Genomic DNA, 56,186 nt, shown 5'->3' on the forward strand with positions numbered 1-56,186 from the left:
GGGAGCCATTTCCCGATTAGGCCTGTATTTCAAAATAAAATTGCTTAAAATCGTTGATAACACTTGACTTAGAGTAGAAAAAGCAAGCAGCTGGAACTGCTTGTTTTAAAAATTATTTACTTAAAATATGCTCTTGTATAATCAACTTCACCAACGGAGTGCCATAATACACCCTTTAAGTTGCTTCTTACTAAGTGACTTTCGGTCATGTTGTACAAAGGTGCTACTGCAGTATCTTTAGTTAACTGACTTTGAGCATTTCTCATATTTTGCCAGTATTGTTTGACATCTGCAGCGCTCTTGCTTTTAGCGGCACTAATGTAATTATCGTAAGCCTTACTACTATACTTACCGTAATTTTGAGCATTATTGGTTTGAAGGATATCAAAATCACTCATTGGGTCAGCATAATCAGCAAGCCATAAACTAAAGTGCATGTCAAAGTTGCCTTTACTTACATTATCTTGGCTATTTTTAGCAGGAACAGCGTGTACTTCAACATCTGCACCTTTTAATTTGGATTCAACTTGTGATTGAACAAATTGGGCAATATTCTTATTGATAGTTTGATCATCTGTATAGTAAGTTAAAGTGACAGATTTCTTTCCTTCTTCTTTTAAGCCTTCTTGCCATAATTTTTGTGCTTTTTTGACATTATAATTTTCACTTGGCTTCATTTCAGTTGCAAAATCTTTGCCAGTGGTTGGATCTTTAGCTAAAGTTGGTGCAACAAATGTATATGCAGGTTCTGAACCATCGGCAAGTACTTTTTCAGCTAAGTGTTTTTTGTCTAATACTAAAGATAGAGCCTCACGTAATTTAGAATTTGAAAATACACGTCCTTGACGTTGATTTAGTTGTAAATAGTAGACTCCGGCACGTTTAAGATGCATTAAATTTTTATCTTTTTGCAAGCCTTGAGCCGTGGTTCCTGTAATAGTTGCGTCATCAAGATTTCCTTGTTGGAAAAGTTGATGTGCGGTGTTTGCATCTTTTACAACTTGCATTTTCATTTTCTTTAAATGGATATCTTTTTTATCGTAATAATATTTATTTTGGTCCAAGTCCCATGACAAATTGCTACCTGTCCAACCATCAACCTTGAATGGTCCATTGTAGTACATCTTATTAGAAGCAGAACCATAGCTTTTGCCAAATTTAGTTAAAGCAGCTTTGCTTTGTGGGAAGAATGCTGGCAGAACCATCATTCTAGTAAAGTATGGCATTGGATATTCTAGGTCAACTTGAAGAGTGCGATTGTTTAAAGCTTTGACCCCTAGATCTTTTGCTGGCAACTTACCTGCAGTGACTTTGGTGGCATTCTTTACACCAGTGAAGATATAAGAATAACCTGATTGAGAGCTAGGACTGACAGATCTACGCCATGAATTAACAAAATCTTCCGCAGTTACAGGATCTCCATTGGACCATTTAGCATTTTTTCTTAAGGTGAAGGTATATCTTTTACCGTGATCTGTTGGCTTAACTAATTTTGTAGCCATTGCTGGAGAAGGATTACCTTCTTTATCGGCACGATAAAGTCCTTCCATAGAATTTTCTAGGACATTCCATTGACTAATATTAGCTTGATTAGAAGTATCTAAAGATAAGATTTCTCCTGTTTGCATTAAATGTAAAGTTTGATCTTTTTTATTAGCAGAAGCGTTGTTATTTCCACAAGCAGCGGTAGCTAAAGAAGCTAAGACGACGGAAGCGGATAATAGTAATTTGTTTAATTTCATAGTTTATTCTCCCTTGAATGTGTTGTTCTCAACATCGTGTAAAAACTTAGTTAAAGACGTGAAAAATGCTTTTGGATTATCAGTATTATGACAATGTCCGCCATCCGGAGTTAAAGTTAAGCGTGAATTACTTAGTGTTTGATGCATTCTGCGAGCAGCTGAAAGTGGCATAGTATCGAATTCTCCAAAGGTTAATAAAGTTGGCATCTTCAAACTTGCTAGTTTCTCTCTGAAATCCCATTTGGTAAGCTCACCCACCATAACAAATTCATTATTTCCTTGGAAATAGTTGTAAATCACATTATTGTGAGTATTTACAGGATGAGCTGTACCTGTGGGATGTCTTGTTAAAAAGAGGGAATAAAGATGAGCAACTAATTGCTGATACATAGGGTCAGTAAAGTTCTCAGCTTTTTCACATTCTTTCATGTAATCAACTTGTTCAGGTAAAAAAGTTTCTTCACGTTCATGATTAATATTTTCTGTATATTCATCTAAGTTATCAATCATTGACATTAGAACTAAGCCCTTTAGGTGTTTGCCATATTTGTAAGCATATTCTTGAGCAAGAAGTCCACCCCATGAATGTCCCAACAAGTAAAAATTATCTAAGCCTAACTTTTGTCTTACTTCTTCGACTTCATCGACATATCGAGGGATAGAAAGTAATGATTTATTTTCTTTTTTAGTAAAATCAGGTTGATCAGAATAGTAAGATCCTAATTGATCATATGAATAAACTTCAACGCCTTGCCCTTTTAAGCCATCTTTAAAATTATCAAAAGTTTCATGTGTTCCGCCAGGGCCACCATGTAAGCAAAGCAGTTTAATAGGTCCTTCATTGACTTTTCGTGTAAATAGGTGATAACCATTATCTAAAGTTACTAATCTTGTTTGATCCATTGCCAATTCTCCTTAAAAATTAATAACTTAACTTTGATAATAAAAAAACGCCCTACCAGACCAATTTGATCTAATAGGGCGTTTAAAACGCGGTACCACCTATTTTTGTTAAAAGTTTTTCAACATTTAACCTTCTGCACGTGCGGCCAATCTATTTGTGATTAGCGATACGTCGCCGCTGTATAGGGCGGACCCTGAGAATGCTAATTATCGCACTCTCGGCTCAAAGGTGATTTTCGCGTAAGACTTAATTATCTTCTTTCACCAAGCGAAGACTCTCTGAAAATCTTATCTTAAGTTACTTTCCTTATCAAAGCTAAAATATTATTTATGTTATAAGTTATAATACTGAAGCATTAATTAATTGTCAATAGTTTTTTAAATTATTTTTAATCAAGCGTATAAATCTTTACAGTGAAATCCAAAAAAACAAGCAGCTATTAACTGCTTGCTTAGATGAAGGTATTTTATTAATGAAATTATTTTACGTTTAAAACCACGTAGTAGATAATGAACACCACGAACAGAATCCACATCATTGGTGTAATTTCCTTGAAACGCTTAGCTGCGATCATTGAAACTGGGTAAACGATAAGGCCCCAGCCTAAACCGTCTGAAATTGAGTAAGTAAGAGGCATTCCGATTGCAATGAGGAAACAAGGAATGGCAATTTCGAGATTAGTCCAGTGTACGTGAGCCAAGTTTTCAGCCATTAAAACTCCGACGATGATTAAGGCAGGTGCAGTTACTTGAGTAGTAAAGACGCTCAAGATTGGGCTGAAGATAGTAGAAATTAGGAAGAAAATACCAACCCAAACTGCGGTTAAACCAGTTCTACCACCAACTGCGATACCAGAACTTGATTCAACGAAGGCGCCGACAGGTGAGGTACCAAGTACTGAACCAACAAGCATCCCTGAAGAGTCAGCGGCTAAAGCCTCACCGGCACGAGGCATCTTGTTGTCTTTCATTAAGCCGGCTTGTTGAACCAAACCGATTAAAGTACCGGTCGTGTCAAAGAAAGTTACTAAAAGGAAGGTGAAGACAACAACCCACATTTGAACGGTATTAATATCGCTGATGTGGAAAACTGCTTGACCAAAAGTTGGTGCGATGCTTGGGACAGATGAAATCACGCCCTTAGGCATTGGAACTTGACCAATAACTACGCCGAAGACAGCCGCAGCAATCATTCCGATGAAGATTGCACCAGGTACGCGTGCAATCATTAGGAAAATGGTAACGATCAAACCAAAGATAGTGATCCAAACGGTTGGATTGTTAAGACCACCAATAGTAACTAAAGTTGAGTCACTGTTTTGAATAAGCTTACCACCTTGAAGACCAATGAAAGCAATGAACAAACCGATACCAGCTGAAATTGCATATTTGATATCAGCAGGAATGGCATCAATAATCATTTCACGGACTTTAAAAATAGTAAGCAAAATGAAGAGGATCGAAGCAACAAAAACGGCAGCTAAAGCAGTTTGCCATTTAACGTGCATCCCTAAACATACTGTGTAGGTAAAAAATGCGTTCAGTCCCAATGTTGGTGCGGATGCAATGGGGTAGTTAGCAACTAAACCCATTACGATACAAGTGAAAGCGGCCGATAAGGCAGTCACGGTGAACAGCGCTCCTTTATCCATACCGCTGGCACCTAAAACATTAGGGTTAACGAAAAGAATGTAGGACATACTTACAAAAGTAGTCAACCCAGCTAGCAATTCTGTTTTAAATGAGGTGTGATTCTCATCTAAATGAAAAAATTTGCTGATAGAATTCATGTAATTCCTCCAGAAAAGTTCGCAAAATATCTGATTTTATTCTATAAACTAAAGATATTGCGAATAAAAAATAGTAGATACCGAATAATCAATTTTAATTATACTTAAATAGTTAATAATTTCAATAAAATTCAAGCTATTTGTTCAGTTTTTTCAATGAATGCGAATTCATTTAAGATAATTATTGACCTTAACCCTACGTAAACCCGTATATTTAAATCAGGAGGTGAAAGCAATGTCGCAAAAATATTTCATTGGCGAGGTAGCAAAAAAACTAAAAATGACGCCACGTGCGATTCGCTTTTATGATCAGAAAAATTTGGTTAAGCCAGAGTTTATTGGTGAAAACAGCTATCGCTACTATGGCGAAGAGCAAATTCAAAAATTAGAACTGATTAATTATTTGAGACAACTAGATTTTTCTATTAAGCAGATTAAGAAATTGCTTAGTGACCAGAGTGGTTCTGATTCACTGCAGTTATTATTCCAGAAGCAGATTATGGAAAATGAAAGCAAAATTGATTCTTTAGAACAGCAACAAAAGCAGTTGCGGCGGCTAAACAAGACAATTGCTACACAGAAAATTGATTCAAATAATCTCGTCGACATTGCCCAAATTATGAAAAAAGAAATTAGATTAACTAATTTAAGAAGGCGGATGTGGCTATTCAGCGTAGGAATTTTACTAATCGAAGCAATCGGAATCTTTAGCACCTATCAGTTTAAGCAAATTGATTCACTAATAGCGATGATTACCAGTATTGTAATTATGCTGGTTTTAGTATTTGGATCGACTGCCCTTTTGACTAAGTACTACTATAACCAGGTAAAATATGTTTGCCCAAACTGTGGTACAAAGTTTGTACCATCTTTGAGAACATTTATCTTTTCAGCGCATACGCCTAAATTTAGGAAATTAGAATGTCCGCATTGTCATCACAAGGCATATTGTTTAGAGATTGCCCGATAATTTTCCTGGGAAATATAAGAGCCTTTTATCGAATATACTCGATAAAAGGCTCTTTTTTTATAATCTTATCGATTATAATCGATATAAATGAGGTGAACGCATGATTAAACGAACTACATATTTAAATCGAATTAGTCCATTTATTGATAAAGATATTATTAAAGTAATTACAGGCATTCGCCGTAGTGGAAAATCAGTTTTGTTGCAGCAAATTCAGATGAATTAGTGGATCGTGGAAAAGATAGAGCTAATTTCATTTACATTAACTTTGAAGACTTACAATATGAATCCCTGCTCAATTATCAAACACTTAATCAAGAATTAGTTAAACGAATTAACCAGATTGATGGCAAAGCTTATCTTTTCCTTGATGAAATTCAAAGAGCTAAATCCTGGGAAAAAACAATTAATTCTTTACGTGTAACTTATAATTGCGATATTTATATTACTAGATCGAATTCTCAACTGTTATCAGGAGAATTAGCAACTGAAATTGCTGGTCGATATGTTGAAATTAAGGTTTATCCTTTTTCATTCAGTGAGTTTTTGGAAGCAATTAATTCTGATCGGCAAAACTTAGATCGTGATTTTGCTACTTATCTAGAAATAGGTGGAATGCCTTTCTTGTCACTGATCTATTCTGATCAGCAAGCATGTGATACGTACCTGCAGGATATTTATAGTTCTGTAGTTCTAAAGGATATTGTTGATCGTCATGCAATTAGAAATGTAGATCTACTTAGAAGAATAATCAGCTATTTAAGCAGTGAAATAGGGCATCCTATTTCAGCTACAGGTATAGCTAAATTCCTTAAGAGCGAGCACAGAGGTAGTTCTGCGGATACGATTATTGACTATATTTCATACACTTGTGATGCATATTTATTTACGCGTGTTCCTAGAACCGATCTACGTGGCAAAGAGAATCTTAGAGTTAATGATAAATACTACATTACCGATCATGGCTTACGACAAACTATTGTTGGCAATAATCAGCAAAATATTGATCAAATTCTTGAAAATATTGTCTTTATTGAGCTTTTACGTCGTGGATATCACGTTTCGGTTGGACTAAATGACAAAAAAGAGATTGATTTTGTAGCTCAAAAAGGTAGTGATAAACGCTACTATCAGGTGACTTATATGTTGGGTAGTCAGACGACGATAGATCGAGAATTTGGTGCGTATGACGGTATTGCAGATAATTATCCTAAATATGTACTTTCGATGGATAAATTTGATATGAGTCGTAATGGGATTATTCATCAAAATATTATTGATTTTTTATTGGAAAAGTAAAAAACGTAAGCAAAAAGGACTAAATTCAAATTTCGAACTTAGTCCTTTCTTTATCTATTGTTTTTCATCTAAAAGTTCAGTACCCACAAGAAGATAATGAATACGAAGAACAGTACCCACATCATCGGGCTGATTTCTTTACCACGTTTAGCTGCAAGCATGCAGATTGGGTAAGAAATCATCCCCCATGACAAACCATCAGAAATTGAGTAGGTAAGTGGCATACCTAAAATAATAAGGAATGCAGGAACCGCAATTTCTAACTTGTTCCAGTGAATATGAGCAGTATTTTGTGCCATCAAGACACCAACGATAATCAAAGCTGGTGCAGTAACTTGACTAGTGAACACGCCCAAAAGTGGACTGAAGATCATTGAGATCAAGAAGAAGATTGCTACAAAGACGGCAGTCAAACCAGTTCTACCACCAACGGCAATACCGGCACTTGATTCAACGAACGCACCAACTGGTGAAGTACCAAGAATTGAACCAACAGCCATCGCACTTGAGTCAGCAGCTAAAGCTTTACCAACACGTGGCATCTTGTTGTTCTTCATAAAGCCGGCTTGTTGAGCCAAACCGATCAAAGTACCAGCAGTATCGAAGAAAGTAACAAGTAAAAAGGTTAAGACAACAACCCACATTTGAACGGAATTAATATCCTTAACGTGGAAGATAGCTTGACCAAAAGTTGGAGCCAAACTTGGAGCAGTTGAGATCACCTTGTGTGGCAATGCAATTTGACCAGTACAAATACCGAAAATAGCGGCCAAAACCATACCGATGAAGATCGCACCTGGAACGCCCAAAATCATCAAGATAACAGTTACAAGCAAACCAAAGATGGTGATCCAAACAAGTGGATCGTGAAGTGAGCCTAAGCCAACCAAAGTTGATTTATTTGCGACGATTAACTTACCGTTTTGTAAACCTAAGAAGGCAATGAACAAACCGATACCTGATGAGATAGCAAACTTTAAGTCAGCTGGAATTGAATCAATGATCTTCTCACGTAATTTGAACAGAGTGATCAAAATAAAGATGATTGATGCAACGAAAACGCTGGCTAAAGCAGTTTGCCATGAAACATGCATCCCCACACAAACGGTGTAAGCGAAGAATGCGTTAATACCAAGAGCAGGAGCTTCACCAATTGGGTAGTTAGCAACAATACCCATGATTGCAGTACCAAGCGCACTGGCTAAAGCAGTAGCAGTAAAGACAGCACCTGTGTTCATGCCACTGGCACCTAAAACGCTAGGGTTAACAAACAAAATGTATGACATACTAATGAAAGTAGTCAAACCAGCAATAAATTCGACTTTAATGCTGGTATTGTATTTATCTAGTTGAAAATATTTCCTAATAAAATTCATAAAACTCTCTCCAAAGAATTGTTCGTGTTTTTTCTTTCTGAAAGCAACTATTATACTTTAGCATTCATAATTAAATTTGTAAACACGAATTATTGTCAAGAGATCATACTGATTCATTATAATTTGCTGTACAGAGATAGACTTTAAGCACCAAATTACTTTCATTATCAGTTTTTTAGCATTATTCTTAATTACATAGATTAAAGAGATTAAGGGTGAAAAAATGTCCGCAAAACTTATTTTTTCAGATATCGATGGCACATTAATTAACGATGAATTGAAGGTAACGCCTAAAACGCGTGATGCAATTAGGCATCAGATTATTGCTGGCAATATCTTTATACCAGCTTCAGCTCGCCTGCCTAAGGGAATTATGACAGCGGTAGGACAGATCCTGACAGTCTTTCCGATGATTGCCTATAATGGCGCATTAGCACTAGATGAAACAGGCAGAGCATTAATTACGCGCTTTTTTAATGCAAAAGAAGCAGCAGAAATTTGCCATTATGTTGAAAAGCAAAATAATGGCTCGGCTTGGAATATCTATAGCGGCTATGTGTGGTATTGCGCTAAAGAAAAGAGTCTGCTGGTTGAACATGAAGAGAAAATTGTCGATGTTAAGGCCACTCCGGTTACTGTTGATCAAATTGAGCAATTGCAGGGCGTACACAAAGCTTTGATCATGGGCAAACCAGAAGAACTTGATCGTATGCAAAAAGAATTGATTAAAAAATTCCCAGATTTGAGCTTTGTCAGATCCTCAAGAACACTACTAGAAGTCGTACTAAAAGGTGTAAGCAAGGCAAGTGCAGTAGCAATTTTAGCGAAAGAATACAAGGTACCACTAAAAGATTGCATTGCTTTAGGTGATAACTATAATGATGAAGAAATGCTGGAAGAAGTAGGTCATCCAATTTTAATGGGTAATGCACCCGCAGAATTAAAAGAGAAGATTGGCTTAGATCATGTGACGCTCGATAATAATCATGATGGAATTGCTGAAGCGTTGGCAGAATTTGAATAAAGAAAAACCGCATAGAATTTCTATGCGGTTTATTATTTCCTGGGAAATTATGCTTCGATTTGGATATCTGTTGGCTTTTTCCAATCTTCAGGAAGCTTTCCCATTTCTTTTAATTTGTCTGTGATTTGATTCAAGACTACTTGCCTGTCGGCTGGATTAGCCATGAAATCTAGTTTATCACCATCGATTTCCATCTTTGGTGAGTAATCGTAATTCTCATACCAAGGCTTGTAATAGCGAAGCAGACGCTTATAGTAGTCTTCTAGAGTTGAGTCATAACTCAATTGTTCATATGGACGACCCCGCTTTTTAATCCGTTTAATCATGGTGTCATATGAAACATTAATATGAACAAGCAAATCTGGATTCTTCTTAGGCATTCTTTCAAGCTCGTTCATCATATTGTGCAGAAGTTCATAGTAAGTATCCACTTCTTCTGAGGTTGCACGACCAATGTCAGCGTTCATTTGGAAGAAGAGCGCATCTTCGTAGATAGAACGATCGAGTACATTATTATCTTCAGTAAGAGCATCTTTAATGCTGTGAAAACGCGTGTTTAAGAAGTATACCTGCAATAAGAAAGCATATTTCTTAGGATCAGCATAAAAGAGTGGCAGAACTGGATTGTCGTCAACACTTTCATAAAATGGCTTAGTACCTAAATATTTGGATAAAATACCTGTTAAACTGGATTTCCCGGCTCCAATTGGCCCGCTTAAAACAATAACTGTCATCACGTTCCTTCTTTTTATTCAGTCTTATAAGTTACCGATTTCGTGCAACTTCTCATCAATTTCCTTCAATACTTCTCTTTGGGCATCCATGCTAGAAACAAAATCAAGTTTGTCACCATTAATAGCCATCTTAGGAGAAGCATCATATTGTTCATACCAAGGCTCATAGTATCTGAGCAATCTAGCGTAGTAATCCTTCAAGCCTGGATCTGTGCTGATTTGTTCAAATGAACGACCACGCTTTTTAATGCGCTTAAGCATGGTATCAAGTGAAACATGGATGTAGATAAGCAAATCAGGCTTCTTGCTTGGGTTGCCTGGCGTATCTTCCATCATGTTTTCAAGCAAGTCATCATAGATCTTAAATTCTGTAGGATCTGCGACCTTGCTGTCAGCGTTCATCTTGAAGAAAAGCGCATCTTCATAGATAGAACGATCGGATACGCTGTTCTTATCTTGAATAGCTTGATTGATTTGAGCTAAACGGTGGTTAAGCAAATAAGTGTTAAGTAAAAAAGTGTAACGCTTCATATCCTTATAATAAAGCGGCAAAACAGGGTTATTATCAACGCCTTCGTAAAATGCTTGTGTACCTAAGTGCTCTGCTAAAATACTGGTTAAACTGGATTTCCCGGCTCCAATTGGCCCGCTTAAAACAATAACTTGAATCACATTCTTTCTTAAATACCAGATATTGGACAATTAATAAGTTTAATACAAGATATTGTGGCACACAAGCTCTTTTTTAATTCTGTTTCACACGAAAAAGTCAAGGGTAGAAATGAAAAATCGGATAGGAATGAAACATAATTCAATTAGAGCAGAGAAATTATAAAAAATGAATTATACTTCAATATTTAGAGCAAAAATGCGATTTAGTGAAGTATAATTCACAAAAATAGCTAGGTCTTCTACGATTGTAGAAAGCCTAGCTTTTCATTTTTAGGGATAAATTGTTATTTAGTTCTTGTATTTGTCGTCTAGTTCTTGAGCTGCAGCCTTATCAACGATGATAGTTACATCAGGATGTTTTTGTAAAATTGATGCAGGCACTTGTTCAGTAACTGGTCCTTCAATCATTTCTTTGATTGCTTGTGCTTTCTTTTCACCGAAGGCCATTAATACTACTTTTTTGGCTTGCATAATGTTGGCATTACCCATACAAATTGCACTCTTAGGTACTTCATCTTCGTTGTCGAAGAAACGTGAGTTAGCTTTGATTGTATTTTCAGTCAACTTAACTTCATGAGTACCAATGTCAAATGGAGTGCCAGGTTCATTAAAGGCAATGTGACCGTTACGGCCGATACCTAATAGTTGCACGTCAATTGGATTATCTTTGATAATTTGATCGTATTCTTTGCAAGTAGCAGCAACATCTTTAGTCATGCCGTCTGGAACGTAAGATTTCTTGAAAGGCTTTTTGTCGAATAAGTGCTTGCGCATGAAGTAGTGGTAACTTTGAGGATTATCAGGTGTTAAGCCAACATATTCATCAAGGTTAATGCTAATTAAGTTTGAACAGTTAAGATCACTGTTAGTAAAGTTTTGATAAAGAGTTTCAGGGGTAGAACCGGTAGCTAAACCTAAAACTTTAGCACCATTTTTGATTTCATTTTCAAAAATCTCGAATGCTTTTGCTCCACCTTGAATTTTGTTTTCAGTAACAATAATTTTCATTTTAAAACCCTCCTTTACTGGTCTAGTCCATTATAAAATGGAATAGACCATTTTGTCAATTGGTAAAATGAAAATCACAGAACTATGTTAAAATTTGAGTAAAGGAAGTGAATACGGATGGATTTTGAAAAGTTAACAGGCTTAGGTATAGGTACTTGGGGGATTGGTGAAGATCCCAAAAATAAAAAAGATGAAATTGCGGCCATTCGCTATGGTTTAGATAATGGCTTGAACATTATCGATACAGCAGAAATGTATGGTGATGGCAAAAGTGAAGAGCTGATAGGCGAGGCAATTAAAGATTACGATCGTGATAAATTGTTTTTAATTTCAAAATTCTATCCCTATCATGCGACTCCTGAGCTAGAGAGAAAGAGTCTGGAAGCTAGCTTAGAGAGATTAGGTACTGATTATTTAGATTTATATTTATTGCATTGGCGCGGTAATCATCGTTTATCAGACACGATTCGCGGTTTGCAAGCTTTGCAAAAAGAAGGATTAATTCGTCACTGGGGCGTTTCTAACTTTGATACGTCTGATATGAAAGAATTATTTAGTGTGCCTGGTGGAACAGAATGTTTTGCTAACGAAGATCTCTATAATATTAAGGAACGAGGCACAGAGTTTGATTTGCAAGACTGGCAAACAGAGCATGGCGTCAGCTTTATTGGTTATTCTCCGTTTAATTCTGGAGCAGGAGACACGATTAGAATTACGCAGAATTTGAAGATCGTGGCTCGCGATCATGGTGTAACACCGCATCAAATTATGCTTGCTTGGACTTTGCGCAATGGCAATGTGTTGGCCATTCCAAAAAGCAGCAGTATTAAACACATGAAGGAAAATATTGCTGCTCAAGAAATAAAGTTAACTGATGACGAGTTAAGGTTAATTAATAGTGATTTTCCAATTCCAACGGAGAAAACTCCTTTAGCGGTAATTTAAGTAAAAAATAAAAGACTTGTTTCATGTGAAACAGGCCTTTTTTGCTGAGAAAAAATTCTGACTATGGTTTAATTAGTAGTATCTTTTTAATGAATTGGGGATAAAAATGAGACGAGAAGAAACGAGACGCATGACCATTACTGCAGTTTTTGCAGCTATTTTGATCATGCAAACTTTCGTACCGAATATTGGTTATGTGCGAATCATTCCGGCCTTGCCTGCAATTACCACGATTCCGATGACAATTGCGATTTATGGTACTTTGATGGGCCCTAAGGCAGGTTTAGGATTTGGATTATTTTGGGGAATTACCAGATTAATCGTTGCATATACGCAACCTGGAGATATGGTCAGCTTGATGCTGTTCCAAAATCCAGTAATTTCTGTTGTGCCTAGTGTTTTAGCAGGCTTTTTCCCAGGCTTAATTTCCAAAGCAATGGGCAAAACCAATTATGCCAAGTTAGGCTACATTTTGAGTGGAGCAGTAACTTCATTGACCAACACGATCATGGTAATTTTACTGACAAGTATTTTCTTTATGCGTGATCCAGCTAGTCTGCTTCATTATTTAGGCAACTATAATTCTAGCACGCCGCTGATTCTGATTTTGATTACAGCGCTAGGTGCAAATGGTGTGATTGAAGCAATCTTCACTGCATTAGTAGTGCCGGTGATTGTTACACCACTTAATTTAGTGTTGAAAAGAGCGTAAAAAACAGCGTTAGTAATTCTAACGCTGTTTTTCTTATTCGCTTCTAAGCGCGATAGCCGCGTCCTTTTTAGCTGCCATTCTAGCAGGGATGTGACCACCAATTAAAGTTAATACGGTTGAAATAATAATTAAAATCAACGCAGCTTTTGGATCAAGCTGAGCAACATTAGCTAAATCGGTAATCTTATAAATCACGCTGTTGATTGGGAATGTTAATAGGTAAGCGATGAAGACACCGAGCACACCAGAGAAGACACCTAAGATGAAGGTTTCGGCGTCAAAGACGCGAGTGATATCTTTCTTGCGAGCACCTAAAGCCTTCAAGACACCAATTTCCTTGGTTCTTTCGAGAACTGAAGTGTAGGTTAAGATACCAATCATGATCATTGAAGTGATCAATGAAATTGCGGCAAAGGCAACTAGGATAGTCGTAATACCGCCAAGCAAACCACCGGTCATAGTCGTTACGGCACTAGACATATCGGTGTAGATGATCTTGTCGGCCTTTTTTTTGCCCTTGTTCCACTTATCAAGGTAATCAAGAACCTTGTCCTTGTCATCAAAGTTGTTAGGGTAGATCATGATGCCAGTAGGGATGCTTGAACCACCTAAGGTTTGCATGATCATCTTCTTTTCATTAGCCTTCATGCTTTGTCCAGTTAAAACACTGCGGTTAGACTTCTTTTGAGCCTTCACGATGGCAGAATTCTTGTTGTCGTTGATGACATCTTGAGAAAGCTTGTCGCTATATGCGATTCCCGTTGATAAAAGAGCCATCGAATCTTCATTCTTAGGTCTAATTACCCCAGTTAGCTTCAGCTTGGTACCGCCGTTGTACATTGCTGAATTAGCTTTCTTAGGAACAAACATCCCCGTAGGTAATTCTTGGTAGTAGTCATTATTATCAACGATACTGAATTCTTTACCGATTAGCTTACTAAATTTAACACGTTCTTTGTTGTCGACATCAAAGCCAAGGTTCTTCAAAGAATTAATGTTAACGGTATTTTTATTGTCGGTTACTAAAACGAGGTCAGTAGTTTTGCTTGGCCAATGACCAGAGAGCAACTGATAATTTTGCTTCAAGAATGAGCCCTTCTTTTTATTTAAAGCGGTAGGAAAAACAGAGGAACCAATTCCCATCGAACTCATTGCCTGTGAGCGCATTGCTGACATCGACGCACTTTGATCAGGATCTGCATTTGAGAATTGAACGCGCTCTACCTTGCCATTGACTTTAGAAAGCAGGTTTAAATTAACTGCTCTTTGATAGGAAACATTGTTGGCATAGTTAGGATTGATCTTTTTAATGTAGTCAACGTACTTTTCAGTGATCTTGTTAGTATGCTGCGCTTCCTCACTAGGATCCTTTTTCGCCGTGACATAGCCCCGATTTTTAATATTTTTATCTGAATCTTCGCGGTTATTCATCGAAGTCATATCAGTAGCCGTCTGCGAGATTGCAATCGGGTACTTGGCTAAAGCCTTACTCATGGTTGTATTAATTTGCTTTTGAAAACCGTTAGAGATCGAAAGCACGACAGCAATAGAAATAATGCCGATACTGGAGGCAAAAGCAGTTAAAATAGTTCGACCTTTCTTGGTCATAATGTTGGTAAAACTAAGCTTAATTGCGTTCCAGTAAGACATCTTGGTCCGCTTTAGGTTGAAAGTATCTTTTTCATCCTCTGGCTTAAAGAGCTCGGAATCATGTTGAATCTTGCCATCTTGGAAATTGACGATTCGAGTAGCGTATTTTTCAGCTAATTCTGGGTTGTGCGTAACCATGATGATTAAACGATCCTTAGAAAGCTTCTTGATCAATTCCATGATTTGTACAGAAGTTTCCGTATCAAGCGCACCAGTTGGTTCGTCACAAAGCAAGATATCGGGATCATTGGCAATCGCACGGGCAATGGCAACACGCTGCATCTGACCACCAGATAGTTGGTTAGGGCGCTTGTTGATATGCTCTTTTAATCCAACTTCAGTCAATGCGGCAATGGCTTTTTCATGCCGTTCCTTTTTACCAACACCGGATAAATTCATCCCCAATTCAACGTTAGCAATGATTGATAGGTGGGGAATTAAATTATAATTTTGAAAAATAAAGCCGACGCTGTTGTTGCGGTAGGCATCCCAATCGGTTTCCTTAAAATTCTTGGTTGATTTGCCGTTAATGATCAAATCACCTTTGTCATAACGGTCAAGTCCGCCAATCACGTTCAACATTGTCGTCTTACCAGAACCACTTGGTCCTAAGATGGCGACAAATTCCTGATCTCTAAACGAGATCGTTACATCATCTAGGGCATGGGTGATATTGTCTCCAACCTTGTATGATTTAAAAATGTGTTTTAGTTGTAGCATTCAGTCCCTCTCTTCTAAATAGTTTTAGATCACACTAAACTTAATATTACCTGTCGCAACTAAGATAGCTTGTAAGATAAAGAATAAAACTATTACTCCCATGATAACGAAATGACGGCGTTTATGCATGACAAACACTCCGGCAAATTCGCGAATGATAGCGTTAGGCAGATAGTAAAAACGAGTAAAAGCACCGACACCATTGGCTTTTAGGCCCACTTCTTTAGCTAAAAGCGCCGCTCTAAAAATATGGTAGTTGTTACTAAAAAATTTGACTTTAAAATTACTACCGCCAAAGTCTTTAGTAGCTAATCTCTTAGAAAAAAGCATATTTTGGTAGGTGTTTTTGGATTTATCTTCAATTAGCAAGTGGTTAGTCTTAATACCCCGTTTTCGGGCAAATTTTGCCATTGCTACGGCTTCGGGTATCTTTTCATCAGGTCCTTGACCACCTGACATGATGATAATAGGGCGCTTCCTGCCTTTTTGATATTGGCGGTTAGAGTATTGGATAGCCCGGTTGATGCGAGCTGCAAGGAGCTTAGAAACGCGATCACCGTTAATTAATCCAGCACCTAGTACTATTAAATAATCTTGCTTGTAACGGCGTGGGTAGATTTGATATAAGAGCAGATTGACCAAGAAATTGTATAAAACTAAGCCTAGGTAAATAGCGATAGCTGGAATTGAGGCAAGTAAGACGCTGAGCCAGCGCGGTAAGTATTGTCCTGGGCCGAATAAAAATATCAAACTCAGAATTAAAGCAACGAATCCGAAAATTAATGTTAAAAGGTTAGGCAACGTATGACTCTCATATTTCCAAACAAAGTAGGCGTTCCAAAATAGAAAAAACCAAGCGAAGATTAATAGAGCAGTAATTAAGAAAAATGCCGCTAAGACTAATAAATCATAGGCTCGTTGCAAACCGTGACTCGTGCTTTTATGCACCATAACGGTGATCCAAATTACTACTGAAGCAAGAAAAATGGTAAAGAACACGCCATTAATTAAACGACGTGGTTCAACTAGCCATGAGATTAAAAAGACAAAGAACATGACTAGCATGAAAACTGAGATGTAGAAAAATTCGCCTCGTCTCCCAAAAAAGGCGATGATTTCATTCAACATGATGCCCCCTCCTTAGTCATTTTGAGTTATTTCTATTATAATGGAAACAATAGTTAAAAGATGAAAGAATCAAGGTGTTGATAAGAAAATGGCGAAATTTTGGCATTACCTGGGAAATATTGCGGGAGCTATTTTGTCGCTCGCTTTATATATCGAATTGCAAGTATTTTATTTTTACCCACAAAGAATTAGATTAGATCATATGCGTGCGTTAGTGACCGCGCTGGTAACGGTGATCGTACTCTTCGTAATTTTCAATCTGTATAAGCGGCAATTGAAGGAGCACAATGATTGGGGTTTTAATCAGGCGCCACACTGGGATATGCGAAGAATCGGCATTGCAATAATTGGTTTTGTTCTGATTCTTATTGTCTCAATGGTGATGTTAAGCTTGGTTGGCCGAGGCGTTTCGAATAATCAACAAGCATTGAATAAGATTGAGCTGCATAGTAAGGGCTTGTTTGAAATTATGGTGGTCTTTATTGCGCCGTTTTGTGAGGAAGTCGTCTTTAGAGGGATGTTTTTCAATATTTTCTTCACGAAGAAAAAGATTACGAATAAGTGGCTCGGCATCATTGTTAGTGGCTTCTTGTTCGCTTATATGCATGATCCGATGCTTAGCAAGTTTATCTTTGTATATTGGGGCTTAGGTATGGTGCTAGCTTGGGTCTACATGCAGACGAAGGACTTACGTTACTCGATGCTGGTGCATATGTGTTATAACGCTCTGGGCTTTATTTGATAGAGTGAAAATTAGAGTATATAAAAATCCCGTTACATCAAACGTAACGGGATTTTTGATTGCTAGTAAAATTTACTTCTTCATTGCAGCGGCTTGTGCTTCTTCTGGAGTGTTAGATGGGGTTAACTTAATACTATTTTCAACCAATTGAACATCACTTGTTTTGACGTATGCTCCCTTATCGTAAATAGTTGTATTGGCGCCTATTTCATATGATGCATATTGTATATAGTCTATTTCGTAGCCTTTAGTAAACGGTGAGTGGTGGTAAAATTCTTCTATTTTATTTTCACTTGGAATCCAAATGTAAACTAGCTTATCTACTTTCCACCACTCATAGTTCTTCTTCATTTTTGCATTCAATGATACACCATTACCATTGTACAGGTCGGCAGCTTTAGGGAATTTAACAAGTGAGTAGTTTTCTAAATCATAGTTATGAGCGGTTATCTTAGATGCCGGCGTAACTCCCATTGAATATAACCAATTATTGGTTCTCTTAATCCGATAAATTGCCTGATCTCCACCAAATTGTCCAATATAACTAGCTACTTTATCAGCACGACTGCCTTTTTCTAGATAATCAACAGTAAACTTCTCTCCTGGAGTCGCTGTTCTAACTTCAATTACTTTACCAGAATTATCAAAAGTAATAATTGGAGTACTGTAATTTGCATCTACAGTTACGGTAGTTTCTTCATTACTTGTTTTAGTATTATTAAAGTTAAAATCGGATATCCTACTAAGCTGCCAGAGGTCTACGATCAAATTGCTCTCGGTAATAATTTGTACGATAGCATTCGTAAGATTAGACAAACTAAGCAAGAATTTAACATTGTAAAATTGAACCAAAAATTTGATCGTCAACTTTGGGGTGAAGATATGCCTGCGATGATCATTAACGCTGGTTATGCACCCACTAATAATGACATTACTTTCCCTGCTGCTATTTTTCAAGCACCATTTTACAGTTCTGAGAATACCAGTAGTGAAAACTATGGTGGTATCGGAGCTGTAATTGCTCATGAAATTAGTCATGCTTTTGATCCGAATGGTTCTAAATTTGATGAAAAAGGTAATTTACGTGATTGGTGGTCAAAAGAAGATTTCGAAAAATTTGCTGAATTAGCACAAGCTGAAGTAAAGCTATTTGATGGAATCCAGATTGGAAGAACCAAAGTCAATGGTCATCAAACCGTGGGAGAAAATGTCGCAGATCTCGGTGGATTGACTGCTGCCGTTAAGGCATGTGCCGAAGAAAAAGGTAATTTGACCGAATTGTTTGAAAATTGGGCACGTATCTGGCGTAGAAAGATGGGACCTGAGGTTAGACAGACCTTGGCAGAACTTGATCCACATGCTCCTGGAGAGATGAGAGTTAACGTTGCGGCTCAATGTTTGGATGAATTTTATGAAGCATTCAATGTCAGTGAAAACGATGGTATGTGGCTAGATCCAGAGCAACGAGTAAGAATCTGGTAAAATTATTGAAATAATGTTTGACTCCATAGTAAAAGGCTCCAATTGGAGCCTTTTTAGTTATTCAATTTTGTCATTGATTAATTCAGATTTAGATATTTTCTTGAACTTATAAAGCTTCCATAACAGACAAACAATATCAATTACAATGTAGAATAATCCAATCTTAATGCCAGTTTGTAGCCATGACCAGGGAATTAAATTGATAAACTTAAGACCGATTAATAGAATTACACCACCGATGATACTGCCTAATAGATTTTCTTTAATTTTCTTCATCCTATCCCTCAATCATAAAGTATTTTTTAGAAGTATATAATGAGCCAAAATCTAACATTAGTTGCAACGCGTCTGATACAGACACGAGGCGTCTCCTTTCTATTAGGATGTTGGCATGAGTCAAAAATCACTCATAAGCACCATCTCCTTCAAGGATAGCCACCGCTTCAGCTTTTCTACAGATAAAATTATACTAAATCCAAATATACGTTCACAAGCGAACACGAAAAATCGTTCTCACGTTAGTGGGAACGATTTTCTTTCCCATAAAAAGAACGCAAAATTAGCCAAACAATAGTGGCAAGGACCGCAATATCAAAGCTCCAAATGCCAGGATGAAAACCACTAACTAATGGAATAAAGCCAATAATAGCAACAAATTGATCATGGATAGCAGGTAGGTGTGGATCTTGCATCCAGCCGTAAATTTTGACTGCCATGAAAATAATAGTTATGACCCAGGCAATAATTGCAATGATTGCGGAAATCTTTTTAGCTAAGCGTATTTTCTCTGTAGAATTCATTCATCGTCCTCCCAAATTTGTTTAACATCCTTGAAGACTTCTAATAATTGTTGTGCATGTTGTGAGCAATTTAATTGTATCAAATTATTGAATATTGCTAGAACTGGCTGTTCATCTCCAGTATGACAATAGTCGATGACCCGTTGTAAAAAGGTTAAGGAGAGATCAAAGAACATGAAATGAGGCGGAAGTTCAACCTTACGCAATTCATCTAATAGCTGTTGTGCATAGTCTAGTTTCTTTTTAAAGATAAAAGCAATAACAGTGTCCGAGAGACCGCCCATAATATCCCTCAAATCATTCATTTGGTCAAAGTTATGAACGATTCGCATAGCGATCTTGAAACCAATTTCGGAATTCAACAAGAAAGGTGAATTGGCAAACAAGATAATATTATATTTTGACCAAACTGTTGTGTGCAGTAAGTAAGAACCAATTCTGTGAATATCAGCAGTGGTCAAGTAATTCTTCCCCTCAATTAAAAGCAGTTGGTTACAGACTAGCATAATATTCTTTAATTCAAGGATGTTTTTGCTAGCGTGATATTTAGCTAAATGAGCCTGCACGTATTTACGTAATACGGGAACGTCTTCATCCTTGATTGCCGCAATTATTTCATCAGGCAGTTCAAATTTCGCTTCGATATTTGCACGTTCGGTGAATTCATCTAGCGTAATGTTAATGCGCTTAAGTAACGCAATTGCCGTACTGAATTCTACTTCTACCTGGTTGTTTTCCCAGCGAGAAAGTTTAGAATTTGAACAAATTCCCTGGCACGCCTCAGTTTGCGTGATTTCTTGTCCTTTGCGTAAATCTTTATAAACTGAACCATATTTAAACATGTCATACCTCGATTTGCAGATCTGCAAATTCCTTACATTTTCATTCATTATCCTGCGATACTAAGAACAATTCAAGTAGCGAGGGATAGAAATGAAAAGAGGAATGAAAATGTTAATTTTGGCTATTGTAATTATGTTAGTTATCTTAGGAATTTTAAAGGTGCAGGATATGAATAAAGCTAGTTCAGAACAAGTAGTACAAAAAGTTTTAACCAACCGCAAATTTAATCAAGTAAAAGTTGATACCAGTAATGCAAATATTAAAGTCAAACAGGGCAATCATTACCGTGTTCTTTTTGAGGGAAGACATAAGTTGCTTCCAAAAGTTGAAGTCAAGAATAAGCAATTAATTGTTGAAGATAAAGATGGCATTAAGGTAGTTAATGGAAATCTCTTTGACTTATTCAAAAAACATTCTGTAGTACCGCAAATTACGATTGAACTGCCAGATGAAAAGTTAAAAAATATTGAAATCGATGATTCTAACGGTAGCGTTACGGTTCAAGGCATTGCTGTTAGTCAAGGTGAAATTGATCTTTCAAATGATAATATTATGGTCGATCATAGTACAGCTGACGGTTATGATCTGGATACGTCGAATGGACACGTTGAGATAAATGGTTCAAATAAAGGCGACTCTTACAGCAAAAATGACAAGGCGCGAAGAGTATTAAGTATTGATAATTCAAATGGTGACATAACGGTAAGTTACGGGGGATAGAAATATGATTTACAAATACTCTTCACATTCTAAATTCATCAGCATGATTATCTTCGGCTTAATTGCCAGTATGCAACAGATTATCGTGGCTTATATGGTGCAGGCATTGACTAATATTGCTACGCAAAGAAGCTTTAATGACTTACCGCAAATTTTGCTAATTGCTGTTAGCGGCTTATTGATTACCTTTTTAGCTTCACTTATTTTCAATCGCTTAAAAACAGGTGCGATTCAGGAAGCAAATACTACTTTACGGCTTGGCATCTTAAAAGGGATGCTTAAACAATCTAGTGATGAAAATACTACTAGCTTAGGTTATCTAACTACAGATTTTAAGCTCTTAGAAACTAATCGCTTTGATGCAGAAATTGAAATTATGATGCAAGCGTACATGATTATTTTTGCATTAGGCTATGCATTGTCGGTTAACTGGTTAGTAACCTTGCTTTTTCTAATAGGTTCATGCTTACCGATGATTGTATCCAGCCTTTTTCAAAAGAAAATTCAAACTGCTTCCGAAAATTGGATCAACGCCAATGATAAGTATGTTAGTCATATCAAGAATTTTTTAGCTGGTAGTTCAACATTCAAGTTGTATGGCAAGCAAGATAATGCTGTTAAGAAGAGTAGGGTATTTGTTAACCAATTAGAAGCAGCACTGTGCAAGATGAATTTACTGAACTTGGACACAGTTTCATGGGTCAGCTTGATTGCTAACTTGTTTACCTTTACAGTGCCATTCTTAGTAGGGATTTACATGGTAGTTAATGGACAAACTACATTGGGTGCATTATTTGCAATTGTGCAGTTGTCGAATTCTTTTGTTAATCCAATTTTGACAATTTTAGAGGGTCGCAATAAGTTATCAACTACTAAAAAGATTGTTGCTAAAGCTGAAAAGTATATTGCCGAAGGCAAGAAAACTGAAGACGTTTCTGAAAATGATTTTAGTGAATTGGAAGTGGATGATTTAACTTTAATTAGAAAAGATCAGGAGTTGGCTAGACGTCTTAATTTAAAGATTAAGGCTGAACAAAAAGTAGCAGTTATTGGGCCATCGGGTACCGGGAAATCAACGCTTTTGCAATATTTAATGACAGGAGAATTCGGTCAGGCTAAAGATATTATTTTGAATAATAGCCAAGCTAAGGCTGGAGAATTTGCTAATATCTTTTCATACGCTAGTCAAAGTCCAGTGATTTTTGCAGATACCTTGTGGTTTAATTTGACACTAGACGCAGATATTTCCCGGGAAATAGTAATGGAAGTCTGCACCAAGTTGGGACTAGACACCATCGTGAAAGAGAAGGGATGGGATTATTCTTTAGGGGATAATGCGGATCAATTATCAGGCGGGCAGCTGGCAAGAATTGAATTAGCTCGGGCCATTTTAATGAAGCGGCCAGTGTTGCTGCTTGATGAAATTAATGCATCCCTTGATAAAAAGACCTCAGATCAGATTCATGATTACTTGTTAGAGTCTAATTTGACCTTTGTGGAAGTAATTCACCATTATGAACCAGAAGAGTTACAGAGATATGATCAAGTAATCGATTTAGAACAGTTTGTTTAAGAATATGAAAAAATCCCCGACGTTTTTGTCGAGGATTTTCTATTTAGAATAGTGATATTTTAGTTGCCATATTTGAAGTTCTGTTGCCGTAACTGAATAAACCATACGATCTTTGTGATTAATTTGTCGAGACCATGCACCGCTTAAATTTGCCTTTAAAGGTTCGGGTTTTCCTTTTCCAGTGAATGGATGGCGTTGACAATCTTTAATGAGGCTATCGATTTTCTTGGAAGTTTTTTTATCTTCTTTCTTCCACTCTAGATATTCATCCCAGGCATTATAGTTAAAATTTACGTTAAGCTTCGTCATCTTTAGTTAGAGCCTCGAATTCTTCTGGAGTTAAGATTTTGTTTCGGGTGTCTTTATTTTCAAACGATTCTTTAGCTTCCGCTAATGCATCACGATTTTCCTTAGTCCCTAGAAGATATGAGGTCTCTTGCCATGAATCATATTCTTTTTGTGAAATAATTACGACGTTTTTGTCTTTAGGACGAGCAACGATAACTGTAGTATCATAGTCATTAATGTCATCAGCAATTTTTTTAAAGTTATTACGTAAGTCACGAGCAGTAACTGCTTTAATATTATTTGGTGTTTGTAACATGTTCTATCATCTCCTAACAGTATTATATTATGTAGGCTAAATTGTGTCTACGTTTTATAATTAAAAAATCTAGTATTCGTTCACAAGCGAACATGAAAAAATCCCCGACGTTTTTGTCGAGGATTTTCTTTTACATAAATTCTTTACTATCTTTTTGTTTCTTAATGAAATAATTCAAAATAAATGGTGAAAGTACCGTTGTAACGATGATTACCAAAATCAAGCTTGAGTAAATATCTTCAGGGAAGAGGTGATGGGTAATCCCGATCTGTGCCACGATTAAGGCAACTTCACCACGAGAAATCATACCGGCACCTACAATGTTACCCTCATTCTTAGTAAAGCCGAAGACTTCACTTGAGTATTTACCAGCCCAGAATTTAGATAAGAGGGCTAAGATTGTCATTACGATAATGAACCAAATATCCTTGAAGAAGCTCTCAAAGGTCATTGAAAGACCGATGTCGGCAAAGAATACCGGAATAAAGATCGCATAACCGATTGCGGAAACTGAAGAGTGAACTTCTTTATATTGTGGCGTCTGTCTAATAGCCAAGCCACCAAAGAATGCACCTACAACGGCAGATAATCCAACAAAGTCGGCAGCCCAAGCCATAGTTAAAGCTAAGACAAGCGAACCGATAACTACAGAGTAGTCAACATCGATTTTTTCGGAAGCCTTCATAAAGTATGGGGCAACGAACTTAAAGATGACCCAAACAACTACAAAGTAGACAATTTCAATCAAAATATTGATAAAGAAGTTGTTAGTTAAACCGCTCTTACCGCCTTCGTGACTGAAAGTAGTGAACAAACTTAAAACAACTACGGCTAAGATATCATCAACTACAGCCGCACCTAAAATTGCTGTACCGGCACGGGTATGAAGTTGTCGTGCTTCTTGCAATACTACAACCGAAATTGAAACACTGGTTGCCGCAAAGACAATTCCGATAAAGAGTGCCTCAAGTGGCTTCATACCGAAGAAGTAGCTGGCAATTCCCATGAAGACAACTGGTAAGATAACCCCGACACTAGCGACGGTGAAACTTAATTTGAAGTATTTCTTTAGTAAATCGAGGTCACTTTCCAGGCCTGCTAAGAACATTAACAGGATAACCCCGAATTCTGAGAATAGACTGACAATATCGTTTGGCGTTACCCAATTTAGGATAGCTGGTCCAAGTAAGATTCCTGACAATAATTGTCCGATAACTGCAGGCATATTAAAGCGAGCAAAGAGCTGACCTAATAAGACTGTAGTTAATAGGATTAAGATTAATTCCCCTAAAAAATGCATGTATTCCCTTTCTATAAAAAAGCAAAAAGCCTTCAAGGTGCCTCTTGACCCAAAGAAGCAAATCTTGAAAGCTTTTATTCTGATAAAAACCCAACCACTAAATGAAATATTCAGTTGAGTTTAATTTTAATATTTTCCTAAACTAGATGCAAATTAGGTTGCAATTAAATCAATCTTCGCGATAACTTTTTTCTTTGCCAAACGGTTCTTCTTTAATATAAACTGTCCATTTTCCGTTTGATTTTAGGGCACTGATTGAATATTTATAAGGCGTTTCTAGATCATCATGTTTGCCTACAGCTTGTTGCATTTTACTGTATGCAATATTTTCTTGATGATTAACGTATAACTCGTAACTAGAATTAAGTACACAAAAAAGAATAGGTGGGACGATGAGTATCAAAAGTATTATTGATATTATTTTAGTTTTCATCTTCAGATATGGTACTCCTTGGTGATGTTTAGAAATTATGCTAAGAGAATTACTTATAATGATGTGGTCTCTTTCTTTAAGATTATAATATGATACCTTTAGAGTTAAACAATTTAATAAAATAAAAAGCTCTAGAATCATCTCGACTCTAGAGCTTGTATTTTGTTAATATCTAATTTTTACTTACTCTTCCAAACCAAATTGCTTGTTGCTTGGCTTAGTCTTAGCAAGAAGTCCCAAACTGATAGTGATCATGTCGACAACTTCCTGTAAGATAGCACCCCAAAAGGCAGGAATGACACCGGTGAAGGCGATCAATTCGATGATGATAACCACACCAATAGCAGTTAAAACATCGATGTTGGCAACCTTCATTGTATGTTTAGAAATAGCAACCGCATCATTAACCTTAGATAAATCGTTAACCATGATAACGGCATCGGCACTTTCACTGGCAGCTGTTGCGCCTTTAGCACCCATAGCGATACCGACATCAGCGGCAGTTAAGCTTGGAGCATCGTTAACACCGTCACCAGTCATAACGACAGGACGCAAGTCTTTTGGTACTTCCTTGATAGCCTTAATCTTTTCAGCTGGTAAAAGATCGGCACGAATATCAGTAATGCCAGCTTTTTTACCAACCTTTTCAGCAACTTGCTTGTGGTCACCAGTAAGCATCATGATGTCTTCTGCACCTTGGCGCTTCAACTTCGCAATTGTATCAGCCGTTTCTGGACGAATTTCATCCATCATAGTAATGTAACCGGCAAACTTGCCATCGACTGAAACGAAGACAGCAGTTGAAGTTACGTCAATCTTTTCATGATTAGGATCTACGAAGCTTAATTTACCCACCTTAACATGCTTGCCATTGACGTCACCTTCAACACCTTGAGCGGTAGTTTCCTTTAAGTTGGTAACTGGCTTGATTAACTTGCTGTCAGTAGCCTTAACCAAAGAACTGGCAATAACGTGGCTAGATTGTTGTTCAACACTAGCAGCTAAGCTTTGTAATTCTTCTTTTGAAAGAGCATCGCCTTCAGGGATGATTTGGTCAACCACCAATTGATTTTCAGTTAAAGTACCAGTCTTATCAAAGGCAAAAGTCTTAGCACGAGCTAACTTTTCAAGAGTTGGACCTGACTTAACAATAATGTGGTGAGCTGACATTGAACTCATACCACTGACTAAAGCAACAGGAGCTGCGATCAAAAGTGGACATGGAGAAGCAACAACCATAACTTCCGCAAATCTTGTAGCATCCCCAGACACTGCCCATGCAACACCACCAATAATCAATGAGATGATGGTAAATGGAACGGCGTAACGGTCGGCCATCTTAACGAACTTAGCTGGTTGAGCTTGTGATGACTTAACCAAAGCGACAATTGACTGATATTCTGAGTCCTTAGCAGCCTTAGTAACCTTCATCTGGACGGCAGCATCACCGTTAACGGAACCAGACATCAAGTCATCGCCTGGCTTTTTAGCAACAGGAACAGATTCACCGGTCAATGATGATTGGTCAAAGTTTGATTCACCTTTAACAATTTCACCATCAACTGGAACTTGTTGACCTGGTTTAATTAAAACAATGTCACCGATTTTCAAATCATCAACATTGACTTCGGTAATCTTGCCGTTGATTAACTTGTTGGCGATTCTAGGAGTATTGTTCAAAAGGGAACGCAATTCCTTGCTGGCTTGACCTGTAGCGTAGTCCTCCAGAGTTTCACCACCAGTAGACATTACCAAGATCATCCATTCAGCCCAATAATTGTTGATTAAAATAGTAGAAACAATCGCAATTACGGCTAAAATATCGACACCGTAACGGCCGGATTTCCAGTCATTGAATATTTCCATTAACAAAAGAACGGAAATCCAAATACCCAAAATGTCGATGATAATTGCTTGCGGATTCATTTGCAATTTAAGAATTGGCGTTACAAATAGAGTAGAAGCATGTAAACCAAATTCAAAAATTAAACTTATTACCCCGGCAATTAAAACGACAATAAATTTCCATTGACGTTTCATATGTATAGCCTCCAAAAAAGTAAATATATCACTCTACTCAAAACATTCTAACATTCTTTTACCATAAGAATACGTAAATAGAATTCTATTTTTCTTCATTAAAAAAGGCAGTCCATAATAGACTGCCCGTGGGTTATTTTATTTTGATTGATTTGTAGTGCTTATCATATGTATGGGTAACATAGTTAAAGGCTTTGATCCACTCTCGTCTAGTAAGTAATCCTTGGAAAACGCCGCGGTCATCGACGACCGGTAAAAAGGCGTTGTTAATCAATAAATGAAGCTGCGCCTCTAGCGTAGTTTCGACAAAATTTATTTTATCGAACTTGGTTTGCATGACATCTTTAACCTTTAATTGATCTAAAGGTGCGGTAGAAATTTCTTCATTCGTTAGCATCTTGTCTGTAATCATCGCTAAACTAAGCAGACCAACCACTTTTTTATCTTTATCTAAAACTGGAATTTTAGAATATTTAACTTTAGTAAGGATTAAAAAGGCATGATATAAAGGATTGTCATCTTGAACAAAGGCAATCCGGCTAGCTGGAATTAAAAACGAACCTGATTTTTCTTGAATTAAGTGTTTGATTGATGGTGAAAACATATTTGCGCCTCTTTTCTATCTTAAGTATACAGGAAAAAAGGAAAAGGCCCGCAAGATTTTGCGGACCTTATTAGTTTCATCTACTTTGGAGGAGTAAGAATGAATGAAATAAAAAAAGTGGGAGTATGTAACAAGTTTCTACCGCCTTGTTACATTTTTTATAATACAGGCTAAATGTGAATTAAAAATGTTCAAATTCTTATGAAAAGGTAAAGATTTGCTTGTGAAGTATTTAAGAAATTGATTTTGGGCATAAGAAAAGCTCACGCAACGCACGTGAGCCGAAAGGGATAGATATGAAATTGACTAATTGGAGTAAGTCAATTCTTTTTATTTTCATTATTTACTTGGAGGAGTATGAATGAAAAACAAAAAAGTTGAGTTGTAGTAGTAAGTGGAATTCTTACTTGCTACATTACACAGTATAACCTTAAATTGTGAAAAAAGTGTGACGAAATAAACTTTATTTTCGAAAAATCTATATTTTTAATGAAAATTCGTGGCAGATTAGTAAAAGTATAATGAATGTGGCTATAATGTTAGACATGTCAAAAAGGTAAAGAAAGGAACAGTTCGGTGAAAAAATTTGGAAAGTTTGTTTTGCAATTGATAATAACTGTTCTCATCTTAGTAGGTGTCGGAACAGGCGGCTATTTTGGCTATCAATGGTTGCAGAAACAAGAGATGCTGCGAGAGCGTCCTAAAGTAGTAAAAGCTAATGATGGAACAAATACGAGTGCAGCTTGGCATAATTTCAAAAACTATCAAAAAGCTTTACGTGAAAACTATCCTTTTATTAATAAAGTATCTACTTATGTTCCGCCGAGGACATGGGACGGAAAAGATTTTATTATTCCAGGACTGATTTCAACTAAGGCCTACAATTTTAAAACTAAAAAATACGATGTAGCAACTGCAATGACGCCTCAAGGAATCGCGGTAGCGAGCCAGTACATTTTAATTACTGCCTATGACGGGGATCATGTTCATGCTTCCGTTATCTATGTTTTAGATAAAAAGACGGGTAAATATATTAAGACAATTCAAGTCCCAGGTAGGCCGCATTTAGGCGGTATTGCATATGATCCCGTTGCTAAAAATATTTGGATTACAGGTTCATTAGGTAAGTCCTCAGCTTTAGCCGCATTTTCATTAAAAGAAATGAAAGAATATAAGCCAGGAAGCAGAATTCCAATTAAATATGATCACCAGATTGCAATTCCAGCAGTTGAAAAAGCATCTGCAGTTACCTATTATGACAGTCAATTATTTGTTGGATTCTTCAATATGTATGGACGCGGCAAAGTTGCGGCATATCGAATTGCTCGTAGCGGCAAAAACAAAGGTTCGATTACTAATAATGAAGTGAAATCTGTTACGGGTACGCTGCAGTGGTCAGATCCAACTGGCGAAACTAGCATGGATAAGCAGATTCAAGGGATTGCAATTTATCAAAATAAGATCTTCTTGAGTCAGTCATACGGTAGCGGTAGTTCTAAGCTGTACGTTTTCCCAACTTCTGCCTTAAATGCATTAGATGAAAAGAATGCGGAGTTAGAACTAGAAATGCCGCCATATTTGGAGCAGATTACAGCTTATAAAGGGCAACTACTTTGTCTATTTGAATCCGCGTCGCAGCAATATGCTAAGCCGAATGTTGTAGTAATGGATCGGATTTTATCCATCAATATTAATGCGTTGTTTGGCAATTAGGATGAAAGGAAACAAGCGATGAATCTCAATTACCGTCAAAAGGAAATCTTTTGGTTGCGTTTTGCGGGCTGGTTTTGCCTGCTGCCTGCAACAACGTATCTGTATTTGTATCAAAATCTACACTCATGGTTTTGTTTAGGCGAATTAATCATTATCGTATTGTTTGCAGCGTATATTTTGGCCACGGCAAAAAGCGATCGTTGGACTGATCCTAAAAATATGATGCGACTATTGATCTTTGCTTTAATTTTTGTTGCGGTAATTATAGCCATTCCGCTGTACTTCGCATACCGCAATTGCAAAAAAATGCAATAATAAAACGTTTTCCGTATATTTTATGCAGCCTTAATTTAAGAAAAAGTTTAAATTTGTTAAAATATATAGCGATGATGCGCTGATTGTTGCTATTTGTAGTAATATAAGACAAAGTAATAAAATGTTACAAAAATATTACTTGAGGGAGAAACAATGGATAAGAAATCGAAAATTGATTCTCGAGGCAAACGCGTCGGTATGTTTGTCTTGAAAACGATTGTTTATTTTGGGATCCTGATGGCCCTTATTTATTTGTATGAATATAGTGGACTTACTTCAGTTCATTTCATTTATAACGAATTTTAAGGTAGGTGCTGTTACATGATTCAAGATGTTATTAAGAGAATAGATGAGATAGCTGAACAAGAACCAGATCGTGTTGTTTACGACTATCTTGGTAAAACCAATACATATGGCGAACTTAAGCAGCGTTCCAATGCGTGGGCACACAAGATTGCTGCGATGGATATTCCAGATCATGCTCCAATCATGATCTGGGGTGGTCAAACTTTTGAAATGGTTGCTAGTTTCCTTGGCTGTGTTAAGTCAGGGCACGCATATATTCCAATTGCTAGTTACTCAAACGCTGAACGTTTGACCATGATTCAAGATGTTTCAAAATCACCATTGGTTTTGGAAATTGACCCATTGCCAGACGTTAACTTAGACAACGTTAAGGTACTTAAGGCTAGTGAAGTTGAAGATGGCGACTTCACTGTTGACGAAAGCAAATTTGTTGAAGGCGATGAAAACTACTACATCATCTTCACTTCAGGTACTACTGGTAAGCCTAAGGGTGTACAAATCAGTCACGATAACTTACTCAGCTTTGTAAACTGGGAGTTATCAGACTTTAATTTGCCAGAACACCCAAGTTTCTTGGCCCAAGCTCCATACTCATTCGACTTGTCAGTAATGAGTCTTTACCCTGCACTTGTTTCAGCAGGTAAGCTTGTTGTATTGCCACACGATGTAACGCAAAACTTTGGTCAATTGTTCCAAACTTTGCCAAAGATGCAATTTAATGTTTGGGTATCAACCCCATCATTTGCACAAATGTGTTTCTTGGATAAGACTTTTGATTCTGAACATCATCCAGACCTTAGTCACTTCTTATTCTGTGGTGAAGAATTACCACACAGCGAAGCAGACATGCTTAAGAAGAGATTCCCAGAAAGCCATATCTTCAACACTTACGGTCCAACCGAAACAACTGTTGCCGTAACGCAAGTTGAAATTACTGACGACATTCTTAAGAAGTATGACCGTTTACCAATCGGTAAGGTTAAGGAAGACACCAAGATCACTATTGATACTTCAAAGGGTGATAAGCCTGGCGAAGGTGAAATTATCATTAGCGGTCCTAGCGTTTCAAAGGGTTACATGAACAACCCTGAAAAAACTGAAGCTGCCTTCTTCCAAAAGGATGACGACAAGTACTGTAGCTACCGCAGTGGGGATGCTGGATTCTTTGATGACGGCGACATGCTCTTCTATCGCGGTAGAATTGACTTCCAAATCAAGTTCAATGGTTACAGAATCGAACTTGAAGAAATCAACTTCTACTTAACTAAGAATAAATACGTTCGTTATGGCGTTGCGGCACCTAAATACAATAAGGACCACACTGTTAAGCAAATCGTTGCAGAAATCGAATTAAAGGAAGGCGTAGCGCGTCAGCACTCAGAAGCTGCTTTAACTAAGGAAATTCGTGAAGATTTAGCTAAGAACGTTATGCCTTACATGATTCCACAACGTTTTGTTTACCAAGATAAATTGCCAATTTCTCAAAATGGCAAGGTAGATATCAAAGCGGTTATTAAGGAGGTTAATAAGTAGTGAATTTTAATTTCATTAACTTACAACCTTATTCAAATCCGCAATATTTCATTTATTTGATGATTGCTTTAATCCCAATCATTTTGGGGTTATACTTCGGTCATCGTTTCAAGACATATGAAGCAATTTTCTCAATTGTTTTCTTATTCTTGATTTTTGATGGTAGTCACTGGCAACAAGGGGTTAACTTATTAATCTGGCTGGTTTATGAGTTTATTTTGACCTTTGCTTATCAGTATTATCGTCATCACGGTAAAAATAAGACTTGGGTATTTAGCTTAGCAGTAATTCTGGCAATTATTCCATTAGCTGCAGTTAAATATTTAACTGCTTTTCCTGATAATTCCATCGGCTTTGTAATTGGGTTCTTAGGTATTTCATATGTAACCTTTAAGACCGTTCAAGTTATTATGGAAATGCGTGATGGTGCGATTAAGAAGGTGGATCCTGTAACTTATGCAAGATTCTTGCTCTTCTTCCCAACCATTTCATCAGGTCCTATTGATCGTTACCGTAGATTTAAGAAGGATTATGAAAAGGTCCCTACAAGGGATGCATATATTACTGATTTGCAATATGCAGTAAGATATTTATTCCAAGGCTTTTTATATAAGTTTGTTATTGGTTGGTTCTTTGGTACTTATTGGTTACCAAAGATCACTGCCTCTGCATTAGCAGTCGGCAATGCAAATGGTGGTTTGAAGCTTTCATGGTGGGTACTTGCTTACATGTATTGTTACAGTATGTACTTGTTCTTTGACTTTGCAGGTTATTCATTATTTGCCGTATCAATTTCATACTTCATGGGTATTCATACCCCAATGAACTTCAATAAGCCATTTATTTCTAAGAACATTAAAGATTTCTGGAATCGTTGGCATATGACTTTGTCATTCTGGTTCCGTGACTACATCTATATGCGATTCACTTTCTTTGCAATGAAGAAAAAATTGTTTAAGAATCGAATTAGATTGTCACAAGTTTCTTACTTCTTGCTCTTCTTAATCATGGGCTTTTGGCACGGACTTACTTGGTACTACATTGTTTATGGTATTTTCCATGCGACAGCAATCTGTATCAACGATGCTTGGCTCAGATTTAAGATAAAGCATAAGAAACAAATTCCACATAATAAGTTTACTGAATGGTTCGCCATTTTCTTAACCTTTAACGTAGTTTGCTTCAGTTTCTTGATTTTCTCAGGATTTCTTAGTCAACTATGGTTCGGTTGGAAATAAGCTTATATAATATGGAATGATATTAATTAAGTATTTGTGTTGAATAGAGGTATTAATTATGGACACTAAACAAGGCGTATTAGACATTTTAAACGATTTAACTGGTGAAGATTTATCAGATCAAATGGATGAAAACATCTTTGACAATGGTTTGATGGACTCAATGGCAAGTGTACAAATGCTTTTGAGCTTACAAGAAAAGTTTGATATTGATGTTCCTGTTTCAGAATTCAACCGTGCTGAATGGGATACTCCAAATAAGATTGTTGCAAAGGTGGAAAGCTTAGAAAATGAGTAATAAACGCCGGCTGTGGCAAATTTTTGGCCCAGTTATTTGCGCTTTTATCCTTTTATTAGTTGTATTCCTTATTCCCTGGGAAAGAACTTTTTCTAAGCAAACAATCTATGAAGCTGCTGCTTCACAAAATACTACTGTCTTTAAGGGCAGTACAATGAAGCAAGAAGCTTTTGATGACGGCTATGTACCTTTCTATGGTTCAAGTGAATTATCAAGATTTGATCCATTGCACCCTAGTGTAATTGCGGAAAAGTATCATAGAAATTACCGTCCATTCTTGCTTGGTGGTCCAGGTAGTCAATCTTTGGCTCAGTTTTTGGGGATGCAAGGCACAGCTAAGCAACTTAAGAATAAAAAGGCTGTTGTGATTATTTCACCACAATGGTTTACCAAAAAGGGTCAAGATCCTAATGCCTTTGCTTTGTATTATTCACCACTTCAAGCATGTAATTTCTTGTTAAGTGCTAAGAATAATAAGACTGATCGTTACGCTGCTAAGCGTTTGCTTGAAATGCCAGACGTTAAGGGCGAAATTAAGAATAGTCTTCAGCAAATTGCGGAAGGTAAGAAACTAACCACTTTCCAAAAGTTTTACTTAAACAATCGTCGTAGAATGCTCAGTAATGAAGATAACTTCTTCAGCGCATTCCAGTTGCGCGATCGTGTAAATAAGATTCAAAAGAAAGCTAAAGTTTTACCAAGTGCATACTCTGTTAAGGCTTTGAATAAGGTCGCTGCAGAACAAGCTGCAATGCATACTAATTCAAATAACTTAGGAATTGACAATACTTTCTATAGAACTCGTTTGCCTAAGAAGATATTGAAGCGTTTGAAGGGTAGTCAACGTAATTTCGACTATGTTCACTCAGTTGAATATGGTGACTTCCAATTAATGCTGGAACAATTTGCTAAGCAACATACTAATGTATTGTTCATTATTCCTCCAATTAACGGAAAATGGATGAAGTACACTGGTTTATCAGAAAAGATGTACCAGGAATCTGTTGCTAAGATTGAACACCAACTTGTTAACCAAGGTTTTGAAAATGTAGTAGATTTTTCAAAACGTGGTAATGAAAAGTACTTCATGGAAGATACTATTCACTTAGGTTGGAAAGGATGGGTTGCAGTTGATCAAGCTGTTAAGCCATTCATGGAATTACCAAATAGACGTTACAACTACTACATGTCTAACTACTACTACTCTAAGAAGTGGCAGAATAAAGACGATGTTAAGAGCGTCGATTTGACTAATAAGAACAGTTTAAAAGCAAAGTAGTGCGCCAGGCTATTGATCGTTTAGGCATTAAAGGATCTGTCTTGGTAACAAGCAACAGAAAACCTTTACTTGAGTACGCTACAAATAATAGTACTGACACTAGTTATTTGATTAATTCAGTGCAAAAATCAATGACCGCTGCGATGGTCATGCGTGAGGTACAAAAGGGAAAGCTGAGTTTAGATGATCCACTTTCTAAGTTTTACCCTAACGTAGATGGTGCAGATAATGTCAAGATTAGCAACTTGTTAACCATGACTTCTGGATTAGATCTAGAAACTGATCAACAATTGGGGACACCGGAATTTATTTCAGATGAAGCCAATATTGCTCACGATGCAAAATACACTGTGTTTGACGGTAGAAAGTTAGGCAAGTGGCATTATACAGCTGTAAACTACATTTACCTTTGTGGTATCTTGTCTAAGCTTGAACATAAGTCTTATGAAAAACTATTCCGTGAGACTTACATCAAGCCGCTTAAGTTAAAGCAAACCGAATTTTTATGGTCAAGCATGACTAAGTTGAAATCTGCAGGCTGGGTTCCAGGCTACGAAAGAAGTTCTGGTCAATTCATGAGAGTTGATCATGATCAGGCTGTGAAGGATGCACATAATGAATTAGGTGCAGGCTCTATTGTGATGTCTAATGCTGATTTAGCAAAAACGATTGAGTATATCCTACATGGTAAATTACTGACTAAAGAAAGCAGAAAAGTGCTTTTCAAGGGTAAGGCACCGTCATACTACAATGGTGGTTTTTATAACTTGAAGAAGTACAAGGCAGCTAATGGTGCTGGTGAAGGTTATTACACCTTCTTGCGTACTACCAAAGGTGCTAAGGACATGATTATTATTCAGGATAATCACACTGCTCATGGCGAATTTGGTAAGATTAAAAAGAAAGTAAACCGCATTATGTCGATAATGCTGCACTTTAATTAAAGAGAAAGGACGAGGCGTTGAGCCTCGTCTTTTTTGCGTATGTAAGTGAATTTGTTTAATATATAGCTAATACTATTTTAAATTATAAATATATAGAATAAAAAACAGCTTATGGTCTATAATTTAAGTGAATCATAAAAGCGATTTAATTGGAAAGCGCGAATATTATGGCAACTTTAGTTACATATGGTGTATTTGTTTTTATTGCAATAATGGAATGGGTATTGTTCAAATTTTAATTAGTAATTCTGTTATGAAGCAAACTGCTGGTAATAAAGGATATAATGCTGCCAACGTTGGACGCAATAGTAGAAGAATCGGTTATGCTTTAATTATCATAGGCATTGGGCTAATCATCTTATGGTCTGCTGGCAATGCCAATAATGGTGCTATCTATAAGTGGACTGCAATTGTTGCAGGAATTTTTGTAACAATTATCGGAATTTATAACGCTTGGCAAATTCACAAATCTATTAATGCTGAGCATCCCATCAAAGAAGGTAAAAACGCAGGTCATCTTGCAATAGCAGTATTACAAATTATCTTTGGCATTATCGCAATTATTTGTGGATTATAACTATCAAAATAACAATCTGTATCAATCCGTGTCATTTTGCTTGTTTTTTATATTTTTGAATGCTAGAATTTTCATGTACCGCCGCTAGTAGTAGTCATTTTCTCCGGTAGCGAAAATGTTATCTTCTATATGTGGTCAGAGACGGCGGTCAACACTGTGTGAGCCTAGTTCCGTGTTGGTGGAATTAGGCTTTTTTTGATACCATTTTTTATTGACTATAATCTACGTTTAGGTGACACTAATTATGTAACTGATATAGAAAGAGTGGGAAAATGGCTGTTACAAGAAAAGAATTAAAAGACAATGCCAAGCAATCCTTACGTGGAAATTGGGGCTGGGCAATAATTGTCTTCTTGATTACCGCAATTATCGTTGGCATTTTTACTGGCGCTGGTCACTGGTTAGATGAAACTTACATAAATTATGACGGAACCAATATTTTCTACCAATTTGCTAGTCCAATTGGATCAATTCTCCTTTGGATCGGTAGTTTCATTGGTTTGAGTAGAAACATTGCATTTCTAGAATTAAGAGACGATCAAAAAGAAGAAAAACCATATATGGCTGCATTTTCAGTCTTTACTGAGAATCGCTTTGGTCCTGAATTGATTAATTTCGTGCTGGTTTCTATTTTTACATTCTTATGGACTTGGCTTTTGATTATCCCAGGTATTATCAAAGCTTATTCTTATTCCATGACACCGTATATCGTGAAGGACATGGTAGCCAGCGATAAGCAAGTCGGTGCAACTGACGGAATTAATGCCAGCAAGGAGCTCATGAAGGGCCACAAGATGAATTTGTTTATCTTTGACTTAAGTTTCCTAGGCTGGAACATTTTGGCCGCTATAACCTGCGGACTTGGCTATTTATGGGTTACTCCATATTACCAAACTGCTAAAGCAAACTTTTACCGTCACATTGCAGGCGATAAGTTCTTAAAGTAAAAAAGCAAAATAAAATGCATCAGGTAAGTTTTTACCTGGTGCATTTTTTGATAGCTAATTATTTTTTAGTAAAGGTTAGCAGCCTTGATGTATTTGTTTTTGCCAATCTTGTAGTACTTTTTACCATGAATGGTCTTCTTACCGTGAACAGTAACAGAATGGTTCTTCTTCAAGGCCTTGTGCTTCTTACGCTTGCCGTTCTTATCGTAAACATAAGCGTTGTGCTTCAATACACGAGCCTTACCGGTATTCTTCTTAGGAGCTTGAGAAACTGCATTACCTGATGATGAAAGTGGCAAAACGTTGATGTTACCGTCTACGTTAAGGCCACGCCAGTTATCAGTAAATTGCCAAATTGAAACACCGTTCATTGATGGGAAGTAGTTAAAGTTAGGATTGTCGATACGACCTGAAACAGCGTATGAAGCAACCCATAAACTGTTAGGAAATGCATTAACTACTTTGTTAGTGTTAATGTTGTTTCTCAATACAGATGAACTAGCGTAAAGAAGTGGCTTGTAACCAGCATCCTTAACTTTCTTCATGAAAGCAATAATTGCGTTAGCAGTAGGGTTCTTACCCATGTTGATGTTGTTACCATCGCCTGATTCATAATCACAAGCAAGGTATGAACCTGGGTTAAGACCTACAGCCTTGGCTGATGCAATAGCATAATTTGCTTCACGCTTAGCAGCTGAAGTGCTTGCACTGAAAGTAGCGAAGTGGTAGCCCATTGGCATCATGTTTTGACGACGTGCGCTAGCAACTTGACCACTAGCCTTAGGGTTTCTGTAGCCTGTACCTTCACTAACCTTAACTACAGCAAACTTAGCGCCAGATCTAGCGTGAGCAGACAAGTCAGCACTTTGGTAACTAGCAACGTCAATCCCAAGTGAACGTGCAGCTACGGAAGTAGTTGAAGCTTGCACAGTTTGTGGAGCTTGAGCCTTTACTGCAGCGATACCTGTAGTTGAAAAAATAGCAACGCATGCTAATTTAGTAATAAATCTCTTCTTAAAAAACAACGTAAATCCCCCATGATTTTTTTATTAATAGAATTATAAATAATCAGTAACTTTCACATAGAAACATTTCAATCATAATGATTATTCTGAGGCGGGTCAAGCCTCCTAACGATAAATTAAACTATAGGTAATAATATGGTAACTAATGTAACTAATTTGTATTATTCCTCGACTAAATTTCTCTAAAAAGAAGCCCCTTTGTTCCCAAAAATGAAAAAATCCACGTATAATTAATGAGGCACAATGAGATAACGTAGATTTGAGGTTTTACTGTTGAATAAAAAGATCCTATCGGGTTCGTTTTGGCTATCGTTTGGTAGTATCGTATCGAGAATTCTAGGAGTTGTATATTTAATTCCTTGGTTGATTATGTTGGGGAGCTATCACAACCAATTGAATGCGCAAGCTCTGTTTAATTCTTCGTACACGCCTTATGCATTATTTTTATCTGTCGGAACCGCGGGGCTTCCTTCAGTTATTGCCCGGGAAGTATCACAATTAAATTCGCAAAATAGATATAAAGATAGTTTGTATATTACCAAGCTGGGACTCATTATCATGTTAGTAATGGGGTTAGCCTGCGGAATTTTGCTATATGTAACTGCACCAATCATTGCTAAAAACAGTCCGGTTGATTCTGTAGCTAGTGCAACGATTTCAATTCGTGTTTTAGTTCCAGCTGTAATTATTTTGCCATCAATGAGTATGGTAAGAGGATGGTTTCAAGGAAATAATGATATGAAGCCATACGGAATTTCCCAATTATGGGAACAATTTGCGCGGATTCTCTTTATTTTGTTGGCAACTCTTTTAGTTATTGAGGTTTTTCATCATAATTACGTAATCGCAGTTTATTTTAGCGTTTTCGGTGCTTGTGTTGGCGCTATTGCTAGTTATTTGTACCTCTTTGCGTATTTACGCAAGCGGTGGGGTCATTATAAGCAGCTTCTTGAAAATAGCGAAGAGCGTGCTTTAAACAACGTAACACGAAGCTTGCTTAATCTGTGGTATGCTTCTATACCTTTTGTTTTATTAGGTTCTTTTATTACCGTTACTCAATTAGTAGATCAATTATTGTTCAAGCAGGTATTGATTAATTTTAATCATCTCAGCAGCACTTACGTTAGCTATATTTATACGATTTTTTCAGCTAATCCTAGCAAGATTACTACGGTAATTATTTCTTTAGCGACGGCTGTATCTGAAACAAGTTTGCCATTATTAGCCGGACTTAAGTTTAAGAGTAAGGATCGACAAGAAAGCATTAAAAAGTTATTGTTAGAAAACTACCGTTTACTTTTATTTGTATTAGTACCAGTAGTAGCATTAGGTGCATTTGCGGCATCACCAATTTATACGGTGCTGTTTTCTCATGATAGTCTCGGCGCATATTATCTAGTTGAAAATATTGTCCAGAGTTTGTTAGCTGGACTAGTAATGAATTCGTTGACTCTACTGCTTGCTTTGAATATGAATAAACTAGCCGTGATTTACATGGTTTGGGGCGTTGTGTTTAAAGTGATCTTGCAAGTCCCAATGACTATGTTTATGAATGCGGACGGTGCAATTTTATCTACGGACATTTCATTTTTGATTGTAATTTGGCTTAGCTATCATAAACTTAACAAGACCTATGGCATTCGTCTTACTAGCTTATTGCCAATTATGGTTACTAATGAGATTTATATAGTTATCTTGTTTATTTATCAATTGCTGATAGGAAATCACTTTAATCATTTAGGACGAGTGGGGAGTTTTATTTATTTAGCAATTTTTGGTTTAATCTTTTTAGGATTATACGTATTAATTTCGAACTTAATGGGTATTTCCCAAGAAATTTTTGGTAAAAAAATCGGCTATCGTTATTACCGTTATAAACATTATCATTAAAAAAGGCAGCAGGTTTTCCTGCCGCCTTTTTTAGTAGTTTTAATAGTTACGATTGATGTCGCCCATGCTGGAACGCATTGCTTCATCAACGTATCTTGACGTTTCAACATCAGCTTCTTTCAAAGCCTCTTGAACGTCTTTATAGCTCATTTGGTTAACGAGATAGAATCTCAATGCTGTATTAACTAAGTCATTAAAGTCAGTATCGTTAATTTCGTTATATTTGTCGATTAATTTAGCAATATCGCTATTTAATTCAAAGTGTTTTCTTGGCATAATTGTTCCCACCCTTTTCTATAAAGGCATTATAGCATAATACTTGCTAATCAATTGATGACAAAGCATCCAGCATATTGATCTTTTTAATCTTGTGGTGAACTACAACTGCTAAGGTAGCAGTAATGATTGCTGGAATCAATGCGGAGAATACAAAGTTAAATGGATACATATTTGGATCAAACATTGCGGCATCTGGCGGCAAGCTGGTGATAATGAAGTGGTGCAGCCACCAACCGAAACCAAAGCCAACAATAATTCCTAATGCAGAGAGAATAATAGTCTCCCGATAGATATACATGGTAGCTTCATTGTCATAAAATCCCAATACCTTGATAGTAGACAGCTCCCGAATTCTTTCTGCAACGTTGATGTTGGTCAAATTGTAGATAACGACAATGGCGAGCATCCCTGAAATCAAAATCAAGATAAAGATAACTTCGTTCAGACTACCGGTGTAGCTGCCTAATATTTTTTTATTCGAAGAATTGGAAATCACTGTTTCAATTGCGGCCGTTTTGACTAACTTCCTGTTAATACGATTAACTTTTTGCGGTTCATGACTTCTCATAGTAACGAGATAGGCATTCGCAGCGTATTTTTGACCAGTAGCGCGGGCGTATTCTTTTTGATTCATAAAGACGTAATGCCCCAAATACATTTCACAAATCCCCTTAACTTTAAAGCGGTAAGTTTTTCCAGCGCTGTTTTTTAGAGAAATAGTTGAGCCTTTCCTAGCGTTTAACAAGGTAGCTAATTTTTCAGAAATAATTACGCCATCGTCAGGCAAAGTGAGTTTCTTTTTACTTTGCCTTTCTCTTAAATTGATTGATTTCCTAAAATTAGCGGCTGATTCTGGTGTAATCATCATGATGTTTTCAGTTGAACCGCTTTGATTAAGATGCTTGGTTAATTGCTGATACTGCACGGCATTTGTTTGTGTAATATCTTTTTCTTTAAAAATGCTATCTAATTCGTGCTGCTCTTTTTTAGTAACATGTTTGCTCTTTAAAGCAATGATGTCATTTTTTTGGACAGCGGAATATTGAATATTGCCAATTCCCTGAAGAGAATCACGAATGCCGAATCCCATGCCTAGCAAGCCTGTACAACCTGCTACGCCAAAAATGGTCATTAACATTCTACTCTTGTAGCGGAAGATGTTTCGTGCAGTAACTTTGGCAGAAAAACTCATGTGTTTCCATAACCAGGGGATGTGTTCCAGTAAAATACGAGAACCATTTTTAGGTGGTTTAGGTAAAAGCAATGCTGCTGGCTTTTCTTTTAGAGTTTGATAAAGCGTCAACATAGAAACAGCAGTAGTAGCAAGTAGTGCGATAATTAACGAAATAAGCAATGGCCACCAAGCAAAGTTAAGCTGGTAATCACTTCCCAATGTGGAACTAGCTAGGTAAGCCTTGATAATCATGTTAGGCAAGAAAGTATAACCTAAGCTAGCACCTAAGATCACGCCTAAAATTGCCGCAGAAGTGCTGTAAAGCAAGAACTTGAGCACAATGCTAGCGTTGCTATAACCGAGTGCCTTAAATGTTCCAATATTAGTACGTTCTTCTTCTACGAAGCGCATCATGGTAGTCAAACTGACCAATGCAGCAACGGCAAACAAAAAGACAGGGAAGACGTTGGCTAAAACTTCGACTCGCTCAGAATCAGCACGATAGGATGAATACCCTTGGCTTTCCTCACGACTGTTAATGGTATAGCTAGGATAATCGATTTGGATTTTATTTTTAGGTACCTCAATTTGCTCAGGCGTAATAGGGATGCCTTTTTTGATTAATTGCTCAGCGGCCTTCTTTTGATATAGCTGAACGTATTTATCGTATTTGTCTTGTCCATTCTTGTTTAAAGCCTTCTGCAATTTGTTATGATCATGGTAAACGCGATTGCGATAAGTGACACTAAATGGGCTCAGATTAGCGATGTTTTTAAAAGTTACACGTGAAACTTGATACACAGGTGAAGCGAACGCATTATGCGTTGTTACAGCGAATCCACTTAGTCGACCATTGCCGATATTGGTCTGACCGAATTGTGTTTTATCCAAAAATTCGCTTGATTTAACAAAGCCGACAATTTTATATGTTTTATTCTTTAGGATTCCCGATTTGACGAAACTGATTTTTTCTCCGATGTGATACTTATTTTTTAGCAAATAAGAAAGAGCAATTTCTTTATTGTTTTCTGGGAAATGGCCCTTAATTAATTCATAGCTTGAGAGATTATTTGACTGAGAGAATACCCGCAAGACATCTTGCTTATTTTTGACTTTTACATCTTGCAGATAGCCAAAGGTAGCCTGCTTAATTTCAGGGAGATTTTGAATGGTTGCTCGATCAGTTGAATTAATTCCGTAGTTGGAACTAACGGTGACATCGGCTAAATTGTGCTTAGTAAAAAAGTCCGCACCTGTTGCACGCATATCGGGGCCGGCTATTTTTAGTCCTACGAAGGCAAAAGTACCTAAACCAATTAGTAAGATAATTGCGATATAACGACCAAGCGAATGCGTTATGGCTTGGAAAGCGTCCTTCCATAAAATTGATTTGTGCATTATCAACACCTACCATTCAATGCTGCTGATATCCGCAGGCTGATCATTAGTTTCAATCTTTTGAATGCTGCCGTCATGAATACGAATTACTTTATCCGCAATTGGTGCGATAGCGGCGTTATGGGTAACGATAAGCACAGTGGAGCCATTTTTTCGGCTCATGTCTTGTAGAATTTTTAAAATCCGTTTACCGGTTTTGTAATCGAGTGCTCCTGTTGGCTCATCACACAATAATAGCTCTGGTTTTTTCGCAATAGCACGAGCAATAGCGACACGTTGTTGTTCACCACCAGATAATTGAGCGGGAAAATTTTGCTCTCTATCAGATAAGTCTACTTCTCTTAAAGCCTCATCTGGATTCATTGCATCAGGCACGATTTGCGCAGCCAGTTCTACGTTTTCTTTTGCAGTTAGGTTGGGGATTAAATTATAGAATTGAAAGACAAATCCCACATAATTTCTGCGGTAAGTTGTTAATTGTTTGGCGTTATAAGGTGCAATGTTTTTGCCTGCGACGATCACATCACCGCTTGTATTAGGTTCCATTCCGCCTAGAATATTGAGCAGTGTGGATTTGCCGGCTCCTGAAGAGCCTAAGATAACTACTAATTCTCCCTTATTAATAGAAAAAGTAATATCTTTATTGGCGTAAATAGTCGTATCCCCAGATTGATAAATTTTAGTATTATTTTTTAATTCTATATAGGCCATAATTATCAACTTCCTAGCATCATTGTATAATGTGATTAATATAAACTCATTCAATCATATTTATTGAAGATAGGTAAAGGGAAAAGCTATGGGAGAGAGAATAACCAACTTTATTCTTATCATAAGAAGATTACCAATATTTAGAATTTTTCAGCGAACTTTGGGGATGCTGATGCCAATTGCAATTATTGGTTCTTATTTTAAGTTGCTACGTGATGCTGTTTTTTCACCAGACAGTTTTATTTATAATATCCTGAATTTTGATTCAACTATGTCCGACAAAATATGGTATGCCGGTTCATTTATTTGTAACGGCTTTGTGCGGGTAACTTTTGGATTATTTGGTTTATATGCGGCATATTTTGCGGCACGTTATACAGCACGTTTATATCATAAAGATTCTACGTTAGCCGGTATGACTGCAGTAATGATAATTATGTTTTGTGCGTATGCAAGTAATGTGGGAAATAAGCTTAGTAATAAGTCAATGTTTTCATCTAGTGTATTGCAAATTAATGCTTTGTTACTTGCGTTACTAGTGGGATATGCAGTTGGTGAAATTTTCCATTGGTTAGGTAAAAATCACCAGCCTGTAGAATTTGAACATGTTCATCGAGTTAGAACTCGGGCCTGGAATGCGCTTTTGCCTGCATCTGTATCTATTATTGCGGGGATGATTTTGGGGATTATTATTTATGAATTGCAAATCAAGATATTGAGCTCCAGTACTTTTAAAGAATTGGTTATTCAAATCCAAAATTCCAACAATATATTTGAAATTATTGCATTGGCGTTTGTCGTTATGCTGCTTAGTTGGATTGGGATTGGCTATCCTTTAGCTTCTTTATCTACGGCTGCAGCACTTACAAGCGGGGCAGCTACTGTTAACCTCAATTATGCATTAAAACATGGCGGTTCATGGAATGTTCCTTATAAGTTTTTAGGTAGTTCGCTTGTTTATCCTTACGGTGCAATGGGCGGTGCTAGCGTTGTTTTAGCATTAATAGTAATTATTTTATTGTCACATCAAAATAAAGAGACAGAGAATATTGCCAAGGCTAATTTATTGCCTGCAGCATTTAACTCTACGTGGGGGTTCATGATAGGGTTGCCAATTATTTTAAACCCCGTGCTCTTTTTACCTATGGTATTGATCCCTGTAATTAATATCATGATTGCTTCATTAGCAATTTTTCTTCATATTATTACACCATGTGTTTATCCAGTATTAAAAGGAACCCCAGGAATTCTTATTTCGTTTTTCGGTTCTAACGGCAACTGGAGTAATTTAGTCTTTTCTATTTGTTTATTTATTTTAGATATTTTGATGTTAATACCTATTTCGTTATTGGGACAAAGGATAGAAAGGAAACTTAAAGCTTATGAATATGAAAAAGGCCAACAAACTGCTTAAAAATCCTAATTTAAAATGGATTGCCCTTGTTTTATTAGTAGTTATGGTTTTCGCTATTCCTGGTTATAAATGGATGGAAAAAGATAACCAAGCTCGTGCACAAAGAATGAAATCTGCCTTGTCACCGGTAATCATGGTGCCTGGATCCAGTGCGAGTACTGAACGTTTTAATGAGTTGGTTAAATTATTAAATCAAAACACTCCAACTAAACATAGCGTGTTGAAAATCAACGTTTCAACTAATGGTAATCTGTTGTATTCGGGCTCAATTAATAAAAATGATAATGAACCATTTATTATTATTGGCTTTAAAAACAATAAGGACGGTTATAGCAATATCAAAAAACAAGCAGAATGGTTAGATGAAGCCTTTGAAGCTATTTCACAGGATTATAAATTTAATAATTTTAAGGCCTTTGGTCATTCTAATGGTGGTCTAATTTGGACATACTGGCTAGAACATTATTATTCAACTTATTCGGATGAAATTACCATGAAGCGTTTAATGACAGTAGGAACGCCGTATAATTTTAGCGAAAAGAATATCAACCATAAAACGCAAATGTTGGAAGATTTTATTAAGTGCAAAAATAGACTCCCTAAGAGCTTAGTGGTGTATTCTGTATCTGGAGGCAAAAATTATGAGTCAGATGGGATCGTCCCAGAAGCTAGTGTTGCAGCAGGAAAGTATATTTTTCAAAAGCAAGTAAAGAGTTATACTGCGATGACAATCACTGGGGATAAGGCTGATCACTCTGATTTGCCTCAAAATCAACAAGTAGTCCAGGTTATTCAACAATATTTATTAGAACCAATTAAGAATAAGAATAATCAAGTAATATCGCGACAAGGAAAAAAGTCAGATAACGATAAAAATGGACAAAATGAGCAGGATTAATATTCATCCTGTGGAAAACTTTTACACCCAATAATCCTTTAAGCGTATAATTTCATCCTTCTTAATAAAATCTTTATATATTGTGAAGCAATATAAACGCTTATATATCAACGATTTTATTACTTTTTTAGATTAACATCACAAATTAAAAGAAAAATGTGGAAAACTTTTAAATCCATGCTTGCAATCTGTGGATAACCTGCTATACTTATAAATGTAATGAATTAGCACTTAAATGCTTTGAGTGCTAAAAATCAAGTTTATGATGGGAGTGTTTGCAGATATGGCATACTTTGACAATGATTTTGACAACTTATTTAACGAATTGAACAGCTCATTCTTTAATGACGACTTTGGCAGAAGAAGTGGCAACGGTAATTCAGGTTCAATTCCTATTAATTACTCAAGCAATATGAGTTCAGCTCCTCAAACCATTCAACAAACCCCACAACAACCAAATGAAAAACCAATTGGCGTAGATTTAGTTGAAGAAGCAAAGAAGAATAATTTTGACCCAGTTATTGGTCGTGACGAACAAATTGATAACGTTATTGAAATTTTATCAAGACGTAAGAAGAATAATCCTGTATTAATCGGACCTGCTGGTGTTGGTAAGACTTCTATTGTAGAAGGTTTAGCTGAAAGAATTGCTTCAGGCAATGTGCCAGCTAAGATGGCTAACATGCACATTATTTCAGTAAACATCAATGACATGGTTGCTGGTTCAAGTCTTCGTGGTAGCTTTGAAGAAAGATTAAAGAAGGTTATCGACAAGGCCAAGAGTGATCCTAACATTGTTTTATTCATCGATGAATTGCACAACATTGTTGGTGCTGGTTCAACTGATTCAGAAAACAACAATGGTGACGCTGCTAACATCTTGAAGCCAGCTCTTGCAAGCGGTGACTTGAAGTTAATCGGTGCTACTACTACAAGCGAATTCCAAAGAATTGAAAAGGACCCAGCTTTATCACGTAGATTCCAAGCTGTTCAAGTTCCTGAACCAACTACAGATGTAGCTATCAAGATTTTGGAAGGCTTAAAGAAGAAGTACGAAGATTACCACCACGTAAAATACAGTGATGACAGTCTTAAACTAGCTGTTGAATTATCAGAAAGATACATTCAAGGTCGTTACTTACCAGACAAGGCCATTGACTTGATGGATGAAGCTGGTGCTAAGAAGGCTTTGCTTGTACAACCAACTGATGAAAAGAGCTTGAAGAATCAAATCAATGCTCTTGAAGCTAAGAAGTCAGAAGCTGCTAAGGCTGAAGACTACGACAAGGCTTCAGAAATTAAGAACAAGATTGCTGACCTTGAAAAGCAACTTAAGAACGTAGACACTAAGAATACTCCAGAAGTAACTGAAAAAGACATCTACGCAATTATTGAACAAAAGACTAAGATTCCTATGAGCGAACTTCACGCAGATGAAGCTCAAAAGAACTTAGACTTGGCTAAGAAGTTGAAGAAGAACGTTATTGACCAAGATAGAGCTATTGACGTAATTACTGACGCTATTGCTCGTAAGCAAATCTTCAAAGACAGCGATCGTCCTACTGGTTCATTCTTACTTACTGGTCCTACTGGTGTTGGTAAGACTGAACTTGCTAAACAATTAGCTATCCAATTATTTGGTAACAAAGATCACTTGATCCGTTTGGACATGAGTGAATACCAAGACGAAATGGCTGTTAACAAGTTAATCGGTTCTGCACCAGGCTACGTAGGCTACGGTGAAGGTGGTCAATTAACTGAAAAAGTTCGTCACCAACCATACTCATTGATTTTGTTTGACGAAATTGAAAAGGCTAACCCACAAGTCTTCAACGCACTTCTCCAAATTATGGATGACGGTCGTTTGACTGACGCACAAGGCAGAACCGTTTCATTCAAAGACACTATCTTGATTATGACTTCAAACGCAGGCTTCTCAGACAAGCTTCTTGAAGACGGCAAGGTTGACCAAGACAAGTTAATCTCAGCTCTTGAAAACTACTTCAGACCTGAATTCTTGAACCGTTTGGACGCAATCGTTCCATTCAACTCACTTACTGAACAAGACATGGGCAAGATTATCAACATTTACTTGAAGAAGATGTCTCACGTACTTGCTAAGAAGGGTGTAACTGTAGAAGTTTCTGATGAAGCTAAGAACTTCTTAGCTGAAAAGGGCTACGACAAGAAGTTTGGTGCTCGTCCACTTAGAAGAGTTGTTGAACAAAACCTTGAAACTCCAGCTGCTAAGTTGATCTTAAGAGAACCTGACACTAAGAAGATTGAATTCACCGCTGATGACAAGCACTTGTACTTGAACGGCAAAGCAATCTTCGACATTTCTCCAAAGGTAGAAGAAAAGGTTAAGGAAGACGAAGCTAAGGCTGAAGACAAAAAGGAAGACTAAGATTAGTTAGTTAAATTAAAAGGATATTCCCGAGGGAATATCCTTTTTTTGTGCATGATGTATAATATAAAATGTTTAAAAAGCATTATTATGAATGAGGTTTATTAATGGCGGATAAAGCAAATAAAAAAGAAAATAATGAATCATGGGGGAAGTTCTTCCTTGATATTTTAATTATTTGGGCAGTCTTGATGGGAGTTTTTTTCTTACTCTTTCGCTTCGTATTGAGTAATGATACAGTTTCAGGTCCATCAATGCAGCCTACTTTTCAAAACGGTGATCGTTTAATCTCCGTTCGTCATGCACAAATTAAGCGTGGGGAAGTAGTAATCGTGAAGGCTCCGGATGAACCGGGGGCTTTGTACATTAAGCGTGTGATCGGTTTGCCTGGCGAAAAGATTGTCAGCAAGGATAATCAGATCTATATTAATGGCAAAAAGCTTGCTCAACCTTGGTTAACTAAGGGAAAAGATATGATTGATAATGGTACTGATACTTTTTACTCAGCTACCCAAAACTTCACTATGAAATCTCTTGCTAGATCACGTCAATATCAACAGTTCTACACTAAGTCCCAATTGAATTATATTAATAAAACAAATCGAATCCCTAAGGGTACTTACTTTGTAATGGGTGACCACCGCAGCGTGTCAAAAGATAGTCGTTACATTGGTACGATTAAACGCAAAAATATTGTGGGCGTAGTGAAGTTGAGATATTGGCCATTGAATCAATTTAAAGTTTATTAACAATGAGGATATTTCCGAGGAAATATCCTTTTTTGTTTAATTTCTATCTTTTTGTATAATGAAAAGTAATACGATTCGAGTAAGGGATAGGAATATGAGTAGAAGAACATTTGATTTAATTGTTAAAGTCGTTTTAACGCTGTTAGCATTAGCTGGGGGAATCATGGCTCTTGTTTTACAAATGCCAGGACGTTCTGTGGTATTGTCCTCAATTTATGGCGTTTTATATTTCGTTGCGGCGATCAGTTTTTGGTTTGAAGATAGGAAATCATGGATTCAAATTGTGATGATTGCCTCTTTGGTGATTACGCTGGTATTGACTATCGCCCAATCTATTGCTGGGATACCATTAGGAGTATTTCAAGGAAGTGGAATTCTTTTTTCGTGGATGATGGTTCTATTAGTGTCACCAGGCGTATTAGGGTTAATTTACTTTAATTTAAATACCCATCATGATAACTGGGATTTATTATTTGTTTTCATGAAAATCATCCTTAGCTTTGAAGTAGGGATTGTAGCATTCATGCTTATTATCATGCTGGAAGTTTCCGGTGCTATGATTTGGTCATTGCCGCAGTGGGGTCAATATCTATTTGTTTACGGCATCATGTTGTTGGCTATTTTAGATATCATCTATGCCATTATTAATTGGTTGAATTTTTATCGTGGTAAAGTGACTTGGATTACTACCACTTTATTTGTAATTGAAATAATTGCATGTTTACCTTTGTTCGGGATGCCTACAGTATCTGTAATAATTTTTGTGATCATTATGTTGGCGATTGTAATCTTTACTGCTTATCTTAATAATCGCATTAAAAGCAAAAAACAATTGCACAAAAAATAAGTAGGCTTTATAATTCAAAACAAAGATAATTTTAATGGAGCGTCTGTTTCATTGTATAGAAATAGACGCTCTATTTCTTTATTCATAAGGAAGGTAGGGATAACTGTGAATGAAAAACCGAAATTAAAGCGGGGATTGAAAAGTCGTCACGTAACAATGATTGCAATAGGTGGTGCAATCGGTACAGGTCTTTTCTTGGGTTCCGGTTCAGCCATTCGTAGCGCCGGCCCTTCAATTATTTTGTCCTATTTAATTGTAGGTATTATTACGTTTTTTATGATGAGAGCTTTAGGAGAATTGATTTTAGCTGACCCTGAAAGCCACTCATTTTTGGAATCAATTAAAAAATATTTAGGTAAGCGAGCTGAATTTGTTGCAGGATGGGTTTATTGGGCTTGTTGGCTTACCTTAGCAATGGCGGACTTAACAGCTACGGGAATTTATTTGCGTTATTGGTTCCCATGGTTACCACAATGGGTTGGACCATTGGTAATCGTTGTCTTATTAATGTTAATTAACATGGTAAATGTAGGGTTATTTGGAGAACTTGAAAGTTGGTTCTCTATGATTAAGGTAATTGCTATTATTGCTTTAATTGTCACAGGTGTCATAATGATAGTGTTGCAGACACATGTTAAAGGTGGAACAGTATCATTAGTCAACTTGGTAAATCATGGGGGCTTTTTCCCTACTGGACCATGGGGTTTTTTACTTTCATTTCAGATGGTAGTGTTTGCCTTCGTTGGGGTAGAAATTGTTGGACAAACTGTTAGTGAAACGGCAAATCCGCAAGAAGATATTCCCAAGGCAATCAATACTTTGCCAGTTAGAATTGGACTTTTCTATGTGGGCTCAATGATCGCCATCATGTCAGTTTACCCATGGAATGAAATTACAACAGCGTCTAGTCCATTCGTTCAAGTATTTAGCGGTATCGGTGTAACGGCTGCAGCTGGTGTACTTAACTTTGTCGTTTTAACAGCCGCAATGTCTGCGACTAATAGTGCGATCTTTTCTACTAGCCGTTCAATGTATTCATTAGCACGCAACGGCCACGCACCAGAAAGATTAGGCAAACTTAATAAAAAAGCTATTCCGATGAATGCTTTAACTACATCATCACTTATTTTGTTTGTTGTAGTAATCTTGAATTACATCATACCAGCTCAAATTTTTGATGTGGTTTCAACAGTGTCAACAATCTGTTTTGTAATCGTTTGGATTATGATTATGTTTGCACACATTGTTTATCGTAAAAAGAATAAAGACAACTTGGGCAAATTTAGAATGCCAGGTTATCCTTTAACTAGCTGGTTAACAATTGTATTTTACTTTGCCATTTTAGTTTTGTTGTTCTTTATTCCTACGACACAATTAGCTTTGATCATTTCAATTTTGTTTGTATTGATCTTAGCAATTAGCTATAGCTTTATCTCAAAGAATAAATAATAAATATTTCCTAGGTAATATTTGCAGATGCTAAAAAGGGGAGTTGAATATGGCGAAAAAAGCACCTGAATTAAAGCGGTCAATGACGGCTGGTCAAATGGAAATGATTTCGCTTGGGGGAGCAATTGGGGTTGGACTTTTTATGGGTTCCGCTTCAACTATTAAATGGACAGGGCCCTCAGTTTTATTAGCCTATATGTTTGTAGGACTAATTTTATATATTGTTATGCGAGCATTGGGCGAAATGCTCTACGTGGATCCGGGTACTGGATCGTTTGCGGATTACGCTGCCGAACATGTTCATCCGATCGCGGGATATTTAGCTGAATGGGCTAATGTCTTCCAGTATGTGGTTGTAGGTATTTCTGAAGTGGTTGCCACGACTGAATACTTGCGCTTTTGGTGGAAAGGTACTTCTGATTGGGTAGCTGGTTTAATCATCATTGCCTTTTTATTGTTAGCCAATCTGGTTAGTGCCAAGGCTTATGCCACCCTAGAATTTTGGTTCGCAATGATTAAGGTTGTAACCATTATTTTAATGATTATTCTTGGCTTCATGGTCATTTTATTTGGCTTTGGTAATGGCGGTCACCCGGTAGGATTTTCTAATTTATGGAGTCATGGCGGCTTCTTCACTGGCGGAATAAAAGGATTCTTGTTCTCGATGGCAATCATTGTGGGGTCATATCAAGGAATCGAATTGATTGGTATTTCAGCTGGTGAGGTTGCTAACCCACAGGAGGCAATTGTTAAGAGTGTTAAGTCGGTTTTATGGCGAATCTTAATCTTCTACGTGGGTGCGATCTTCGTAATTGTAACGATTTATCCATGGGATGAATTGGGTAATATTGGTTCTCCATTTGTAACTACTTTTGCTAAAGTTGGGATTACCGCTGCGGCTTCTGTTATTAACTTTGTAGTTTTAACAGCTGCTTTGTCTGGGGCTAACTCAGGTATTTATTCTTCAAGTAGAATGCTTTATAAGATGGCACATGAAGAATATGCGCCTAAGACCTTTGGTTATGTCTCAAAGCATATTGTTCCTAGTCATGCAATTATTGGTATTACTTCAGGTATTTTCATTGGCTTTATGATGAATGTTTTGTTGCAATTCTTTAGTAAGTCATTAGAAAATGTCTTCGTAGTAGTTTATAGTTCATCAGTTTTACCGGGAATGGTAGCCTGGTTTGTAATTTTGTTAGCGGAATTACGCTTTAGACGAAAAAATAAGGAGCTAATGAAGAAGCATCCCTTTAAGTTACCACTTTATCCATATTCAAATTATTTTGCTTTATTCATGTTGGTACTGATCGTAGTTTTCATGTTTATTAATCCTGAGACTCGTATTTCAGTAGCAGTTGGTGCAGTAGTATTAATCGTAGCTGCACTAGCATACGTGATAAAGTATGGTAAGAAAAATTAAAATTGAAGCAGTGAAGCACATCGTTTCACTGCTTTTTTATATTTTAAGATACACAAAGATACATAAAGATACACAAAAAATGATAGATTAAAGTAAGCGTATTGCAGTAGGTAGGTGAGCAAATGAATAATCCATTTAATCCTAGTTTTGGTAGAATACCAACAATTTTTTTAAATCGTGGTCACCTAATAGATGAAGTGGTAGAAGAGCTTGATAATCCTAATAGTCCCTATAAAGTTTCTATTGTTTACGGGATGCGTGGAGTAGGAAAAACCACTTTTTTAACTGAAGTTGGCAGAAAGGTAGAACAAGAGCCAAATTGGCTGGTTGTTGATTTGGCAATGGGATCAAACTTGATGGCTACCTTAGTAGATAATCTTTATATGAAAGCTAACTCAGATTTGCAAAAAACATTTGAATCGATTCGTGGTCTTAGTTTCTCTGCATTTGGATTGCAATTGAGTGCAGATATAAGCAAACCTACACTTTCCACTTATCAAGGAATCTTAACAAATATGTTTGCTAAGTTGAGAAAAAAGGGGATTAAGGTTTTAATCACCTTAGATGAAGTTAAATCGAATTCTGAATTAAAGAACTTTGCGGCATATTATCAGATTTTAAACAGGGAAGATTATCCAGTTGCACTGATGATGACAGGCTTGCCAGAGAATATCTCTGAATTACAAAATGAAGACGTAATGACGTTCTTATTACGCGGAAAAAGAATACCGTTGTCATCATTAAATCTATCACAAATCGAATTTAGCTATAGTAAAGTGTTTAATCAGTCTGGATATAAAGTTAATGCAGATACTTTGAATAAGATGGCTGTGATGACTATGGGCTATTCATATGCATTTCAATTGCTAGGATATTTAGTTTGGAATGCAGCTAAGGAGAGTAAGATAATTAATCAAGCATTACTTGATCAGGTTAAAATTGAATATTTAATTGAATTAGATCAAAATGCTTATACTAAAATTTTTAGTAGTCTATCCAAACAAGATAAAAAATTTGTCTTAGCAATGGCTCAAAGCAAAAACAATCGCGTCTTGATCAAAGAAATTCGAGAAAAATTAGGACGTCCAAGCAATTTTGTGGCTAATTACCGCAGACGATTGCTGGATGATCAGATCATTAAGTCAACTAATTATGGTGAGGTCGCATTTACTCTGCCTTATTTTAAAGAATATGTTTTACAACAATATCGTTTTGAACAAGGCTTAGAATAAAAATTAAAAAATAATAAAATCCACTACTTGTATATGTAATAGATTTTTTATATAATATTACATACTAAAAGTAAGTGAGGAGGAGCATAAATGACAAGACCAATTATTGGTATTTCAGGTTCAGTAATTATTGATGATGGAGGGATTTTCCCCGGTTATCACCGCAGCTATGTAAATGAGGATTACGTAGATTCTGTAGTTCAAAATGGTGGTGTGCCTTACATTATTCCATTTACTGAAAATGATGAAGTAGTTAAAGCACAGCTCGATAATGTGCAGGGTTTGATTCTTTCAGGTGGTCATGATGTTGATCCACATCAATATGGGGAAGAACCTCTGCAAAAAATAGGTGCTACTTGGCCTGCACGTGATCATTTTGATATGCGTCTGCTCAAGTTAGCAGAAGAAAATGGAATTCCGGTGCTTGGTATTTGTCGTGGCGCTCAAATTATTAATGTTGCCCATGGCGGAACATTATATCAAGATTTGTCTTACCGTAAGGAATTGACTTTAAAGCATATGCAAGGTCATACACCAGATTTGCCAACTCATGGGATGAAGGCTAAGGCTGACAGCAAGCTAGCTCAAATTTTAGGGAAGACAGAGTTTAAAGTTAATTCATTCCACCACCAATTAATTAAGGATGTTGCACCAGATTTGATTGCTTCTGCAAAGGCTCCAGATGGTGTGGTTGAAGGTTTGGAAAATAAAGCGGGTAACGTCATTGCAGTTCAATGGCACCCCGAAATGTTACATCGTAATCCAGATGTCGCATTTATGAATAACTTATTCAAATTCGTAATTGATAATGCAAAATAGGGGAGAAAAATATTGAACGAGAAAACGGGAGATAAGCTAGGCTTTTGGTCGATAGTCCTGCTAGCTATTAATGCCATCATTGGTTCAGGTATCTTTTTGACACCTGGTAGTGTGGTACAACAAGCAGGCTCAAAAGCTTTAGTTGTTTACTTTATTGCTGCGATTTTTGCGGCAATTTTAGCCATTTCATTTGCGGCTGCATCAAAGTACGTTACTAAGTCAGGGGCCGCTTATGCTTATTCAAAGGCAGCTTTTGGCGATAAGATTGGTTTTTATATGGGTGTATTGCGTTACTTTTCAGCTAGTGTTGCTTGGGGTGTAATGGCTGTTGGGGTTATTAAGTCGACTATTTCTATTTTTGGCGGCGATCCTAATAAGGCACTCAGCGTAACGGTTGGTTTCTTAGTTTTGATGGCGATCATTACGATCATCAATCTCTTTGGTCAACGCGTTTTAAAGTGGGTGATGAACCTTGCCACTATTGGTAAGTTGGCTGCTTTGATTTTAATTATTGTAGCGGGTGTTGTGTTGTTGATTACGACCGGTGCATCAAGTCACTTGTCTGAGGTTGATCAAATTACGCAAAACGGTCAAAAGATTGTACCTACTTTGACTACTACCACCTTCGTTATGGCCATCGTTTCAGCGTTTTATGCATTTACTGGATTTGAATCAGTTGCCTCTGGTTCAGAAGATATGAAGAATCCGGAAAAGAATTTGCCACGTGCGATTCCACTTGCAATCTTTATTATCGCAGTAGTTTATATCGGCGTTGTAGCGGTAGCGATGGTGATGAATCCTAAGGCTTTGATGACTACTAAGCAAGTAGTAGCTGTAGCTGCGATCTTTAATAATGAGATTTTACGGGATGTCATCTTAGTTGGTGCGCTGGTTTCTATGTTTGGGATCAACGTTGCGTCTAGTTTTAACGCACCGCGTATTTTGGAAGCAATGGCACGTGAAGGCCAAATGTCTAAGGCTTTGACTAAGAGAACTAAGAATAATTTTCCAATTAGAACATTCTTTATCTCAGTCGCATTAGCTGTTTTAATTCCAATGGCGTTTGAATATAACATGGTTAACTTGATTACATTGAGTGCGATGGTTAGATTCTTAGGCTTCATCGTTGTACCAATTGCCGTTATTCAGTTCTATCGCGGCAAGGCTAAGGAAGGTGTTCTTAACGCTGATAAGAATGTTTTAACTGATGTAGTTGTACCAATTTTATCAATTGTGATTGTGATCTTCTTGCTGATCGAATATAACTGGAAGGCACAGTTCGGTGTTGCTAATAGCGCTGGTCAAATCGTTGGCGTTAACTGGTATGCCATTGCGATGATGATCTTCGGTTTCGTGATTTTGCCTTTAATCATGGCATGGATTTCAAGAAGTGAACGGAAGAATTAATAGTAAATAGTAATGTAAAGTGTCTGGGAAAAAACTAAATCCTAGGCCATAAAAAGAACGATCAAAATTCTCAAATTTGAGGTTTTGATCGTTTTTTTCT

At 36.9% G+C, this 56,186-nt stretch carries 54 protein-coding genes and 2 other annotated features; of the genes, 31 read left to right on the forward strand and 23 right to left on the reverse strand.

All coding sequences use genetic code 11. The features are described from left to right. Positions 1 to 116 precede the first annotated feature (116 nt). From JEM49_RS03700 to JEM49_RS03710, 3 genes are all read right to left on the reverse strand, one after another. Positions 117 to 1,742, reverse strand: a complete 1,626-nt coding sequence (locus JEM49_RS03700; RefSeq protein WP_087176293.1) for a peptide ABC transporter substrate-binding protein — start codon at positions 1,740 to 1,742, stop codon at positions 117 to 119. Positions 1,743 to 1,745: 3 nt separating this feature from the next. Beyond that, positions 1,746 to 2,645, reverse strand: coding sequence for a proline iminopeptidase-family hydrolase (locus tag JEM49_RS03705; RefSeq protein ID WP_087236101.1), 900 nt, complete (start codon positions 2,643 to 2,645; stop codon positions 1,746 to 1,748). A 71-nt stretch (positions 2,646 to 2,716) separates the two neighbouring features. Next, positions 2,717 to 2,968, reverse strand: a binding site (T-box leader). 156 nt (positions 2,969 to 3,124) lie between these two features. Beyond that, on the reverse strand, positions 3,125 to 4,435 hold the full coding sequence (locus tag JEM49_RS03710) for an NCS2 family permease (RefSeq protein WP_087176291.1): 1,311 nt from the start codon (positions 4,433 to 4,435) through the stop codon (positions 3,125 to 3,127). Positions 4,436 to 4,670: 235 nt separating this feature from the next. Here JEM49_RS03710 and JEM49_RS03715 point away from each other — a divergent pair, with 235 nt between their 5' ends. The 3 genes from JEM49_RS03715 to JEM49_RS03720 all read left to right on the forward strand — a co-directional run bounded on the left by JEM49_RS03715 (position 4,671) and on the right by JEM49_RS03720 (position 6,704). Then, a complete protein-coding gene (locus tag JEM49_RS03715; RefSeq protein ID WP_207187909.1) occupies positions 4,671 to 5,405 on the forward strand; it encodes a MerR family transcriptional regulator in 735 nt (244 codons plus the stop codon). A gap of 100 nt (positions 5,406 to 5,505) precedes the next feature. Then, positions 5,506 to 5,631 carry an ATPase gene (locus tag JEM49_RS10475; protein ID WP_087176290.1) on the forward strand — a complete coding sequence of 42 codons (126 nt, stop codon included), beginning with the start codon at positions 5,506 to 5,508 and terminating at the stop codon, positions 5,629 to 5,631. Then, positions 5,631 to 6,704: an ATP-binding protein gene (locus JEM49_RS03720; protein WP_342211668.1), complete on the forward strand. Its 1,074-nt coding sequence runs from the start codon at positions 5,631 to 5,633 to the stop codon at positions 6,702 to 6,704. Before JEM49_RS10475 ends, JEM49_RS03720 begins: the two co-directional genes overlap by 1 nt. Positions 6,705 to 6,772: 68 nt before the next feature. Here JEM49_RS03720 and JEM49_RS03725 read toward each other — a convergent pair whose 3' ends face one another. Further along, on the reverse strand, positions 6,773 to 8,080 hold the full coding sequence (locus JEM49_RS03725; protein ID WP_201873695.1) for an NCS2 family permease: 1,308 nt from the start codon (positions 8,078 to 8,080) through the stop codon (positions 6,773 to 6,775). A 223-nt stretch (positions 8,081 to 8,303) separates the two neighbouring features. Here JEM49_RS03725 and JEM49_RS03730 point away from each other — a divergent pair, with 223 nt between their 5' ends. Continuing rightward, complete coding sequence (locus JEM49_RS03730; protein WP_201873696.1) at positions 8,304 to 9,104, forward strand: Cof-type HAD-IIB family hydrolase; 801 nt, start codon at positions 8,304 to 8,306, stop codon at positions 9,102 to 9,104. 47 nt (positions 9,105 to 9,151) lie between these two features. On the opposite strand, the gene JEM49_RS03735 is transcribed toward JEM49_RS03730, so the two are convergent. The 3 genes from JEM49_RS03735 to nagB all read right to left on the reverse strand — a co-directional run bounded on the left by JEM49_RS03735 (position 9,152) and on the right by nagB (position 11,518). Beyond that, positions 9,152 to 9,838, reverse strand: a complete 687-nt coding sequence (locus JEM49_RS03735; RefSeq protein ID WP_087176287.1) for a deoxynucleoside kinase — start codon at positions 9,836 to 9,838, stop codon at positions 9,152 to 9,154. 24 nt (positions 9,839 to 9,862) lie between these two features. Continuing rightward, positions 9,863 to 10,510, reverse strand: coding sequence for a deoxynucleoside kinase (locus JEM49_RS03740; protein WP_098037121.1), 648 nt, complete (start codon positions 10,508 to 10,510; stop codon positions 9,863 to 9,865). 288 nt (positions 10,511 to 10,798) lie between these two features. Beyond that, positions 10,799 to 11,518: a glucosamine-6-phosphate deaminase gene (gene nagB, locus JEM49_RS03745; protein ID WP_025006214.1), complete on the reverse strand. Its 720-nt coding sequence runs from the start codon at positions 11,516 to 11,518 to the stop codon at positions 10,799 to 10,801. Positions 11,519 to 11,635: 117 nt separating this feature from the next. Here nagB and JEM49_RS03750 point away from each other — a divergent pair, with 117 nt between their 5' ends. Beyond that, on the forward strand, positions 11,636 to 12,463 hold the full coding sequence (locus JEM49_RS03750; RefSeq protein WP_087176285.1) for an aldo/keto reductase: 828 nt from the start codon (positions 11,636 to 11,638) through the stop codon (positions 12,461 to 12,463). Between the two features lie 106 nt (positions 12,464 to 12,569). Continuing rightward, positions 12,570 to 13,175, forward strand: a complete 606-nt coding sequence (locus JEM49_RS03755) for an ECF transporter S component (RefSeq protein WP_201873700.1) — start codon at positions 12,570 to 12,572, stop codon at positions 13,173 to 13,175. Between the two features lie 33 nt (positions 13,176 to 13,208). Here JEM49_RS03755 and JEM49_RS03760 read toward each other — a convergent pair whose 3' ends face one another. Next, positions 13,209 to 15,545 carry an ABC transporter ATP-binding protein/permease gene (locus JEM49_RS03760; RefSeq protein ID WP_201873703.1) on the reverse strand — a complete coding sequence of 779 codons (2,337 nt, stop codon included), beginning with the start codon at positions 15,543 to 15,545 and terminating at the stop codon, positions 13,209 to 13,211. Between the two features lie 24 nt (positions 15,546 to 15,569). Continuing rightward, on the reverse strand, positions 15,570 to 16,673 hold the full coding sequence (locus tag JEM49_RS03765) for a YdcF family protein (protein ID WP_201873708.1): 1,104 nt from the start codon (positions 16,671 to 16,673) through the stop codon (positions 15,570 to 15,572). An 88-nt stretch (positions 16,674 to 16,761) separates the two neighbouring features. On the opposite strand from JEM49_RS03765, the gene JEM49_RS03770 reads away from it, so the two are divergent. Beyond that, the gene (locus tag JEM49_RS03770) at positions 16,762 to 17,415 is read left to right on the forward strand and encodes a CPBP family intramembrane glutamic endopeptidase (RefSeq protein WP_087236105.1); all 654 of its coding nucleotides are present in this window, start codon (positions 16,762 to 16,764) and stop codon (positions 17,413 to 17,415) included. A gap of 72 nt (positions 17,416 to 17,487) precedes the next feature. Here JEM49_RS03770 and JEM49_RS03775 read toward each other — a convergent pair whose 3' ends face one another. After that, positions 17,488 to 18,267 (reverse strand): hypothetical protein, encoded by a 780-nt coding sequence (locus JEM49_RS03775; RefSeq protein ID WP_242509759.1) that lies wholly within the window; start codon positions 18,265 to 18,267, stop codon positions 17,488 to 17,490. Here JEM49_RS03775 and JEM49_RS03780 point away from each other — a divergent pair. Further along, on the forward strand, positions 18,259 to 18,897 hold the full coding sequence (locus JEM49_RS03780; RefSeq protein ID WP_242509761.1) for a M13-type metalloendopeptidase: 639 nt from the start codon (positions 18,259 to 18,261) through the stop codon (positions 18,895 to 18,897). The two genes, JEM49_RS03775 and JEM49_RS03780, sit on opposite strands and share 9 nt — an antisense overlap. Before the next feature lie 57 nt (positions 18,898 to 18,954). On the opposite strand, the gene JEM49_RS03785 is transcribed toward JEM49_RS03780, so the two are convergent. The 3 genes from JEM49_RS03785 to JEM49_RS03795 form a co-directional block, all read right to left on the reverse strand. Continuing rightward, positions 18,955 to 19,173, reverse strand: a complete 219-nt coding sequence (locus tag JEM49_RS03785) for a hypothetical protein (RefSeq protein WP_201873710.1) — start codon at positions 19,171 to 19,173, stop codon at positions 18,955 to 18,957. A 242-nt stretch (positions 19,174 to 19,415) separates the two neighbouring features. Then, positions 19,416 to 19,697, reverse strand: coding sequence for a hypothetical protein (locus JEM49_RS03790; protein ID WP_087176276.1), 282 nt, complete (start codon positions 19,695 to 19,697; stop codon positions 19,416 to 19,418). Continuing rightward, the gene (locus tag JEM49_RS03795; RefSeq protein ID WP_201873712.1) at positions 19,694 to 20,539 is read right to left on the reverse strand and encodes an Rgg/GadR/MutR family transcriptional regulator; all 846 of its coding nucleotides are present in this window, start codon (positions 20,537 to 20,539) and stop codon (positions 19,694 to 19,696) included. The genes JEM49_RS03790 and JEM49_RS03795 overlap by 4 nt, the downstream gene beginning before the upstream one ends. 91 nt (positions 20,540 to 20,630) lie before the next feature. Between JEM49_RS03795 and JEM49_RS03800 the strand changes: the two genes are divergently transcribed. Beyond that, positions 20,631 to 21,260, forward strand: coding sequence for a DUF4097 family beta strand repeat-containing protein (locus JEM49_RS03800; RefSeq protein WP_201873714.1), 630 nt, complete (start codon positions 20,631 to 20,633; stop codon positions 21,258 to 21,260). A 4-nt stretch (positions 21,261 to 21,264) separates the two neighbouring features. Beyond that, positions 21,265 to 22,833 carry an ATP-binding cassette domain-containing protein gene (locus JEM49_RS03805; protein ID WP_201873715.1) on the forward strand — a complete coding sequence of 523 codons (1,569 nt, stop codon included), beginning with the start codon at positions 21,265 to 21,267 and terminating at the stop codon, positions 22,831 to 22,833. A 39-nt stretch (positions 22,834 to 22,872) separates the two neighbouring features. Here the strand turns inward: JEM49_RS03805 and JEM49_RS03810 are convergent, their stop codons facing one another. From JEM49_RS03810 to cbpB, 6 genes are all read right to left on the reverse strand, one after another. Next, positions 22,873 to 23,142, reverse strand: a complete 270-nt coding sequence (locus JEM49_RS03810) for a Txe/YoeB family addiction module toxin (RefSeq protein ID WP_087176272.1) — start codon at positions 23,140 to 23,142, stop codon at positions 22,873 to 22,875. Beyond that, on the reverse strand, positions 23,129 to 23,437 hold the full coding sequence (locus JEM49_RS03815) for a type II toxin-antitoxin system Phd/YefM family antitoxin (protein WP_201873716.1): 309 nt from the start codon (positions 23,435 to 23,437) through the stop codon (positions 23,129 to 23,131). The genes JEM49_RS03810 and JEM49_RS03815 overlap by 14 nt, the downstream gene beginning before the upstream one ends. Before the next feature lie 130 nt (positions 23,438 to 23,567). Next, positions 23,568 to 24,737 carry a cation:proton antiporter gene (locus JEM49_RS03820; RefSeq protein WP_025005990.1) on the reverse strand — a complete coding sequence of 390 codons (1,170 nt, stop codon included), beginning with the start codon at positions 24,735 to 24,737 and terminating at the stop codon, positions 23,568 to 23,570. Positions 24,738 to 24,776: 39 nt separating this feature from the next. Beyond that, positions 24,777 to 24,833: a sequence feature (sodium ion sensor (DUF1646 type); this cis-regulatory element may regulate processes involved in with the transportation of sodium ions), on the reverse strand. A gap of 73 nt (positions 24,834 to 24,906) precedes the next feature. Then, entirely contained in the window at positions 24,907 to 25,170 is a 264-nt protein-coding gene (locus JEM49_RS03825; RefSeq protein ID WP_201873718.1) for a hypothetical protein, read from the reverse strand. A gap of 183 nt (positions 25,171 to 25,353) precedes the next feature. Next, a complete protein-coding gene (locus tag JEM49_RS03830) occupies positions 25,354 to 27,210 on the reverse strand; it encodes a heavy metal translocating P-type ATPase (RefSeq protein ID WP_201873720.1) in 1,857 nt (618 codons plus the stop codon). A gap of 133 nt (positions 27,211 to 27,343) precedes the next feature. Beyond that, on the reverse strand, positions 27,344 to 27,814 hold the full coding sequence (gene cbpB / locus JEM49_RS03835) for a cyclic-di-AMP-binding protein CbpB (protein WP_025005988.1): 471 nt from the start codon (positions 27,812 to 27,814) through the stop codon (positions 27,344 to 27,346). A 576-nt stretch (positions 27,815 to 28,390) separates the two neighbouring features. On the opposite strand from cbpB, the gene JEM49_RS03840 reads away from it, so the two are divergent. From JEM49_RS03840 to JEM49_RS03885, 10 genes are all read left to right on the forward strand, one after another. Next, positions 28,391 to 29,527, forward strand: coding sequence for a hypothetical protein (locus tag JEM49_RS03840; protein WP_201873722.1), 1,137 nt, complete (start codon positions 28,391 to 28,393; stop codon positions 29,525 to 29,527). Between the two features lie 18 nt (positions 29,528 to 29,545). Beyond that, the gene (locus JEM49_RS03845) at positions 29,546 to 29,842 is read left to right on the forward strand and encodes a hypothetical protein (RefSeq protein WP_087236089.1); all 297 of its coding nucleotides are present in this window, start codon (positions 29,546 to 29,548) and stop codon (positions 29,840 to 29,842) included. 153 nt (positions 29,843 to 29,995) lie between these two features. Then, positions 29,996 to 30,148 carry a teichoic acid D-Ala incorporation-associated protein DltX gene (locus tag JEM49_RS03850; RefSeq protein WP_025005985.1) on the forward strand — a complete coding sequence of 51 codons (153 nt, stop codon included), beginning with the start codon at positions 29,996 to 29,998 and terminating at the stop codon, positions 30,146 to 30,148. A gap of 15 nt (positions 30,149 to 30,163) precedes the next feature. Then, positions 30,164 to 31,681 (forward strand): D-alanine--poly(phosphoribitol) ligase subunit DltA, encoded by a 1,518-nt coding sequence (dltA, locus tag JEM49_RS03855; protein WP_025005984.1) that lies wholly within the window; start codon positions 30,164 to 30,166, stop codon positions 31,679 to 31,681. After that, complete coding sequence (dltB, locus tag JEM49_RS03860) at positions 31,681 to 32,919, forward strand: D-alanyl-lipoteichoic acid biosynthesis protein DltB (protein ID WP_201873724.1); 1,239 nt, start codon at positions 31,681 to 31,683, stop codon at positions 32,917 to 32,919. Before dltA ends, dltB begins: the two co-directional genes overlap by 1 nt. A 58-nt stretch (positions 32,920 to 32,977) precedes the next feature. Beyond that, the gene (gene dltC, locus JEM49_RS03865) at positions 32,978 to 33,217 is read left to right on the forward strand and encodes a D-alanine--poly(phosphoribitol) ligase subunit DltC (protein ID WP_003625019.1); all 240 of its coding nucleotides are present in this window, start codon (positions 32,978 to 32,980) and stop codon (positions 33,215 to 33,217) included. After that, entirely contained in the window at positions 33,210 to 34,496 is a 1,287-nt protein-coding gene (dltD, locus tag JEM49_RS03870) for a D-alanyl-lipoteichoic acid biosynthesis protein DltD (protein WP_201873726.1), read from the forward strand. The genes dltC and dltD overlap by 8 nt, the downstream gene beginning before the upstream one ends. Continuing rightward, on the forward strand, positions 34,496 to 35,440 hold the full coding sequence (locus JEM49_RS03875; RefSeq protein WP_087176265.1) for a serine hydrolase domain-containing protein: 945 nt from the start codon (positions 34,496 to 34,498) through the stop codon (positions 35,438 to 35,440). The genes dltD and JEM49_RS03875 overlap by 1 nt, the downstream gene beginning before the upstream one ends. 217 nt (positions 35,441 to 35,657) lie before the next feature. After that, complete coding sequence (locus tag JEM49_RS03880; protein WP_201873745.1) at positions 35,658 to 36,017, forward strand: hypothetical protein; 360 nt, start codon at positions 35,658 to 35,660, stop codon at positions 36,015 to 36,017. Between the two features lie 272 nt (positions 36,018 to 36,289). Then, entirely contained in the window at positions 36,290 to 36,964 is a 675-nt protein-coding gene (locus JEM49_RS03885; RefSeq protein WP_201873728.1) for a DUF975 family protein, read from the forward strand. A 65-nt stretch (positions 36,965 to 37,029) separates the two neighbouring features. Here JEM49_RS03885 and JEM49_RS03890 read toward each other — a convergent pair whose 3' ends face one another. Beyond that, complete coding sequence (locus JEM49_RS03890) at positions 37,030 to 37,989, reverse strand: GH25 family lysozyme (RefSeq protein ID WP_201873729.1); 960 nt, start codon at positions 37,987 to 37,989, stop codon at positions 37,030 to 37,032. 273 nt (positions 37,990 to 38,262) lie between these two features. Between JEM49_RS03890 and JEM49_RS03895 the strand changes: the two genes are divergently transcribed. Further along, positions 38,263 to 39,879: a putative polysaccharide biosynthesis protein gene (locus JEM49_RS03895; RefSeq protein ID WP_201873730.1), complete on the forward strand. Its 1,617-nt coding sequence runs from the start codon at positions 38,263 to 38,265 to the stop codon at positions 39,877 to 39,879. Between the two features lie 39 nt (positions 39,880 to 39,918). Here JEM49_RS03895 and JEM49_RS03900 read toward each other — a convergent pair whose 3' ends face one another. From JEM49_RS03900 to JEM49_RS03910, 3 genes are read right to left on the reverse strand one after another with little or no spacing between them, the layout of a single operon-like run. Beyond that, on the reverse strand, positions 39,919 to 40,155 hold the full coding sequence (locus JEM49_RS03900) for a hypothetical protein (RefSeq protein WP_025005976.1): 237 nt from the start codon (positions 40,153 to 40,155) through the stop codon (positions 39,919 to 39,921). A gap of 46 nt (positions 40,156 to 40,201) precedes the next feature. Further along, positions 40,202 to 42,730: an ABC transporter permease gene (locus tag JEM49_RS03905; RefSeq protein WP_201873731.1), complete on the reverse strand. Its 2,529-nt coding sequence runs from the start codon at positions 42,728 to 42,730 to the stop codon at positions 40,202 to 40,204. 9 nt (positions 42,731 to 42,739) lie between these two features. Further along, a complete protein-coding gene (locus JEM49_RS03910; protein WP_201873732.1) occupies positions 42,740 to 43,441 on the reverse strand; it encodes an ABC transporter ATP-binding protein in 702 nt (233 codons plus the stop codon). Positions 43,442 to 43,529: 88 nt separating this feature from the next. Here JEM49_RS03910 and JEM49_RS03915 point away from each other — a divergent pair, with 88 nt between their 5' ends. From JEM49_RS03915 to JEM49_RS03960, 10 genes are all read left to right on the forward strand, one after another. Continuing rightward, positions 43,530 to 44,855 (forward strand): PTS transporter subunit EIIC, encoded by a 1,326-nt coding sequence (locus JEM49_RS03915; RefSeq protein WP_201873733.1) that lies wholly within the window; start codon positions 43,530 to 43,532, stop codon positions 44,853 to 44,855. Next, entirely contained in the window at positions 44,824 to 45,753 is a 930-nt protein-coding gene (locus JEM49_RS03920; protein WP_201873734.1) for an alpha/beta hydrolase, read from the forward strand. Before JEM49_RS03915 ends, JEM49_RS03920 begins: the two co-directional genes overlap by 32 nt. A 283-nt stretch (positions 45,754 to 46,036) precedes the next feature. Beyond that, complete coding sequence (locus JEM49_RS03925) at positions 46,037 to 48,160, forward strand: ATP-dependent Clp protease ATP-binding subunit (RefSeq protein ID WP_201873735.1); 2,124 nt, start codon at positions 46,037 to 46,039, stop codon at positions 48,158 to 48,160. 107 nt (positions 48,161 to 48,267) lie between these two features. Then, positions 48,268 to 48,909 (forward strand): signal peptidase I, encoded by a 642-nt coding sequence (lepB, locus tag JEM49_RS03930; RefSeq protein ID WP_025005973.1) that lies wholly within the window; start codon positions 48,268 to 48,270, stop codon positions 48,907 to 48,909. A 94-nt stretch (positions 48,910 to 49,003) separates the two neighbouring features. Then, positions 49,004 to 49,756 carry a hypothetical protein gene (locus JEM49_RS03935; protein WP_201873737.1) on the forward strand — a complete coding sequence of 251 codons (753 nt, stop codon included), beginning with the start codon at positions 49,004 to 49,006 and terminating at the stop codon, positions 49,754 to 49,756. 105 nt (positions 49,757 to 49,861) lie between these two features. Then, positions 49,862 to 51,205, forward strand: coding sequence for an amino acid permease (locus tag JEM49_RS03940; protein WP_025005971.1), 1,344 nt, complete (start codon positions 49,862 to 49,864; stop codon positions 51,203 to 51,205). A 49-nt stretch (positions 51,206 to 51,254) separates the two neighbouring features. Continuing rightward, positions 51,255 to 52,628: an amino acid permease gene (locus tag JEM49_RS03945; RefSeq protein ID WP_025005970.1), complete on the forward strand. Its 1,374-nt coding sequence runs from the start codon at positions 51,255 to 51,257 to the stop codon at positions 52,626 to 52,628. 122 nt (positions 52,629 to 52,750) lie between these two features. Next, complete coding sequence (locus tag JEM49_RS03950; protein WP_201873739.1) at positions 52,751 to 53,860, forward strand: NB-ARC domain-containing protein; 1,110 nt, start codon at positions 52,751 to 52,753, stop codon at positions 53,858 to 53,860. Positions 53,861 to 53,950: 90 nt separating this feature from the next. Then, on the forward strand, positions 53,951 to 54,679 hold the full coding sequence (locus JEM49_RS03955; RefSeq protein ID WP_025005968.1) for a gamma-glutamyl-gamma-aminobutyrate hydrolase family protein: 729 nt from the start codon (positions 53,951 to 53,953) through the stop codon (positions 54,677 to 54,679). 12 nt (positions 54,680 to 54,691) lie between these two features. Continuing rightward, the gene (locus JEM49_RS03960) at positions 54,692 to 56,086 is read left to right on the forward strand and encodes an APC family permease (protein WP_025005967.1); all 1,395 of its coding nucleotides are present in this window, start codon (positions 54,692 to 54,694) and stop codon (positions 56,084 to 56,086) included. Positions 56,087 to 56,186 lie beyond the last annotated feature (100 nt).

Source organism: Lactobacillus sp. A27 (genome assembly GCF_016742815.1).
Classification (GTDB): Bacteria; Bacillota; Bacilli; order Lactobacillales; family Lactobacillaceae; genus Lactobacillus; species Lactobacillus gallinarum.

Excerpts from the sequence above, each read along its gene's own strand:
- JEM49_RS03700 (WP_087176293.1), bottom strand. The coding sequence starts at position 1,742 with ATGAAATTAAACAAATTACTATTATCCGCTTCCGTCGTCTTAGCTTCT.
- JEM49_RS03705 (WP_087236101.1), bottom strand. The coding sequence starts at position 2,645 with ATGGATCAAACAAGATTAGTAACTTTAGATAATGGTTATCACCTATTT.
- JEM49_RS03710 (WP_087176291.1), bottom strand. The coding sequence starts at position 4,435 with ATGAATTCTATCAGCAAATTTTTTCATTTAGATGAGAATCACACCTCA.
- JEM49_RS03715 (WP_207187909.1), top strand. The coding sequence starts at position 4,671 with ATGTCGCAAAAATATTTCATTGGCGAGGTAGCAAAAAAACTAAAAATG.
- JEM49_RS10475 (WP_087176290.1), top strand. The coding sequence starts at position 5,506 with ATGATTAAACGAACTACATATTTAAATCGAATTAGTCCATTTATTGAT.
- JEM49_RS03725 (WP_201873695.1), bottom strand. The coding sequence starts at position 8,080 with ATGAATTTTATTAGGAAATATTTTCAACTAGATAAATACAATACCAGC.
- JEM49_RS03730 (WP_201873696.1), top strand. The coding sequence starts at position 8,304 with ATGTCCGCAAAACTTATTTTTTCAGATATCGATGGCACATTAATTAAC.
- JEM49_RS03735 (WP_087176287.1), bottom strand. The coding sequence starts at position 9,838 with ATGACAGTTATTGTTTTAAGCGGGCCAATTGGAGCCGGGAAATCCAGT.
- nagB (WP_025006214.1), bottom strand. The coding sequence starts at position 11,518 with ATGAAAATTATTGTTACTGAAAACAAAATTCAAGGTGGAGCAAAAGCA.
- JEM49_RS03750 (WP_087176285.1), top strand. The coding sequence starts at position 11,636 with ATGGATTTTGAAAAGTTAACAGGCTTAGGTATAGGTACTTGGGGGATT.
- JEM49_RS03755 (WP_201873700.1), top strand. The coding sequence starts at position 12,570 with ATGAGACGAGAAGAAACGAGACGCATGACCATTACTGCAGTTTTTGCA.
- JEM49_RS03760 (WP_201873703.1), bottom strand. The coding sequence starts at position 15,545 with ATGCTACAACTAAAACACATTTTTAAATCATACAAGGTTGGAGACAAT.
- JEM49_RS03765 (WP_201873708.1), bottom strand. The coding sequence starts at position 16,673 with ATGTTGAATGAAATCATCGCCTTTTTTGGGAGACGAGGCGAATTTTTC.
- JEM49_RS03770 (WP_087236105.1), top strand. The coding sequence starts at position 16,762 with ATGGCGAAATTTTGGCATTACCTGGGAAATATTGCGGGAGCTATTTTG.
- JEM49_RS03785 (WP_201873710.1), bottom strand. The coding sequence starts at position 19,173 with ATGAAGAAAATTAAAGAAAATCTATTAGGCAGTATCATCGGTGGTGTA.
- JEM49_RS03790 (WP_087176276.1), bottom strand. The coding sequence starts at position 19,697 with ATGAATTCTACAGAGAAAATACGCTTAGCTAAAAAGATTTCCGCAATC.
- JEM49_RS03795 (WP_201873712.1), bottom strand. The coding sequence starts at position 20,539 with ATGTTTAAATATGGTTCAGTTTATAAAGATTTACGCAAAGGACAAGAA.
- JEM49_RS03800 (WP_201873714.1), top strand. The coding sequence starts at position 20,631 with ATGAAAAGAGGAATGAAAATGTTAATTTTGGCTATTGTAATTATGTTA.
- JEM49_RS03805 (WP_201873715.1), top strand. The coding sequence starts at position 21,265 with ATGATTTACAAATACTCTTCACATTCTAAATTCATCAGCATGATTATC.
- JEM49_RS03810 (WP_087176272.1), bottom strand. The coding sequence starts at position 23,142 with ATGACGAAGCTTAACGTAAATTTTAACTATAATGCCTGGGATGAATAT.
- JEM49_RS03815 (WP_201873716.1), bottom strand. The coding sequence starts at position 23,437 with ATGTTACAAACACCAAATAATATTAAAGCAGTTACTGCTCGTGACTTA.
- JEM49_RS03820 (WP_025005990.1), bottom strand. The coding sequence starts at position 24,737 with ATGCATTTTTTAGGGGAATTAATCTTAATCCTATTAACTACAGTCTTA.
- JEM49_RS03825 (WP_201873718.1), bottom strand. The coding sequence starts at position 25,170 with ATGAAAACTAAAATAATATCAATAATACTTTTGATACTCATCGTCCCA.
- JEM49_RS03830 (WP_201873720.1), bottom strand. The coding sequence starts at position 27,210 with ATGAAACGTCAATGGAAATTTATTGTCGTTTTAATTGCCGGGGTAATA.
- cbpB (WP_025005988.1), bottom strand. The coding sequence starts at position 27,814 with ATGTTTTCACCATCAATCAAACACTTAATTCAAGAAAAATCAGGTTCG.
- JEM49_RS03845 (WP_087236089.1), top strand. The coding sequence starts at position 29,546 with ATGAATCTCAATTACCGTCAAAAGGAAATCTTTTGGTTGCGTTTTGCG.
- JEM49_RS03850 (WP_025005985.1), top strand. The coding sequence starts at position 29,996 with ATGGATAAGAAATCGAAAATTGATTCTCGAGGCAAACGCGTCGGTATG.
- dltA (WP_025005984.1), top strand. The coding sequence starts at position 30,164 with ATGATTCAAGATGTTATTAAGAGAATAGATGAGATAGCTGAACAAGAA.
- dltC (WP_003625019.1), top strand. The coding sequence starts at position 32,978 with ATGGACACTAAACAAGGCGTATTAGACATTTTAAACGATTTAACTGGT.
- dltD (WP_201873726.1), top strand. The coding sequence starts at position 33,210 with ATGAGTAATAAACGCCGGCTGTGGCAAATTTTTGGCCCAGTTATTTGC.
- JEM49_RS03880 (WP_201873745.1), top strand. The coding sequence starts at position 35,658 with ATGGGTATTGTTCAAATTTTAATTAGTAATTCTGTTATGAAGCAAACT.
- JEM49_RS03885 (WP_201873728.1), top strand. The coding sequence starts at position 36,290 with ATGGCTGTTACAAGAAAAGAATTAAAAGACAATGCCAAGCAATCCTTA.
- JEM49_RS03900 (WP_025005976.1), bottom strand. The coding sequence starts at position 40,155 with ATGCCAAGAAAACACTTTGAATTAAATAGCGATATTGCTAAATTAATC.
- JEM49_RS03905 (WP_201873731.1), bottom strand. The coding sequence starts at position 42,730 with ATGCACAAATCAATTTTATGGAAGGACGCTTTCCAAGCCATAACGCAT.
- JEM49_RS03910 (WP_201873732.1), bottom strand. The coding sequence starts at position 43,441 with ATGGCCTATATAGAATTAAAAAATAATACTAAAATTTATCAATCTGGG.
- JEM49_RS03915 (WP_201873733.1), top strand. The coding sequence starts at position 43,530 with ATGGGAGAGAGAATAACCAACTTTATTCTTATCATAAGAAGATTACCA.
- JEM49_RS03920 (WP_201873734.1), top strand. The coding sequence starts at position 44,824 with ATGAATATGAAAAAGGCCAACAAACTGCTTAAAAATCCTAATTTAAAA.
- JEM49_RS03925 (WP_201873735.1), top strand. The coding sequence starts at position 46,037 with ATGGCATACTTTGACAATGATTTTGACAACTTATTTAACGAATTGAAC.
- lepB (WP_025005973.1), top strand. The coding sequence starts at position 48,268 with ATGGCGGATAAAGCAAATAAAAAAGAAAATAATGAATCATGGGGGAAG.
- JEM49_RS03935 (WP_201873737.1), top strand. The coding sequence starts at position 49,004 with ATGAGTAGAAGAACATTTGATTTAATTGTTAAAGTCGTTTTAACGCTG.
- JEM49_RS03945 (WP_025005970.1), top strand. The coding sequence starts at position 51,255 with ATGGCGAAAAAAGCACCTGAATTAAAGCGGTCAATGACGGCTGGTCAA.
- JEM49_RS03950 (WP_201873739.1), top strand. The coding sequence starts at position 52,751 with ATGAATAATCCATTTAATCCTAGTTTTGGTAGAATACCAACAATTTTT.
- JEM49_RS03955 (WP_025005968.1), top strand. The coding sequence starts at position 53,951 with ATGACAAGACCAATTATTGGTATTTCAGGTTCAGTAATTATTGATGAT.